Raw genomic sequence first — 43,146 nt, forward strand, 5'->3', positions numbered from 1 at the left:
TGATTTCCACGAGAAGAATGATATTCACGTACACGTTCCCGAAGGCGCAACGCCGAAGGATGGCCCTAGCGCAGGGATTGGAATGTGCACCGCGTTAGTATCGAGTTTGACCAACGCGCCGGTTAAGGCTAACGTGGCGATGACAGGAGAGATTACCCTTCGTGGTGAAGTCCTGGCTATCGGCGGGCTTAAGGAAAAGTTGTTGGCCGCGCACCGTGGCGGTATTAAAACGGTGGTGATACCACAGGAAAATGTTCGTGACTTAAAGGAGATTCCGGATAACATCAAAAATGAATTGGAAATTATTCCAGTTACATGGATAGATGAAGTTTGGAATATTGCACTGGGGGATGACTTTGCAAATAGGTTATCTAGTGCTGAAGGGGGCGTATCGGAAAAAGATAAAAGCTCCATTAATAAAGGTGATGAAACTTCTGATGGGGCGGACCGTATAAATACGCACTAGTGGAAGAAGCTGCTTGACACGCTTTTATCCGTGTTGGTATAAATGATCGCGTTGTCAGGCAGCGTCCCACAAGGGCTGCCGGCCAATTAAAAGAAGAAAAAGGATGTACTCACGCTCTAAAGTTTTAAGTGTGTTGTATACCTGAATTCCTTCATCACCAGTCAATTAATCAATTCAAAAAGATCTAAGGGGTTTAGTGTGAATAAGTCAGAATTGATTGATGCTGTTGCTGCATCTGCAGACATCTCAAAAGCGGCTGCTGGTCGTGCTCTTGATGCTGTCGTTGAGTCAGTTACTGAAGCATTAAAAAAGGGTGAGCAGGTTACTTTGATCGGTTTTGGTACGTTCTCTGTTAAAGAGCGCGCTGCACGCACTGGTCGCAACCCGCAAACTGGCGCTACGATTAAAATCGACGCCGCCAAAGTTCCCAGCTTTAAAGCCGGTAAAGCTCTGAAAGACGCAGTCAACTAGCATCTTGTGTCCCTAGTAAAATAGGGACGCAATGCAATCGAAGGAGCGGTAGTTCAGTCGGTTAGAATACCGGCCTGTCACGCCGGGGGTCGCGGGTTCGAGTCCCGTCCGCTCCGCCAAGATCCAAGGCGCCTAAGAGCGCCTTTTTTCATTAGAACAGTACAACCAGATTTGGAAGTTAGAATTCTAAGAGGGGCGCATGCTTCAAAATATTCGGGATAACGCCCAGGGCGTGATCGCCAAGGTAATTGTCGGCCTAATCGTAATGACGTTTGCCTTCTTCGGCATCGAGTCTATCGTTGGAGGGCTCAGCGGCGAGCCCGAAGTTGCGTCAGTCAATGGCGAACCTATCACTAAGTCTCAGTTCGAGCGCAAGTTCGAGAGAAACCGCCTTCAGGCTATCGCCAGCATGGGAGAGAATTACGATCCCAGCAAAATCGATGAAAACAAACTGCGTAAAACCACCCTTGATGAATTTATTACTCGCGAAGTTCAGCTCCAGGCTGCGCGGGAGGCTGGTTTCGCTGTTTCTGATGCAACCATCAACAACTTTATCACTCAGTGGCCAATGGCCCAGAAAGACGGTAAATACGACAACAACCAGTTTATGGAAGCGCTGCGCAGGATTGGCATGCGTCCTATGGAGTTCCGTAAAGAGTTATCGGATGAGTTGCTGGTAGGACAGTTGCAGTCCGGGATTGCTCAAACTTCTTTTGTTATCGGGGAAGAGCTGAATGAGCTGCTGAGAATGGAACGTCAGACTCGCAGTTTTAGCTACTATCGCCTTAATGCTGAAGACGTTGCGAAAGATATTGAGATTAGCGACGCGGAAGCTGAGGAATACTACAACTCGAATAAAGACGAATTTATCCTGCCTGAGCGCATCATCGTCAATTACATTGAGTTGACCCGAGATGTCTTGGTGAGTCGTGCAGAAGTCAGCGACGACGAAATCAGCAAGCGTTATGAGGAAGAAAAGAAAGAGTTTCATCCATCTGAACAACGCCGTGCTTCCCATATCCTGATTGAAACCTCTGATGACGTGTCTGATGAGCAGGCGTTGGCTAAAGCTCAAGAAGTTGAGCAGAAGCTAAAAGACGGTGGCGATTTCGCTGCGCTGGCGAAAGAGTTTTCAAGCGATCTAGGCTCAGCTAACGACGGCGGTGACCTGGGTTATGCTCAGAAAGGCGCTTTTGTTAAGCCTTTCGAAGAAAAACTGTTCTCCATGAATGTGGGCGATGTTTCCGAACCGGTTAAGACCGAATACGGTTACCACATCATCAAATTGAATGACGTTAAAGCGGTTGAAATGCCAAGTCTGGAAGAATCCAAAGACCGCATAGTCAAAGAGTTGCAGGAGCAGAAGGCGGATAGTCTGTTCGTTGAAATCAACGCCAAGCTGAAAGACATCACTTATACCGCGGATGATCTGGCTGGACCAGCTGAGGAGCTTGGTTTGGCGGTACAAACGTCTGAGCCCTTCTCCAGAGAAGGCGGGCAAGGTATTTTTAGTGGTCCTCAGGTAATCCAGGAGGCTTTCTCCGCGGACGTAATCGAAGACGGCCACAACAGTCAGGTTATCGATCTGGGCAAGGAAGGAAGCCTGGTGTTGAGGAAGAAAGAGCTGTTGCCAAGCGTGCCTCAACAGTTTGCTGAAGTGAAAGAAGCGATTAAGCAGAAGCTGGCTGTACAAAAAGCGAAAGACTCTCTGGCTGCGAAGTCGGAAGAAATGGTTGCTCAGCTGAAGAGTGGCGATCTGGCTCCGGTTTCTAAAGGCGCAGATGGCGAGCAGACGGGTTGGGTGGAGCTGAATGACGCTCGCCGTTCTCAGGCTGGCGCTGCGGATATTTCCCGCTTGGCCTTTAAGCTGCCTAAGCCGGCTGAAGGTAAGCCCGTTATAGAGAAGTTTGAGACAAACTTTGGTTATGCGGTCATCGTTCTGAATGAAGTGAAGGACAATACAGAAGACCTGAGCGAAGCGGAGCAAAAGACCTATAGAACCTTTATGGCGAGCCGTAACGGTCAGCGTGAATACAACGACTACAATGAGAAAGTTCAAGACACGGCGGAAATTGAGCGCCTGTAAGCTCTCGATTTAAGCTAAAAAAAGACGGCCATGCGCCGTCTTTTTTATTGTCCAGAAGAAACGTCCACTCTAAAAACGAAGAGCTTGTAATAGGCGTTTTCTATGGGGTAGCGGCAGGTGGGATGGCGCCGCTATGAACCCTCTGCTAAACCTTGCTCCCTCTGGCGCTTGACGCATAAGGGATTTTACCGATCTTGCGCTCCCGTCTAACTGAGAATTGTGTACTGGTTATCTTTACCAGAAAGGCAATTGCGGTATCTTTACTTTACAAACAGTTACGTTGTAAACCCGTAATTTCGCAGAATAAAAACGAGTGGAAATGAATGCTTCTAGTGCTCGCCGGTTCGGTGCTCGCTTTCAATATCGCCAATGAGGCGGCTATTGTTGAGCCGCAGCCTAAAGGGGTTGTGGTGTATCAACAGGCAATCAGCACTGCGGGCAATGACGTAGCATTTTTGCGTTACGACACGATGGTCGAACCAGCGAAAGAGCAAAAGTTTCGCAATATCACCAAGCAAGCCTATGACTACAGCTGCGGTTCCGCCGCACTGACTACTGTGTTGGAACATTATCTGGGGCGTACTTTTGAAGAGCGTCAGATCATGGAGGGGCTGCTTCATTATGGCGACGCGGCGCGTATTGTTGAACGCCGTGGCTTTTCCATGCTCGACTTCAAACGACTGGTGACGGCGCTGGGGTATCCCTCCGGTGGTTTCAAAGCAGAAATTGAAGACTTGGCTGAGCTGGATCACCCCGCTATCGTGCCGATCCGCTATGGCGGCTTCAAACATTTCATTGTCGTTCGCGCAGTTCGCGATAATCGCGTTTTTGTGGCGGACCCCTCGTTAGGCAACATCACTTTTACGGTAGAGCTGTTCAAAGAGCATTGGGATCAGAATGTTCTCTTTATCGTCTTTCCCGGCAATACCAAGCCTGTGGACGGACTGGAATTAAGAGAAGAGGACATGCGCTATGTGGATGAGCAGACCTTCACCTTAAATGCATACCGGGAATTTCCTCAGTTTCATGAGGCGACGGAGTTTCGCATACGTAACGAACTGGAAAGACTTAAAAACAACGAAGACGGTTCAGTTAACAACACCAACAAGTATTTGCATTACAAACGCAATTAAAAAGTCCTGAAAACGTAACCGTCTGGAAAAGCTAATAAATACAATAACATTAAGGGAAAGCTAATGAAGCATTGGGTAGTATCCTGTGTTTACTGTGCGCTTACTTTTACGGCTGCTTCGCCTGTCTTAGCCGATGAGGGGCAAAACAGCGTGGACAAGGCGAGAGAGGCGTTGACCAAACAGGAGGACGATGCCGATTCCGCTAAACAACTGGAGGAAGTGTTCCAGGCGGCGGAGAAAAACTACTCCTTGTTGAAGAAGAGCAAGATGTCATTGACCTATGCCTTTGACTACAGCTACTTCGGCGACCAGCGCCTGGACATCGACATTGTCAACGGTTCATTCCGGAATTTTGACGTCACGCCTGCGGCGCAACATACCTTCACCAACACTTTCACCTTTGACTATGGCGTACTGGATAACCTGACCCTGTCCACACGCGTTCCGCTGTCCACCAAGTACGATACTGAGACAGAGCTGAACAACTCTGATGTGGGAGACGTTTCACTGACCGCCCGCTGGCAGCCTTTCGCTTATGTCCCAGGGAAACCGTCCTACACCCTGTTCAGTACTTTCAAGTCTAAAACAGGGGTCAGTCCATATGAGATTGACGTCAAGAGGCAGCTGTCTTCCGGGAGCGGTTACTACTCCTTTTCCGTTGGTGGCAGCTTTTCTAAAGTGCTTGATCCCGTCGTCATATTCAGCTCCGTCAGTTATACCTTTCCTCTGAAAGAGACGGATCTGAACCAGGTGCGCGGGGGACAGAGACTGGTCTCTGTAGAACCCGCCAACTCCCTGTCGTTATCGGCGGGCTTTTCCTATGCGCTGTCATATGACGTATCGCTCAGTGTTTCATCTCAGCTGAGCTATTCGGATGAAACTGTTCTGACTTTCAATACTGGCAACAAAGCAGTCGCTCAGGATCAGGTCAGCAGCTTGATGAGTTTTGCTATGGGCATTCGCGTCAGTGAAACCAAAATCATTAACACCTCCGTGGGGTTCGGTCTCACGGAGGATTCGCCTGATGTAACTATCGGGGTGTCTATCCCCATCAATATCGCAGGACTTAAAGAGCAATAAGCGGGAACAACAATCAGGCAGAGTTGTAAGATGAGCTTAAATATTAATAAGAATACAAAGCTCCTGGCTACGGCGGGACTATGCGCAGCCTGCTGGAGTGGAATCGCTTCCGCCCAGCTGGCGACGAATCTGATGGTGGACCCCTATGCATTGTCGCTGGGTAACGCCGTGACGGCTGCGCCTCCTGGCGTGGCTTCCATTCACTATAATCCCGCTGGCCTGACCAAGCTGAAGGGACGTCAGCTGGCGGTGACGCTGATGGGGGTGCACGCCAATATACAGTCTGACTTCTACGCCCCTGAAGGTTATAACGTGTTCGGTATCGATGGGGTGGAAAACGACCCTATATTCGATGGCGATACGGTGGCTAGAAGTCGCACGAATACCATCGCCTTGTACGTGCCAGGCTTCGGTATCCAGCGTCTGCCGAAAGGTCCGCCGGCGCTGGCGCCTTCTGTAGGATTCAGTTTGAACCCGCCGGGCTCCAAGTTCACGTTTGCGAACCTGACTTACGGCCCGGAAATTCTGGGTTACTACCGGAAAAAAGACGATCCCGCCAGATATCTGGGTAAGGCGCTGTCATTGCAGCGTTTTACGTACCTATCGCCCTCATTTGGCTATGAAATCAACGATGAGTGGTCGGTAGGGTTTGGCGTCAGCATGTCGTCACAATCATTGGCGCTGGATACCTATACCCGTGCGCCCAACTTGATGATCGGTGTGTTGGAGGTTCTGCAGGACGCCTTCAATTGTGAGACCGGAGAAGAACCGCTGGCGCCTTTTCTCGGCCTGTGCGGTGGTAATGTGGGCCCCTGGGACGACATTGGGGGAATGAGCATTCAGGTGCAGGAGACTTTGTCCCCGAAATATCACGTCGGCGTGCTCTGGGAGCCGACGGACTGGTTCGCATGGGGGGCCAGTTATCAGAGCGAGTCCGACATGAAGTTGAAAGGGACTTATGAGCTTGCGTACACCGATGACTGGTCCGGCTTCTGGCGTTCCTTCAACGGCTCGATCGTCGGCGCTATCACCGCCGGGATATTCTCATTGCCATCCGGGACTCCCCGAGAAGCGGGGCAGCTATCCATTGACCTGACTCACCCTCAGCACTTTCAAACCGGCGTGAGTGTGAAGCTGAATCATCAGTTTACCGTGAATGTGGATGTGGGATGGACGGATTATAGTTCCTGGGACGCCTTCCTGCTTAAGTTTGATCGCAACCTGGAATTCTTGGGAGCTGCGCGTCTGCTGTCGCCTAACGCAACGGCGAACACCATGCGCTTGCCATTGGAGTATCAAGATGTCTGGAATGTAGGTGTTGGCGTTGAACAGCACCTTTCCAATCGTCTGGACCTTCGTTTCGGGGTGGAGATGCGTAACTCGCCGATCCCTCATAATCGCCGCGATATTCTGGCTCCTCTGAATGACACGGTGCTGTACAGCGTTGGCATGGGTTATAAGTGGGATAGAGACACGACGGTAGACTTCAACCTCAGCTACATGCGCAGTTGGCAGTATATTCCCGCCGGCTCCAGTTTAAACCTGAACGACGACGGCATTCAGAATATTGTCTACAACCCCTATGCCGGCGTGGATGTGGAGACCAATCTGAAACTGATCATGGCGGGTATGACCTTCCGGACGGCGTTTTGAGCATGAAGACGAGTGCATTACTTCTCTCATTGATGCTATTCAGCAGCGGCGCGGCGCTGGCGGACAGGTATTACACTTGGGTGGATGAAAACGGTCAGGTGCGCCATACGCTGATTCGCGATGGACAACCAGCGCCTTCGCCACAGGCGCCACAACAAACACAGCCTGAAGCGCCTCAGCCGACAGCCGAGCAAAGTCCGGCTTCTGCTGAGGCGGCAGTTCCTCCCGTTGAGCCGGAAATTAACGCGGAGGCGACGACTCCCAACCAGACACTGGAAGTCCCTGCTACGAATGATGCTCAGGAAGTATCTAAAGGGGAGCGGTCCCAGTCTGCGCCGCCAGTGAGCCAGTCTAAATCAAGCCATCGCGAAATTATCGACGAGTCTACCTATATCGATGCGGCGGAGCTGGAAAAACGCGGCTTTGTGCGCGATGGCGATAGCCGTTTTTACACCTGGGTCGACACTAACGGGGTCATGCACACAGAAGAATATAATCCCGCCGACGCCAAGTCCAAGGCGCACATACAGCCTCTGCAACCTGCTCAGGTTGTGGCGGATGAACAACGAATCGAAAAGGCCCGTCTCCCCGAAGGCGCGGACCCCATTGCCGCTGATTTGCTTGGCCTGAACGCGCCGGGCGCGAAGCAGGAAATCGACCTCATTTACGATCGCTGCTGTGAAAACCTGGTGAATGACGAGCGGGTTGAACTTGAGTTTGATGATGGGGAGCTGTTGGAAATTCGCAAGAACGAGCAGGGCTACAACTTCGGCGTAGGCTACAGCTTGTATCGCGTTGTGGAGATCCCTGAAGGTAGCGCCAATCGATTGTTGCAGTTGCGCGCATATGCGCAACCTGACGCGTTTTACCCATCAGTGTTGGTATTGGATAGCGATTGGAAACCGGTGCGCTTCCTGCAGGATTTGCTCTATATCTACGAGCCGGAAAACTGGTTCCGTTATGGCTATCTGGAAGGTTTTCTCAGGGTAAAAACGAAGGATGAGAAGTATCTCGTCTTGTTGACGACAGGGGCGGACCTCAAAAAACGCACTGTAGCGGAAGGTGTGGCTGACAAACCGGTTGTTATCAGCCACTCCGCCAGCGGCATACTGCATCTGGCGATTTTGCCCCCTGAGTAGGCGAGAGGGTTGAGGGTTAATCCTCAGGGACAGCGGGATTGATCCATGGGAAAGAGCGCCAATAGAACAATCCGCCGCCGGCCGGCGCTGTGCAGTTGTAGCGGAAGCGGCGGCCTTTGAACGGCGCTGCTCCGACGACGGTTACCTCGTTGTTATCGACTGCGCTATCGAGAAGGCCCTGTCCGCTGCCGTAGCATGTGACCTTTGCGTTCAACTCCGTGCTGAAGCGCAATTGCGGAGGATTGTTATCCGCAATCAGGATGTTCTGTGGCGATAGCATCTGTGCAGGCAGCGGCAATGTGCTCAGCTTTTCTTTTAACTGCGGAACGGAGCTGTAAGCGTTGGAGGCGGGAAAACGGGGCAGAGAGGTCCAATCGCTGTCAGGCCCGATAGGGCCGGAGTGCTGGCCTAATCCGACGTAACCCAATGAACTCACCAACTTTTGCAGTGACGCATCGTATTCGCCGTAAGGGTAGGCGAGTAGTTTGAGTGAGGCGCCAGTCTCTTCCTCGATTCTTTTTTCCGCTTGTTCGATGTTTTGCGTGATGCGCGCGCGCCAGGCGCTGGCGTCCTCATTGGTTTTGACTTCCACCATATGGATGTGGCCCACGCCATGGTTCGCCACCACGCCGCCGTGTTTCCCCATTTCTCGGGCCTGCTCCCAGGTAATGTGCGTGCTGCGGTGATTATCAAGCGCGTCCGGATTCAGGAAAATCGTGAATGGATAACCGCGTTCCTTCAATAGCGGGTATGCGGTTTCGTAGATGCTTTTGTAGCCATCATCAAAAGTCAGCGCGACCGTTTTCTCGGGAAGGTTGCCGCCTTCCTGAAGTGTGCGAACGATCTCCGCCAATGGCAGCACTTGGTAGCCATTATCGGCGATAAACTGCATGTGCTGGCGAAAGAGCTCCGGGGTGGTGGAGGTGCTGCGCGGGGTATCGTCGCTGATGTGATGGTATTGCAGTATGTATGCGCGGGCGGGACTTTCTTGAGCCTGAGCTGATGCGCAAAGCAAGACGCCAGCGGCGATTCCAAGCGCCTGAATCCGACGAGTAATTGATGTTGCGGTGAGAGAATAGCGTCCGTTATTCATAGTGAGTAATAAACCTTTAATACTTCATATGCTTCCGTGATGGCTTGAAACAACGCGGTGTCTCCGCCACGGTCCGGGTGATGTTCCATGGCGAGGCGGCGGTAGCGGGCCTTAATCTGTCCTGCGTCGCTATCTGGAGCGCATCCCAGGGTGTCCAGCGCGGACTGCTTTTGATGGGGGTGTACGTACATCAGCCAAAAATCCCTGATCAGCTTTTCCACGTCTGCGGCGCTGGTGTCGAATAGGTTTTTCGGATTGAGGTAGTATTCCGCCAAGGGGTCCGCCGCCACCGGCGCGTTGTGGTTGCTGTGAGCCTCCGCATCGTAGTGATAAAGGGTGATACGTACGGAGGTCATGGCGAGGACAAGATTATGTTCTTGTAACCATTTGTTTTTCAAGCGATAGAGTGTATGGAATGTCAAGAAGTGGGTCTGAAAAAGATCCAGTGGAGATTGCAGGCAGTTCTCTGAAAAAATGCTATGTGGCGGTGAGGTCAATTGTTTGATTAGGTCGTGTTCGGAAATCATTGCCGGGCCGGGGAGGAGAATCTCTGCGACGGCCTGTTCCAGTTTTTGCGTGAGATAGCGCCAACTGGTCGGTTCGCGGGAACCTTCCGTACCTGCAAGGGTCAAATCCTCTGGTATCTCTGGATGATCAAAACTCATGAGCGTAAGACTATTTTTAATCCTGATTTTTATGGGCTGGTTGTCGGGCGAAGCTGCCGCGGCGCCGAAGGCCGAGTATTGGGGCCTGTGGGACAAGGCCAATGAGCGAAACCCTGCTTTGCTAGATCATAGCACTTGGACCCATCTTCTGCAGACCCACCTTAGTGAGGATGGGGACGGCTTCGCCAGATTGTCGTACGGCAGCTTCACGACGGAAGAGAAGCGTCAGTTGGATAGCTACATTGCCTCACTGACGTCCGTTGATCCCCGCGAGTATTCCAAAAATACGCAAATGGCTTACTGGATCAACTTATACAACGCCCTGACTGTGCAGTTGGTGCTGCAACATTATCCGGTAGACAGTATTAAGAAGATTGGCGGCGGCTGGTTTCGTTTTGGCCCCTGGGACGATGTCATCACCCATGTGCAGGGACAGGCGCTGACCTTGAATGATATCGAGCACCGAATCCTGCGTCCTATCTGGAAAGACAAGCGCATTCACTATGCGGTCAACTGCGCCAGCCTCGGCTGCCCGAATCTCTATCCTGAAGCCTTTGAGCCCAATAGTCTGGAAGAACAGTTAAATAACGCCGCGCAAAACTTCATTCGCCACCCCAAAGGCGTTGCCTTCGTTAAAGACAGCCTGCGACTGTCCTCCATCTACGACTGGTATCAAAGCGACTTCGGCTCCCGGCAAGAACTCCTTGACCATCTCGCCAAGTATTCAGCGGAGCCGGAGAAAAGTCGCCTGGAAAACTATAAGGGCGGCATTGAATACGCCTATGATTGGAAGTTGAATGATGCGCAGTAGGGGAGACCTTGGTTGCCCGTAAATTCAACATTCATTGTTTACAGACTGAACAAAAACTGCACTGGCGTTAGACGGGGGGATTTAGGCTATAATGCGCACCCGTTAACCGGAGGTAGTGAGATATGACGGCGGCTTTTAAGTCAGAGATGGCGCAGCGCGATCGCTTGGAGTTGAACAAACTGAGAAAACTGCTGCGGCGTGAAGTCGGCAGGGCGATTGCTGATTTCAATATGATTGAGGATGGCGATAAAGTGATGTGCTGCCTCAGTGGCGGTAAAGATTCATATGCCATGCTGGACATCCTGTTGAATCTGAAAAAGCACGCGCCTATCAGCTTTGAGGTTATTGCGGTTAACCTGGACCAGAAACAACCCGGTTTTCCCGAGCATGTTCTGCCTGAGTATCTAAGCTCCCTGGGCGTTGAGTATCACGTCATTGAGCGCGACACATACAGTATCGTGAAAGATAAGATCCCTGAGGGTAAAACCACCTGCGGTCTGTGTTCACGTTTGCGTCGTGGGATTCTTTACGATTTCGCTGTCGAACATAAGTGCACCAAGATTGCGTTGGGGCACCACCGTGACGACATTATGGAAACGCTGTTTTTGAATATGTTCTACGGCGGAAAAATGCGCGCAATGCCTCCCAAACTGAAAAGCGATGACGGCCGCAATATCGTAATTCGTCCTCTGGCTTACTGCCGTGAAAAAGACATTGAGCGTTACGCTGGCCTGCGTGAGTTTCCAATTATTCCCTGCAACCTGTGCGGCTCTCAGGAAAATCTGCAGAGACAAAACATCAAAATGATGCTGCAGGACTGGGATAAGCGTTTTCCTGGACGTCTGGAAAACATGTTCCGCGCGGTACAAAACGTGCTGCCTTCGCATTTGTGCGACACCAGACTGTATGACTTCGACAAGTTGGAGCGATACAGTATGGAACCGGAAGAGTTCAACCAAATCAGCGTCCTTAACCTCTAAACAGACATAGAGCAGATGGGCCGAGTTCTTCGGCCCTTATCCGTCTGTATCATCCGCCGGAGAATCAAGCGTCATGACGCCTTTATCGCTAGCCATTCTCAGCATTGTTATCGGCATCTTTCCATTGTTGGTCGCCAGTATGGCGAAGGCGATAGCAAGCTCTCTGGGCGGAACCCTGAGCGAAGCGGATTGCGAGGGTTGCATGCTGTTCGGAAGAGACATCAGCCCGATTCTATACAGGATGTTCGTCTTCGCCTGGTTGAGTATGTTTACGCTTGGTTTGGGCATGCTCGGCGTCATGGGTTCTATTGCCTGGGCTTTGTTGAGTTAACCTTTTCGTCGGCAATGTCATTTATCCATTCTTCTCATGTTGTCCATTTCTATCTGGGCCACGGTCGTCACGATCTGCTTCCAATACTCGCGCCGCTCTAAATTAATATATCGTAATTCTTTGATTTAATTGACGGCTTTTATGTCTATCCGGCGCTTAGGTTGGCATGAAGAACAGCTTTTATTCGGCGCTTGCGCTGATATGTTTTTCCCCGCTGAGAAGCGGCCCAATCGGTTAGTTTTCTTATCCTATAGGCGTATCTCGACATACGCTCCTGCGCCGACCGCGGTTTTGCGAGTCGGCTTTTTTTGTCGCCTCTTTTATTGCTTCGACTTATCAGGCTCATAGTCTTTTCCTTTAGGCAAAACATTTTGCGAATGTGTCATACTCGTGCGCTCGAATTAAGCGAGCAGTATCAGGCTCCGCCTTTCGCTTATACGTCAACTGCCTGACAGAAAAAGGACCTGCTTATGTTAGCCAAATCCTATCCCTTCTATCTCGCCAACGAGCCTGTCGCAGATCCTCGCGGCTGGTTGCCGGTCGAAGACAAATATACTGGAGAAGAGTTCACCAAAGTTGGCCTGGCCGATCATGATGATATTGAAAAGGCTATCGCCGCTGCGGAAAAAGCGGTGGCTCCCATGCGCAGAATGCCTGGATACAAACGTCGCGACGTATTGCTGCATACCGTTGCGCGCCTGAAAGAGCGCTCGGAAGAGCTGGCTCAGGCGCTGGTGCGGGAAGCGGGCAAGCCGCTCAAGGACAGCCGTGGTGAAGTGGGGCGTTTGATCGAAACCTTTCAGATTGCCGCAGAAGAAGCTGTGCGCAATAACGGAGAATGGCTGGATCTGGCTTATTCCGCACGCAGCGAAGGCTATCAGGGAATGGTGCGCCAGTTCCCAATTGGCGTCTGTTCGTTTATCACTCCCTTTAACTTTCCCTTGAATCTGGTTGCGCACAAGGTGGCGCCAGCCATCGCCGCCGGTTGTCCATTTGTCCTCAAGCCAGCCAGTCTCACGCCGATTGGCGCGCTGATCCTGGCGGAAATTCTGGCTGAAACAGACCTTCCCAAAGGCGCTTTCTCCGTCGTGCCCTGTAAAAAGGACGACGCCATGGCGCTGATTTCTGATGAGCGCATCAAGCTGCTGAGCTTTACCGGCTCGCCGGCGGCGGGTTGGCCTATGAAAGCGAAGGCCGGCAAGAAAAAGGTTGTGCTGGAGCTGGGCGGCAACGCGGCCTGTATTGTGGAGCCGGAAACCGATCTGGATAAGGCGATTCCACGCGTCCTTTTCGGCGGTTATTACCAGTCTGGACAAAGCTGTGTCAGCGTTCAACGCGTGCTGGTGCAGGAATCTTTGTATGAGGACTTCAAACGTCGTCTGGTGGCGGAAGTGGAGACGCTGAAGACAGGCGACCCTAAAGATGAGGATACCTTTGTAGGTCCGCTGATCAGCCGCAAAGAAGCGGATCGTGTGGCCTCCTGGGTTAATGAAGCGGTAGAGGCGGGCGCTGAACTGCTGATCGGCGGCGAGCGCAGCGGCAATGTGATTACGCCTACGGTGCTGGCTAATACTCCGCGTCATTGCAGCGCTTATAACGAGGAAATCTTCGGGCCGGTGATCGTCCTGGAAGCTTACAAGACTTTCGATGACGCGCTGCAAGCCGTCAATAACAGCAAGTTCGGCCTGCAAACCGGCGTATTCACCCGTGACGTGGAGAACATGCAGAAAGCCTGGGAAGAGTTGGAAGTGGGCGGCGTCATTATCGGCGATGTGCCATCCTGGCGTGTGGATCACATGCCCTATGGCGGCGTGAAGGACAGCGGTATCGGTCGGGAAGGGGTGCGTTACGCCATGCAGGACATGAGCGAACCACGCTTGCTGGCGATCAAGCGTCAAAGCTGATTGTGTTGCGAGGGATTCAGGCGCAGCTATTGCGCCTGGATACGGAGTACGTGTGAAACCCTGTGGAGAACTGAATGAAAACAGAGCACGGGGGCGAGAAAGCCTCAGACCTATTTGTCAAAGCGCTGGAAAATGAAGGCGTCAAATATATCTTCGGCGTGCCCGGAGAAGAAAACCTGGACTTACTCGAGTCGCTGCGGGGTTCTTCCATCAAGCTGGTGCTGACCCGGCATGAACAGGCGGCGGCCTTTATGGCGGCCACCTATGGCCGGTTAACGGGGAAAACCGGCGTGTGTCTATCGACTTTGGGACCAGGCGCCACCAATTTGGTGACCGGGGCCGCCTACGCGAAACTGGGCGCTATGCCGTTGCTGATGGTGACGGGGCAGAAGCCGGTGAAGAAGTCCAAGCAGGGCTTGTTTCAGATTGTCGATGTCGTGGACATGATGCGTCCATTGACCAAGTTCACCCATCAGATCATCAACGTGAACACCATTCCTTCGAAAATCCGTGAGGCGTTTCGTCTGGCGGAAGAGGAAAGACCAGGGCCCGCGCACCTGGAGCTGCCGGAAGATATCGCTGAAGAAATATCCGACTCCGATGTCATGTTGTTTGAGTCCAGCCATAGCCGCCGTCCGGACGCCAATGATCTGAGCATTCAGCAGGCGCTGGAAATGATCCAGAACGCGAAGCACCCGCTGGTGCTGATTGGCGCGGGGGCGAACCGTAAACGAGTGTCGGAAGCGTTGTTGGGGTTTATTGAGAAGACTGGCATTCCGTTTTTTAACACCCAGATGGGCAAAGGCGTGGTGGATGAGCGTCATCCACTGTTTATGGGAACGGCGGCGTTGTCCGATGGCGACTATCTGCATTGCGCCATCGATTTCGCTGACTTGATCATCAATGTCGGCCATGACGTCATCGAAAAGCCGCCTTTCTTTATGGAGCCCGGCGGCAAGAAAGTCATTCACATCAACTTCAATTCCGCCAATGTGGACCGTGTGTATTTCCCCCAGTTGGAAGTAGTGGGAGATATCGCCAATTCGGTATCCAGACTGACGCAGTTGCTGGAGCCGGTGAATACTCACGACTTTGAATACTTCCAGCGGGTTAAGGAAGAAGTTGAGAAACAGCTATGCGAAGGCTCTGAGGACAACCGTTTTCCGATCATTCCGCAACGGCTGGTGGCGGATGTGCGCAAGGTGATGCCTGACGATGGCGTGATCGCTCTGGATAACGGCATGTATAAGATCTGGTTCGCTCGCAACTACAAGGCGCACATGAATAATACGGTGTTGCTGGACAACGCCCTCGCCACTATGGGAGCGGGATTGCCCAGCGCTATCGCGGCGGCCATGCTGCATCCCGAATTGCAGGTGATGGCGATTTGCGGCGATGGCGGGTTCATGATGAACAGCCAGGAAATGGAAACGGCGGTGCGTCTGGGATTGAATCTGGTGGTGTTGATCGTTAACGACAGCGCCTACGGTATGATTCGCTGGAAGCAGGAGCAGGGCGGTTTCCATGATTGGGGACTGAGCTACGGCAATCCTGACTTCGTTAAATACGCGCAAGCCTATGGCGCTTCTGGACACCGCGTGCAACGCGCGGAAGACCTGTCGCCCACCATTAGACAGGCTTTCGCTGCGGGAGGCGTACACCTGATTGACGTGCCGGTGGACTATTCGGAGAACCGTCGTGTGTTGACGGAGGAACTGGCCAGCAGAGTCTGTCTGGTCTGACCGCGAACCGTTGTTTTCCCTCTTCGGTCCCGAGCCGCCATGGCCGGGACCTGCTTCCACGGGTTTGAAGCTACGCCATCTATAGCCTATAAAATATTCAGGCGAATACCTTATGTGGAAGGACCCCGTCCAACATTATGGCCAAATCCCATGCCGTCGGGACCCTGTTTTATAACCTGCTTACCGCGCTGGCGTATTTTGTCACGGGTAGAATTGGTTTATGGCTGACCACGGACAGCACCTATGTCACCGCTATCTGGATACCTTCCGGCATCGCGCTCGCGGCGGTGCTGCTGGGCGGCTATCGGCTTTGCGCAGGCGTTTTTCTTGGGTCTCTGATCAATAACCTGAGCGTAACTCAGGGTTTCCCCGATGCGGAAATCTGGCCCTGGCAACTGTTCACCTTTGTCGCCATTGGAGCTGGCGCCGCCCTGCAGTCCTGTTTGGGGCGTTATTTAGTTATTCGCTTCGCGAACTATCCCGGTCGTCTGGCGGAGCTCCCCGAGATCATTCGCTTCCTGTTTTTCGCCGGTCCGGCGAGCTGTCTGTCCAACGCCTTAATCGGTTGCAGCAGTCTGTTGCTGGCGGGATTTATACCCGCGGAAAATTACGCCCGCTCCCTCGGTGTCTGGTGGATTGGCGACACCATTGGAGTGGTGGTTTTTACCCCGCTGATATTGGTGTGGGGGTTGCAGCCTCGCGAGTCATGGAAAAAACGACGTTGGGCGGTGACATTCTCTTTGCTCGGAACTTTCTTTCTCGCGACGGTCGCGTTTTTGTATGCGAAATCCTGGGAGGAGAGCAGCTTACGACTGCGTTTCTTCAGTGAGGCTCAGGGCTATTCCGCCGCACTCAATCAGAGCCTGGAGGCTCACCTGGATGTCGCCCGGGCGATAGAAAGAAACCTTCCCGCCAATGCCACAATCGATCGAAGCGGCTTTGAGAAGGCGGTGTTCTGGGCGTTGGAGCGTTACCCGGGGTTCCAGGCCATGTCCTGGAATCCCTATATACGCAGCTATGAACGGGAGGAGTTTGAAGCCGGGCTGTTAGACGACTACGACGTCGATATGGGAATCGTGACTCGGCTGGACGGTGAACTGCAGCGCTCGCCGGAAAAGCCGATTTATCTTCCTGTGCGTTTTATCTTTCCCTTAGAGAGTAACCGTGGCGCGCTTGGGTTTGATGTGTCTTCCAATCCCTCCCGTCTGAGCGCGATCGCCGAAGCCAGGGATTCAAGAAAACCGGTGATGACCGGCCCTATACACCTGGTGCAACAGTCTTTGGACAATATGGGCGCTCTGGTGTTTTACCCGCATTTTCTCAGTGGCGGACACGGCGAGGGCTCAATGCCATCGTTGGCTCCGGGTGCTGAGGAGAGAGACGGGGAGGGAGCGGAAGACTCGGATTATCCAGAAGGTTTTTTGGTGGCGGTGTTTCGCATTCACTCGTTGCTGAAGCACTTTACTGAGCGGCTGAATATGGATGGCTACCACATTACGCTTGCCGACATTACAGAGCAGCGCTACCTGATGCATGAAATGACGATCGATAACGGCAAGGTCAGTATGTCCCCGGACATCTCTGAGGAAGAGGTCAATAGCCGTCCTTATCGCTGGGAGCATAAATTCGCCGTTCTCAACAGAGAATGGGATCTGGATATTGCTCCCACCAAGAGCAATATTGCTGCGAACACCTCCATCAACGCCTGGATTGTCTATGTGTTGGGGCTGTTGTTCACTGGCGTCAGCGGCATGGTATCGCTGTTCTTCAGTGGTCGAACGCTGGCTTTGGAAACCTTGGTTGGCGAACGGACGGCGGAGTTGAGGCACAGTGAGCAACGCCTGCGCGCCATTTATGAACATACGCCGGATGGACTGCTGACGGTGACGGAAGATGGAAGCATCACGGCGGTGAATCCGGCGGTGGAGAGTTTGTTTGGATACGCCTGTTCCGATTTCGCCGGTCTGAATATTCGGGTTCTGATTCCGGATTTTCATGCGGCTACAGCTGAGACAAATCAAGAGTCCGCTGCTCTGGATGCAGGGCCGGGATACTTGCAGGGCATTCGCCGCAATGGGCAGGACTTCCCTCTAGAGCTGCAAACGGTGTGTCTGTCCCAGACGCCGCCAGCCTCTTATCTTTGCATCGTGCGTGATGTGACCGAGAGGGCGGAGGCGGAGCGCATCAAAGACGAGTTTATTTCCACCATCAGTCATGAGTTGCGGACGCCCTTGACTGCTATAAACGGTTCACTGACGTTGCTGGACGCCAAGATCGCCTTGGCTGCGCCGGACAAGCATGCGCATATGATTGAGATTGCGCGGCGCAATACGGATCGCTTGCTTAATCTGGTTAATGCGATTCTGGACCTGAAAAAAATGGCGTCTGGAGAGATGACGTTGCAGCTCAGTCACTTCAATCTGGCGCAACTTGTCAGTGATGTCTTGGCGCTCAATCAGGGACTGACTCATAACGCCGACGTCAGCTTTACCCTGCAGATTCCTTCTGACAACGCGGTAGTGGTGGAGGCGGATGAAGAACGTCTGACTCAGGTGCTGACGAATCTGATATCCAACGCCGCCAAATTCTCGCCTCCGCATTCAGAAATCGCGGTTGCAATTACGCTGGAAAACGGCGAGGCGCGGGTTTCCGTCACAGATAAAGGGCCTGGCGTACCGCCGGAATTTCAAAACCGCATATTCGGTCGCTTCGCGCAGGCCGATTCCTCCAACACTCGCAACAAAAGCGGCACCGGCCTTGGCCTTAATATTTCCAAAGCCATCATCGAAAGGCATGGGGGCAAGATCGGCTTCCACAATAATCCTGGCGGGGGCTGTACCTTCTATTTTGAGATGCCGGTGCTTGCTTGAACTAAACGGCGAGTCGTTCAGTTTACAAGTTATCGCTAGATCCGCTTACCGCCTGGAGACGGTAGCGTCAAGAAAGCTGAATTTGCGCTTGATAACCGATAACATGCAACCAATTTGTTAAGCGCGTCGTCAGTCATGGCAGGCAAAGGGCGCGCTGTTACTCAATTGGGAAGCGCAGGCGCTATGGCTATCAAATTTACTACCTCGACAATTACGAACGGCGTGAAAGGCGCCGTGCAGTCCTCCAAGGAGGCGCTGTCCAATCTGATGTCATCGGTGGATGAGCAGTATCAGCGTGTGAAGGAAAGCGTTGGTAAGCTGCAGTTATTTTCCTCAAGCCAGACCGCTGCGTCCTTGTATGAGAATGTGGATGAGAAGCACTACTTTATTGTTCCTTTCCGTCTTGCGGAGCAGGGTTATGTATTGCACACCATGCGCGTGTTGCCGCCGGGCGTTCCACCGCTTAACAGTCTTCCCAAAAAGCGTATCTTCCACGCGCCGTCGAACTGCTCCCGAGAAATGATTCAGCACTTGATTGTAGAGCCTATGCTCGCGGAAGCGCCTCCACCCGAGGACGGTAGCGCGTTTGGCCAATATCTGAAAGAGGTGGCGAACAATATCGACCGGGTAGAAAACAAAGTGACAGGCGGCCTGCTGTTGGTGGGAGGTTTGGTTGCGATGATCAATCCGGTGACGGCGGCGGCTATCGCCGGACACGCCTTGCTGCCCACTCTGGCTAAATACGGACTGAACAGCGCAGGCAAGAAACTCAATGCGTTGAACGCCGAAAAAGAGGTTGAGCTGGCGCGGGCGAAACTGTTAAAGGAATTCAGTGAAAGTGGGGTGGAGTATGTGGAGAATCCGATACTGACGGAGCTTGTCCTGGCGCTATCGACCTCGGCTGAAGAGCATGATCCGGCGACCTTTGATCTCCAGCAACATCACTTCAATAACCGCGACAACGCCAAGCTTATCCATCTGACATGCGCATGTATTTACGATGTTTACGCAGATCTGCTCAAGACCAGGCGCAAATGGCGCGACGCCGGACTCGGCGCGGAAGATATTCAATGGATCAATCAATTGGGGCTGGAGGCGGACCACTATCGGTCCCTGATCAAGTCAAAGGGAATGCTTGACTGGAAAGCCTCCAAGCAGCGCCTGATGACGCGCTTGAGCGACATGGGGCTCAACGAGACCAGAGCGTTAGTCGGGGAGATAGACCATCTTATCGATTATCTGCTGCCCTACATTAGTCGCCAGTCTGTCTTTCAGGATGACAAGCATGACTTCCAGAAACTGGTGTTTTCCTGGTTGCCGGAATACATCAATTACTTTTTGAGCATGCCCACAGACAAACTGCTCGAAAAAGAGGGCGATGCGGAATCACTGGCGGACCGCTTCATCGCTGAGATCACGCTCCTGCAGGTTAAATTGAAAGAAATGTCCGCTTCCGTTTATCTCAACAAGTCGACATCAATGGTCAATCTGGGCGATTTCTTCAGATATAAGTTTGATCGCTCGGGCTCGATCGCCATGGACAGCGAGAAAGAGCGCGGCTGAGGAGTTGATGCCTCTTATTATAAATATTGCCTGGGATACTTTGATGGGGTAGTCCTGCTGGAGATAGAGTGGTTTAGTTAAAAATTTCATCCCTATGGCTGGTGTAGGCGCCACTCCCGATGAGATAGAATTTATGCGGCTTCTAGTGCTGGGCGCCCATCATTCGGGCGTTACGCGCTTAATATGTCGTTGCACTTGATACCGTGGAATCAGTGCGGAGTCAAGGCTATTTTGGCTTGGTAAATAGTCAGGGCGCAGAGGGATGAACTTTCTTGAAGCTTCTCCATTTTATATCTTCTGTGTATGCCGTTTCACCAAAGTCAGCGTCCAAAAATCCGTAAAAAAATCAGGTATTACTGACGGCTTTCAGTTTGTTTTGACGCTCTGTTTGTAATGGTTGATAAGTGATCGGCCCTTGATTTATGCAAGATGGGCGGCGGTCATATAGAATTGCAGAAAACCGAATTTGAACTTGGCCTCTAATCAATCAAAATGAGGCGACAAAAAATTAATCATGCTGATGGAAGGGTTAGACCATGGCGGGACCGAAGCAAGATAAACAGCTCCTGACGATTAAGTCTCCGTTAGGGGCGGATGTGCTTGTAATGAAAAAACTCAAGGTAACGGAATGCCTGTCAGAGCCGTTTGAAACGACTGCGACGGTCTGGAGTACAGATTACAACATTGATCCAAACGCTATCGTTGGTAAAGAAGTTACCATCAGCGTGCATGCGGACCCTAGTAAACCCAGGCACTTTTCGGGCATCGTAACCCAGATGTCAGCACACCAGATTGAAGAGAACCATTATAGAGAATACAGGCTCAAGATGGTTCCGTGGTTTTCCCTGCTCAAGTATCGTCGTGACTGTCGGATCTTTCAGGAACTGACCGTTCAAAAAATTATTGATAAAGTCTTTAGTGAATTAGGTTTTTCAGATGTTAGCTGGCGCTTGCAAAAAACATATGAAAACCGGGTTTATTGCGTGCAATATCGTGAGACCGATTTCGACTTCGTCTCACGCTTGTTGGAGGAAGAGGGGATCTATTACTACTTCCAGCACGAAGAAGGCAAGCATACGCTGGTGCTTAGCGATAACGCCAAAGGATATGAATCGGTATCCGAGTCCTCTTTGGATGTCACCGACGGCGCTCACACGAAATTCAAAATCAGCAGCTGGGAGCATGCGTACCAGCTTGTCAGCGGAAAAGTTTCTCTAACGGATTATAACTTCGAAACCCCCGCCACCAGTTTGGCGGTTTTTCAGGGTACTAAGGTCAAGCTGCCTAATATCAGTAAGTTTGAAGTTTATGATTACCCTGGCGAGTATGCGCAGAAAGGGGAGGGCGATGGTTACGCCAAGACCCGTATGGAAACATTGGAGAGCGGCTATTCACTGGTTAATGCGGAAAGCAATTATCCTTCGATGTGCTCAGGTTATATCTTTACGGTAGGGGTCCATCCTGACTCGAAGGAAAGTAAAGAAAAGTATGTTGTCGCCAGCGTGACGCATAACGCGGAAGAGGGGAGTTATCGAGCTGGCGTTGAATCCGCGCCGCATTACTCCAACTCATTTCAATGCGCTCCCAGCTCAACAATTATGCGTCCAACCATAAAGACGCCAAAGCCTGTAATAAGCGGTACACAAACGGCATTGGTAGTTGGTCCGTCAGCTGATGAGATTTATACGGATGAATTTGGCCGTATCAAAGTCCAGTTTTATTGGGACCGCTTGGGCAAGAAAGACGACAAGAGTTCCTGCTGGATTCGTGTTGCGCAGATATGGAGCGGTAAAAACTGGGGTGCGCAGTATATTCCGAGAATCGGCCAAGAAGTGGTGATCTCCTTCCTTGAAGGGGACCCGGATCGACCCCTGATTATCGGGAGCGTATACAATGCGGAGCAAATGCCTCCCTACGAATTGCCAGCGAAAAAGACCCATACCGGCGTTAAGTCACGTTCTTCCAAGGGCGGTGGGACGGAAGACTATAACGAAATTATGCTCATTGACGAAAAAGGCGAAGAGCTGATTCGTGTCCACGCTCAAAAAGACAGAGACATTACGGTTGAAAACGACGATACAGAAAGCGTCGGAAATAACCAGTCCATCAGTGTTGTTAAGAATCAGACTGAGGAAGTTGGCGAAAACCGTACTATCAATATCGGTAAAAACGACAGCCTGACTGTTGGTGAAAATCAGAGCATTGATATCGGTAAAAACAAAGATGAAGTCATTGGTGAAAACTCATCGCTGAATGTCGGCAAAAATGTAACGGTTGAGATTGGTAAGGACCGTACTGAGTCGATTAAAGGCAAACACACTGAGTCCATTACCAAAGAGTACTCGGTTGACGCCAAGAGTGTTCAGATCACGGCTAAAGACGAGATTACCTTGCAGGTGGGTAAAGCCAGCATCACCATGAAAAAGAATGGCGATATCACTATCAACGGAAATAAGATAAATACCAAAGCCTCGGGCGTGATTACCATGAAAGGTAGCCAGATCAAGGAAAACTAATCCGGTAATCTTCTGTATTTGTTCTGTTCATGATCGCGCTCCTTATAGGGGCGCGATTTTTTTGAGCCTTATATCTCCCCGATATACGCGGCTGATCTCCCCCCTTATTCTTTTTCTGACTTAGGCTCGCCAGAGGGCTTGGTTGTAGTTGTCTTTTCGTTGTGAGGAGGATGTGTCTCTTCCGACGTTGGTTTCTCCGTCTGTCTGGCGTCTTTATTCGGTTTGCTGAGCTGCTCGTTTTCGGCGACAAAGTGCAGGCCCATTTCAAATGCCTTTTGAGTAAACTCCAGCACTTTGTCAAAACCTTCATCGGATAGCTGACGCGCTGCGTCATGGCGGCGATAGATGTTTATAAATTTGCGCTCACGCTCATACTGCAGCGGAAGTCGACCCAGCCCCCAGTCATTGAGGATGCGCCACAACTCCGGGTTATAGGTGCGTGTATATTTGAGGATAAAAGGGACGGGATCATTGCGGGCCAGTAGAGCCGCCAGGCGAAGAATGAGTTCGAATGAAATCGTCGCCGTACCATTTTCGACCGCTTCCCACAGGCTTTTGTCTTTTAGGCTTAATGAATCACTGAGTTCATGGATAGTGAGGCCTGCAACTTCACGTAAGTCTTTCAGAGACTGCCCTGCGGCGGCCATAAGCTTCAACTGGTCCTGATTTTTCAGGATGGTTTTGCCGACGCGAATGGAGCTACCGGTGGTTAACTTGGCGATTTTCAGAGCGGAGGAGGTTAATTCACTGATGCGGTTAAACCAGCCGCTTTCATCACCTTTGGCGGTGGCGGTTTTGGCTTTTGTTGAAGGCTTGTGCGTTGCAGGCATTGAGGCGCTGTCCTTGGCGTCTGTCCTGGCTGGTGAAGCGCCGGACTTCTTGGGAATGTCTCCAGACATAAGATGACCTGCAACGATGAATATCTTGTTGCACTGTCGATTAAAAAGTGAATGAAGTCAATGACGTTAGCAGAATCAGGCTTCTGCTAACGTCAGGATGGGATTAGCTTTTAGAGTCCGCGATTTGCTGTTGCATGGTTAGCACGTCCACCAGAATTTCGCCGGTCTCACGCGCTACAAAATCGAGATCTTTCTTCGAGGGCGCTTGCGCCGATTGTTCTTCCTGATAGGTCTCGTACTCTTTGTAATTCTTAAACTGATTCTCTTTCTTGGCCGCGCGCTTCAGGTTGACGTAAGCCAGCTCACGATCCTGCAGTTTTTTCAGTTCCTGTTTGCGGACATCCTCGCGCAAGGAGATGGTTTTTTGCGCTTTGGTTTCTTTTAAGAAGTCGATTTCCTGCAGTAAAGCCTGGTACTCGGCATTTTTCTCCATGCGGGTATCATGGTTTTTCGCTAAGTCTGAAATCAGTGGACTGAAGTTGCCATATCTGCGGTGTGCGACAGCATCGATATGGTCCCAGGGCAGGGCTTGCGGTAACGCATCTTCACCAATCTCACTCTTGTCGATTGCGGATGGAATAACGACATCCGGAGTGACGCCTTTATGCTGAGTGCTGCCCCCTGAAATACGGTAGAACTTGGCTTCAGTAATTTTCAGTTGGCCATGGCTGAGGCCGCGTACAGATTGGACGGTTCCTTTACCGAAGGTTTGTTCGCCAATGATAACGCCGCGTCCGTAATCCTGAATGGCCGCTGCGAAAATCTCGGAAGCGGAAGCGCTCATGCGGTTAACCATGACTGCGAGAGGGCCGGTGTAGGCGATTTGCTCATCCGGGTCGTCGTAAACACGCACGCGGTTGTCTGCTGTGCGCACTTGCACCGTTGGGCCTTCCTGAATAAAGAGGCCAGTCAACTGAATCGCTTCCTGCAAAGCCCCGCCGCCATTATCGCGCAGGTCAATGATCAGGCCGTCAATGCCCTCGGCTTTCAGCTCATTGAGGAGCTTGTTTACGTCACGCGTGGTGCTGCGATAGTTCGGATCGCCTGCCTGCATTGCGCGGAAATCGGCGTAGAAGGTGGGGATATCGATAACGCCTAACTTATATTCGCGTCCGCCACGGTTGATGTTAAGGACGTGCTTTTGAGCAGATTGATCTTCCAGGTCCACTTTATCCCGTACGATGTTGATGATACGGGTTTCTGAGTCGTTACTGGCGGTGGCGGGGATAACTTCCAGCCTTACCACAGACTTTTTAGGGCCGCGGATCAGGTCCACTACTTCCTCCAGGCGCCATCCCACGACATCGACGATTTCGCCTTTGTCGCCTTGACCAACACCGACGATACGGTCAGCAGGTTTGAGCTTGCCGTTCTTATCGGCGGGACCCGCCGGCACTAATCTGACGACCTTGGTGTGCTCGTTATCCGATTGCAATACAGCGCCTATGCCTTCCAGCGACAGGGACATATTGATATTGAAGTTTTCGGAGTTGCGAGGCGAAAAATACTGGGTATGAGGATCGTAAATATTGGTCAGCGCATTCATATATGCCTGAAATACGTCCTCTGAGCGGGACTGCCTGATACGACTTAGCTGACTTTCGTAACGCTTACGCAGGCCGTTGCTGATGTCTTCGTCGGTTTTGCCCAGCAAGCGTTGACTCAATATGGCGCTCTTCAGACGTTTGCGCCAGAGGTTATCAAGCTCGCCCTCGGTCTTCGCCCAGGGCGCTTCCTCTCGGTCGATGAGGATTTCTTCGTCTTTTTTGAAATCCAGTTTATCGACGCCGGTGTCGAGCAGGCCGGTAATATAGCCCAAGCGGCCGACAATGCGTGACTGGAAGCGATTGTAGATGCGGAAAGCGGGATCAAGCTGACCGGATTTAATAGCGCCATCAAGTCGATATCGATAGTTTTCAAACTCGTCGATGTCGCTTTGGGTGAAGTAGATGCGCTGTGGGTCGAGATATTTTATGTAGTTATCCAACACCTCTGAGGATACTTCTCCATCTATTTTCAGGCTGCGGTAGTGAGCGTACTGCAGTTGTCTGGCGATATCCCTGCTGGCTTTTTCCTGGTCCGCGGTAGGGGACAGGTTGAGATAGTCCGGGTTTTCCGTCTTGGCTCCAGAAGCGACGGCGGCGTTGCCGGCCAGCGCCAGTGAGCACAGGGAGGTAAACAGGACAGCGTAGAGACTGCGGCGTTGTAACAAAAACATATGTTTAAACTTATTCACGACTAAATCCGGGATAATTGTGCAAGGGTATAAATACTCCACAGCTTTTATACAGTATTAACACTTTGATTGTAGGCCAGATACGAAGTTCCAACTAGTATCTATTCATCACCAATTGTAAGCCTTTGCAATGGCGGACAATCAAAAGCGAATTCAGTCTGCATCTGCTGGAAATGCCGATGAAGTTTTACACTCACCTAGTTTCTAGAGTTAATGCTGGGTTGCAAAAAAGCAAATGACAATCTATTCATAATGGCCGCTAATTGCCCAAGGTGTGAAGAGGCGCTCAGGATAGGCGCTAGGTGCGATGAAGCAGGGGGCGAATTGGTAGAAAAGTAAGAATATGGTGTTTTTTACTTTTCTAAACGACGTACGTCCCTTCCAGTGAACATTGGGTTTCGCTGGAAGGGACGGCAATATTTTGCGTTTATTGAGCTAAGTTAAATGGGCGCTACTCGAAAATTGCGCCTTTCTCCGCTAGTGATACCAGTAATGCGGGAGGCGCGAACCGGTCTCCATGGCGATCGCGAAGATAGTTGGCGCGCTCGACAAACTGGCGCAAGCCGTATTGGTTGGCGTACTGGATAGCGCCCCCTGTCCAAGGGGCGAAGCCCAAGCCGAAGATGCTGCCAATGTTGGCGTCCTTAACCGAGCGTAAAACGTTTTCCTCCAGACAACGTATGGTTTCCAGCGACTGAATAAACAGCAAGCGGTCCTTTAGCTCCTGCAGGTCGGTGTTTTGAGTTATCGTCATGTCGGTATATTTTTCCACGAGCTTTGGCCAAAGGTGTTTGGCGCCCTGTTGGGGATACTCGTAGAAGCCTGCCCCGGCGGCTTTACCTTTACGCTCAAGCTCGCTCACCATCGCGTCAATTACCTGCTCTGCGGGATGCGGGGACCATTTGCCGCCATTCGCCTCAACATCCTTGCGGGATTGATCTCTGATATGAGTCATCAGGGTCAAACTGACTTCGTCTGACAGAGCAAGCGGCCCGACCGGCATTCCTGCAAGCTGCGCGGCGTTTTCGATGGCGGCGGGATGTACGCCTTCCGCCAGCATGGCGACGCCTTCATTGACGAAAGTGCCAAAGACGCGTGATGTGAAGAAGCCCCGACTGTCGTTTACAACGATAGGAACCTTGCCGATCTGCATGACAAAGTCAAATGCCTTGGCCAGGGTTTCTTGTGAAGTGGACTCGCCTACAATAATTTCCACTAACTGCATCTTATCCACAGGGGAGAAGAAGTGCAGCCCGATAAACTTCTCTGAGTCTCTGGAAGCCTGAGCGAGTTGTGTGATGGGAATAGTAGATGTGTTGGAGGCGAAAATACCCTCTGGGCGTAGCATCAGCTCGCTTTCCTGAGTCACCTTGGCCTTCAATTCACTGTTTTCAAATACCGCTTCAATAATGAGGTCGCAACCCTCCATTAAGCTGACGTTAGTGGTGGGCGTGATGCGGTCGAGCACGTCTTGTTTTTGGGCTTCTGTCATGCGTCCCTGGCTGACCTTTTTGCCAAGAATTTTATCGGAGTAGGCTTTGCCTTTTTCCGCAGAAGCTTGCTCTACATCTTTGAGCACGACTTGCAGCCCTCTTTGCGCGCAGGCGTAGGCGATGCCTGAGCCCATCATGCCGGCGCCCAGTACGCCGACTTTGCTCATTTTGTGTGTTGGAATGTCTTTCGGACGACTTTGTCCCGCCTTTAAATCATTTAGCTGAAACCAGAAGGTTCCAATCATATTTTTCGCCACCTGGCTGGTGGTGAGATAGGTAAAATAGCGGGACTCTATTTTCTGGGCGATGTCGAAGTCTACCTGCGCGCCTTCTACAGCGGCGGACATGATGGCCTCCGGGGCGGGGTAGCAACCCTTGGTTTTTGCTTTCAATATGGCGGGAGCAATCGCCAGCATCTGCGCCACTTTGGGGTTGCTGGGCGAGCCTCCGGGAATTTTGTAGCCCTTTGCATCCCAGGGTTGTTGGGGAGATGGGTTTGCTTTTATCCAGGCGCGCGCGGCGTTAATAAGCTCCTCAGGACTTTCGGCCAGCTCATGCAGCAGGCCCATCGATAAGGCTTTTTGCGGGGATAGCTTTTTTCCTTCCAGTAGAAGAGGGAGCGCTTTTTCCAGGCCCAGATATCTAGGGAGACGGATGACGCCGCCTCCGCCGGGCAATAACCCTAGCGTTACCTCCGGCAAGCCCAGTTCAATTCGTTCGTCCGCCAATGCGATACGTGCATGGCAGGCCAGCGCCAGTTCCCAGCCCCCGCCCAGAGCGGCTCCATTGATCGCCGCGACGACAGGTCGCCCCAACAGCTCAAGTTGGCGCAGAGGTTGGGTAATGCTTGTTGTCAGCATGTCCAGAAAGTCCTGGGCATGTTCTTTATTTACCTGAATCAGCTCTCTCAGGTCGCCGCCGGCGAAGAAGGTCTTCTTGGCTGAAGTAATAATGACGCCAGCAATATGTTCCCTGTCTTGCTGCAGGCGTTGCAGAGTGTCGCGGAAAGCTTCGCGGAACTCCGCATTCATGGTGTTGGCGCTCTGGCCGGGCATGTCCATGGTCAGAAGGACGATGTTTTCTTGGTCTTTTTCGTAGCGTATGGCAGTCATGTCATCTCTCGCTTGTCATTGTCCGGTAGTAGTGTCTGACGCTGTTCAGAGTCGTTCGATGATGGTGGCGATGCCCATGCCTCCGCCTACGCAGAGCGTGGCCAGACCATATCGCAGTTGACGACGCTCCAATTCGTCCAGCAATGAACCAAGTATCATGGCGCCTGTCGCGCCGAGAGGGTGTCCCATGGCGATGGCTCCACCGTTCACATTGACCTTGTCGTCAGGGACGCCCATTTCTCTCTGAAACTTAAGGACAACCGCGGCGAAGGCCTCGTTCACTTCAAATAGATCTATATCGGATACGGACAATCCTGCTTTTTGCAGTGCTTTGCGGGTGGCGGGAGCCGGTCCCGTCAGCATTATCGTGGGATCTGAGCCGGTGACAGCCGTCGCTACGATGCGAGCGCGGGGCTTCAAACCCAGTTGATCGCCTTTTTGCTTTGAACCGATCAATAGCGCTGCTGCGCCGTCGACAATGCCGGAGGAGTTACCGGGGGTATGCACATGGTTGATACGTTCAACGAAGGGATATTTCTCCTTCGGTACGAAGTCGAAACCCATCTCCCCCATCATCTGGAAGGACGGCTTCAATTGCGACAAGCCCTCCAGTGAGGTTTCTGGGCGAATCAGTTCGTCTTCTTCCAGCAGGATAAGGTCGTTCCGATCTGTCACCGGAACAATGGACTTTTTGAATAGACCCTGACGTCTCGCCTCTGATGCTTTGCGTTGAGAGTTCACTGCAAACTCATCCACCTGCGCGCGGGAAAATTCTTCTATCGTCGCGATCAAGTCGGCGCTGACGCCCTGTGGAATAAAGTGGGTGCGTAGATTAGTGGCCGGGTCCAGCGCCCAGGCGCCGCCGTCGCTGCCCATAGGAACCCGTGACATGGATTCAACGCCGCCCGCAACCACCAGATCCTCCCATCCGGAACGGATCTTCATTGCAGCAAGGTTCACCGCCTCCAGGCCTGACGCACAAAAGCGGCTCAATGTGACGCCTGCCGCCTCATTGCTCCAGCCGGCGACAAGGGCGGCGGTTTTGGCGATGTCCGCTCCTTGATCTCCAACGGGAGTGACGCATCCCATCACAATATCGTCCACTTGTTGAGTGTCGAGTTGGTTGCGTTGCTGCAATGAGCTCAATATCCCTGCGAGCAGGTCGACGGGTTTTACTTCGTAAAGGGAGCCGTCTTTTTTACCCCGACCACGCGGCGTGCGAACACTGTCATAGATGAAAGCGTCTGTGTCCATGAATCGTACCTTCTTGTTTTATTGAACGCTGATGACGTTATTTACCTTATGCGAGGGGCCTTTGCGGAGAAATGACAGGAACAAACAACCCCATTGGCGAAAACATCCAGTTTGCTCAGGCGTGCGAGCCCGCAATGGCGAGGCGAACGGTCTGGTCTATTATTAAGTCGGAGCGAAGGTCAAATATGAGTTGTGGCTGTTCGCCCGGAATCCAACTGCAGGTGTGAGATGAAAAGGGGTTATCAGGAGGCGCTATGTCTATTCTCGACAATGTTTATAACTATTATGAAAAATTAGTGTTGGAGGAGCTGGCCAAGCAGATGGAAGGGCAGGAGCCTGATGAGGATTTTCTGACTGACGCTGTGTGTGTTGCGTTAAACCACTTGCCCGCCCGTTATTTTCGGCACGGTGTGGATATGGCGTTCTACCTTTCTTCGGATGAGTTCTTGAAGATGCAGGAGGAAGTCGTAGGCGCCGTCGCCAAAGCGGTCACTTACGTAAAAGAGGGGCATCGAGACTAGGTATTGTCGAGGTCGAGCTATAGCGGCGTTTGCCGCAGCCCTCCGCCGCAATGATTAGCGGCGGCGAGGCTTTGGCTTGATCAATACGAATCAGTCGCGATGAGGGTGTGGTTGTAACTTGACGACAATACCTTCCAGAGCTGTACGCAAGCGCTTATCCAGGTCTTGTGCGGCACCATTGTCATCTGTCTTGGCGGTCGCCCACTGCAGGACTATCTGCTCAAACTTACTGATAGGGCTTTCCAACGGTGCGGATTGCTGCATGCCGGCGGTGAGTCGCTCTACTTGCAGCTGCATGCGCCGGGTTTTCTCTTCCGCAGGACTCTCCATTTCCGCCAGGATTTCCGCAGTAAGAACGAGATCGCGTGCTTCGTCCTGAGAAATCTCGTTCAGGCTTCCCGCCTGTGCGAATTGAGACAGCGCATTTTCAAACTGGGCTTTATGCGGCGCCTGCAGCTCATCCAGCTCAGTCGGCCACTCAACGCTTTGGGCGTCTGTCAGCGTCCGGATGTGCGCGCCGTTATCGAGGATGCCTCCCCAGTAGTGGATATAGGACGTCTTGGTGCGTTGCTCCAATGCTTTACGGCAGGTTCTAACGGCGCTTTTGAAGCGGCCGTGCAACTCTTTGCCATGATCGCCCAAGTGCCCCAGGTCGCTGAAGGCTTCAGACAGCGACGCTATAGCGCTTTCCGTGCTTTCGTCAGGATGCTCCGCCAGTGCGATAGCGGCGGTCACCAGCTCTTCCGCTCTTTGTACATTATGTTGCTGTTCTTCATGATGCTTTTGACGAGTTTCGTTCAGGCGGCCGAATATCTGGTCGCAAGCTTTGCGGAACTCGCTCCACAGGCGACGATCTTCACGATGATCGGTAATGCCCGCTGATTGCCATTCTTTCTGTAACGCTTTGGCCTGATGGGTGGCGGTGCGGATATCTTCTTCCGCGATCAAAGCTTCCGCGCGTTTAACAATGTCGGCCTTAATTGCCTGATTGCGCGCTTTTTCGCCGCTGAGTCGTTCATCCAGGGACTTCAGCAACTCATTGAAATGCTTTTGCGCCTGCTTGCCGTGTTGCGGGTCAACCGGATAGTACTGACGCCATTCTTCCCGCGCCTTGCGATTGATCTTATCCACCATTTTCCAGTCTGGCGCGTCCCAATCCACGGAGTCGATGAAGCCGCGTAGTTGATGGACAATTTCCTGACGCTTATTGAGGTTAACTTCTTTGAGCTTTTCTTCCTCGCTGAAAAACTCTCTGCATGGCTCGTAGGCTTTTTCGGACGCGTCGCGGAAGCGGTTCCATAGCGACTGATCGGAAGAGCCTCCGAGTGTACGCCACTCTTTTTGTAACTCGCGAATACGCTGAGCTTTAAGGTGCGGTTCCAAGTGTTGGTCAGCCAGATGCTCCATACGTTCGCACAGTTCTTCCTGTTTCGGCCGGGTAGCGAACCCTTGCCAGTCCTTCAGATCCTCCAGGCGCTTCTGCTCCAATCGGAAGCGGGCGGTCAGGTCGTGCGCGATCTTGGCGGGAAGACGTTCCAGTGTGCGAGCGATGTCCTTATTTAGTTTCAGGGCGCGTTTTACAGCGCCTTCATCAATCGCATCGCTTAACTGCTGAATATATTTCTGCACTTCTTGCTTTAAGCGCTTCTGATCCTGGATATGCTGGGCCTGGATGGTATGGATCTCGCCCATAAGCTCCGCTGCTTTGGATAGTAGCGACGGTCTTTGGTAGCCGGATGGCCACTCCACCTCATCCACCATTTGCCGGATCTTTTTCAGAGTATGGCGGCTATCTTTGGACTCGCTGTCGCCTTTCTCCTTAAATTCTTCCGCCTGTTTGATCGACGTATCAAGATCCCCTTGCAGGTTGCTGAGCTTGTGCAGGCAGGAGTAGTAATGGCGAACTTCGCCCATTGCGGCTTGGTAACGCTTTTGCTCGTGTTTGCTGACTTTGTGGTCGCGAGTCGCTTCCAGCCAACGGTTTTCCTGTGTCTTTATCAGCGCATCCAAGGCGGATAACTCGCTGGGCGTACTCAAGGGCGCAGCCTGTAACTTTTCGATAGTGTTTTCCAGCTCGGAGCAGGTGGCGTCACGTTCTGATTGCAGCTCCTGCGTTTGCGCCTCTTCATGCGCGGTGGCCTTGGCTTCGTCCTCCATCGCTGTGGCTCTGGTGCGGCAGGTATCCAGTGCGGTTTGGATGCGTTGCTGTAAATCGGCGAAGCGCGCGGGCGCCAGTGTCTGGAGTGTGCGCTCCAGAGCATGAAGTTTTTCTGGGTAGTAACGTGTGACGTCTGTTTTGGCGTGATTTTCAAGTGTGAGGCAAAAAGCTTCTACTTCCTGACGTGCGGCGGCTTCTTGCTTTTCCTGGTCTTTTTCTTGTTTCAGTTTGCCTTTGACTAACTGAAACAGACCTTTATCTTTGGTTTTCGCCACTTTGGCGAGACGTTCAAGGGCGCTAGGCTCCTGGATATGGTCCGCCGCTTTCATGCGAACTTTGCTGAGGTGGTGTTCGGTGGCGATTTTCTCCAGCATGGGGGAATTGTTGTCCCCTAGCGCCTGTAAAAATGCTGGGAGCTGGGTTTCCTCGTTCAGGGCGCCAAGAATCGTGAACAGTAATTCATCGGAGGCTTGTTTAAGATTTTGGGCGACAAAGCTGTCGAAATTGCTGGATGCGCCTTGTATAAGAGACTGCAGGCGCGCTTTGGACGCATCCCGAACGACTTTATCTTTGTCGTTGGTGAATTTAAGCAGGTCTTCGATTTTTATCACTTTTTTCAGCGCCGCCTGGCGCACTTCGGCTTCTGAGTCTTTTGCGATAACCTGTTCGAGGATGCTGCGCTGCTCTGGTATATTCCAATCAAGTTCGTTGATCGCGTCCAACCTGGTTTGCGGGTTGTTACTTTGCCACTTGGGCTTGAATAGCTTATTTAGCAGGGTCGGCATGAAAGGTTCCTGAAAGTTCAATTATCGGGCCTTGAGTTCTTGCGGAAAGACTACTGGCGGCATACTGCGTCGCTACGGACGTGCGATCTGGTCACCGTTCGCGCTATGCTCATTTGCGCGACAGCATAGTCTACTCTCGTTGTTGGCGTCTCGAAAGGGTTGGGCGTAAATCCGCCGCCTTTAATAAAACGCCAGACTGTTTGCATACTGATTGATAAGTGTAAGGTTTAATTATGGACGCTTCCGCCAACCCTGATTTTGAAAAATTAAAACAGGCGCTTTTGGCAAAATCGTTAAGATTGCTCGCCCGTCGGGAATATGCCGAGCGCGAACTTCGCCGCAAACTTGAGGCTGGAGGCGCCGATACCGATGCCGTGGAAGCGGTGATCGCCCATCTGCTGGAGAATAATTGGCTGAGCGATTTACGCTATGCGGAGATCCTGGTTCGGCATAGAGCAGGGCAAGGCTATGGTCCAATAAGAATCACAGCGGAGTTGAAGCAACAAGGTGTAGAGCGGGATTTGGTCAGAAAGGCGTTTGCGGAATCCGGCGTAGACTGGTTTGAACGAGCTGAGGCGACCCTGAATAAGCGATTTCGAGAGCGACCGGAAACCCCCGTCGAGCTTCAGAAACAGAAGCGTTACCTGATGCAAAGAGGATTTGGTTTTGATGAAATCAATGAGGCGATAAAGGCTGATGCGGACGAGTTCTGAGGGGGGAAAGGCCTTAAAGCATTGGCGGCGTGACTCGGAATGGGGCGGGAATAGCTGGTGTTTCCTCTGTCATCCCTTCGACTCCTGAGTTTGGGCCGTCTTCATTTTGAGCGACGCTGCCATCTTCCGCACTGGGCTGAGTCATCCATACTAGGACGTCGTAATAGCGACGGATATTCTGCACATAATGTACCGGCTCCCAGCCACGAGCGTAGCCGTAGCGAGTCTTCACATACCATTTCTTCTGTTGTAACAATGGCAGCGCCTGTTTGACGTCAATCCATTTGTCCTGATCCATCCCTTGCATTTTCGCCAGCGCGCGGGCGTCTTCCAGGTGTCCAAGGCCGATATTGTAGGCGGCCAGCGCCATCCAGGTGCGATCTGGCTCCGCAATACGCTCTGATATACGCTGCTTGATGCGGCTGAAGTAACCTGCGCCGCCGAAGATGCTCTGCTCAGGATTAAGCCGGTTCTTGACGTTCATCTCCTTGGCGGTGGGCAGCGTCAGCATCATCAGCCCTCTTACGCCAGTAGGAGAAGTGGCGTATGGACGCCAGTGGGATTCCTGGTAACCAATAGAAGCCAGCAGGCGCCAATCGACTTCGAATTTTTCAGACGCCTGTTTAAAAGTCGGCTCAAACTTAGGCAGTCTGTCTTTGATATGGCTGATATAGGTGCGTGCACCCACGTAATTCAGCTGATTTACGTGCCCGAAATAGCGCTCCTGCAGATAGATCAGCGTGCCGTCTTCTTTGATTTGCTTAATGAATTCGTCCGCTTTCTGAATGAGGGACATGTCTTCGCCGGGTGGGAATATCCAGCTGATCTGTAACGGCTCCATTAAAGGAAAGGCTTCCCGTGCGCGGGGGAACATGGCCTTATGAATTTCGTATTCCCGGGAGTTGACGATGGCGTATTCGTATTCCCCTTCTTCAATCAGGCGCATGATTTCGGATGTTTCCATATCCGCCGCTTCCAGCCAGTCCATATCGGGAAGACGAGAATCTTTAACCTGCCGCAGGAACTCTGCTTGCGCCGTCTGCGCAGGGATAATCATTTTGCCCCCAATCAGATCGTCTACCTGCTTTGGCTTGGGGCTGCCGTTTCGAAACAACACCAGAGGCTGAATTTCCAGATACTCAGAGCTGAAGCGGAGGCCGGGACTTTGCGCGGAAGCCGCCAGGCGACTCAGGCCGACAGCGGCCAGATTGGTGTAGTTTTGTTCGAGGACTGTGTAGGCTTCGTCAAGATCGCTGGCGACCCGCAGTCGCAACTCGACGCCGAGATATTCCGAAAACTTTTTCGCCAGCTCATACTCAAAACCGGCGGGGCCGTCCCGGTCTTCATAATAAGTGGTGGGGGCGTTGCGAGTGATAACGTGAAGGACGCCCTCCTGCTCAATCTTCTCCAGCGTAGTAGGGCGGCTGCATGCGCTCAGGTTGGCGATAAGCGCTGCTGCGGTCAGCGTCTGAATACCGCTCCTAATCAGTTTGTTCAGGAAACGTCCTGTTCGCCATGAATGAGTGCAGGCTGAAGCAAGCAATATCAGTTCCGGTTATAAACAAAGGGGCTCAATACTTAACAGTAACAAATCAAGTTGCAAGTTAACTGTAGTTAAACTGTGAAAAATCTTGTCGATTTATGTACAAAGCGTTACTGGCCCGGGTTAACCCGCAAGCTGCGCCGCGCTTATGGCGAGGCCTCTTAAAAGTGGCTCAATGGCTTGATATCTATTATCATTAGCGCCTCTTTTTTCCAGCCTAGAGGCCATCAGTCAGAGATATGTTTGAACTCCGTGGCGCACCAGCCCTCTCCCCATTTCGGCGCGAAAAACTACTCAAGAATATCCAGGAACAGGCTCCTGAAGTCCAGTCAGTGTATGCCGAATACATGCACTTCGTTGATTTGGAAGGAGACCTTTCCGCAGATCAACGCACCGTTCTGGATCGCTTGCTTCAATACGGGCCACAAGGTCAGAGCGAAATGCCAAGCGGCACTCTGTTTCTGGTTGTTCCCCGTCCCGGCACGATTTCTCCATGGTCGAGCAAGGCGACGGACATCGCACATAATTGCGGACTGACGGCGATACGTCGTATCGAAAGAGGCGTGGCTTACCATATTGGCAGCTCAGAACAACTGAGCAGCGAACGCCGCGCTGCGATTGCTGCGATTTTGCATGACCGCATGACGCAGTCCGTGTTCCATGAGATAGCGGGGGCGGAGCTTCTATTTGCTCATGCTGAGCCCAAGCCGATGACAACGGTCGATATCCTGGCTGATGGTCGTGACGCGTTGGCGGAGGCTAACCGCTCAATGGGGCTGGCTCTGGCGGAAGACGAAATTGACTATCTCACCAGCGCTTTCACTGAGTTGGGGCGCAACCCCACGGATGTTGAGCTGATGATGTTCGCTCAGGCGAACTCAGAACACTGTCGTCACAAGATCTTTAATGCGACCTGGGAAATTGATGGCGAAGCCCAGTCCCACTCGCTGTTTGGCATGATCCGCAACACCTATGAACAGGGCGGCGAAGACGTGCTCTCCGCGTATCGCGACAACGCAGCGGTAATTAAAGGCGGCCAGGGTGGACGTTTCTTCCCTGATCACCGAACCAAGGTTTATGGATATAACGTTGAAGATATTCATATCCTTATGAAGGTGGAGACGCACAACCACCCAACGGCTATTTCTCCCTTCGCCGGCGCGTCAACGGGGTCCGGCGGAGAAATTCGCGATGAGGGCGCGACAGGCATTGGCGCCAAACCCAAAGCGGGTCTGACCGGCTTCACCGTTTCTAACCTTAATATTCCTGGTTATAAGCAGCCTTGGGAAGGCGATTACGGCAAACCGGAACGCATCGTATCCGCCTTGCAAATTATGCTGGATGGCCCGATTGGCGGCGCGGCGTTTAACAATGAATTTGGCCGGCCGGCGTTGTGTGGATACTTCCGTACCTATGAAGAACAGGTGCCTGGCGTAAACGGTGTTGAATGGCGGGGTTACCACAAGCCGATCATGATCGCTGGCGGCATGGGCAACATTCGCGGTTCCCATGTGGAAAAGAAAGATATACCCGTCGACGCCAAGCTGATCGTATTGGGTGGTCCTGCGATGTTGATTGGTCTGGGTGGTGGAGCCGCGTCTTCCATGGACAGCGGCGCTGGCCAGGAGGATCTCGACTTCGCCTCTGTACAACGGGATAACCCGGAAATGGAGAGACGTTGCCAGGAAGTGATTGATCGCTGCTGGCAGTTGGGGGATGACAACCCGATTCTGTTTATCCATGACGTTGGCGCGGGCGGTTTGTCCAACGCATTGCCTGAGCTGGTAAAAGATGGCGGTCGCGGCGGATTGTTCGAACTACGGGATGTGCCTAACGATGAACCTGGCATGTCACCGCTGGAAATCTGGTGTAACGAATCTCAAGAGCGTTATGTCATGGCGGTTGCGGAGCAGGACATGGAGCTGTTTGATCAGCTCTGTCGACGTGAGCGTTGTCCTTACGCGGTCGTAGGCTCTGCGACGGAAGAATTGAAGATTCAAGTCTCTGACGAATACTTTGCTAACAGCCCGGTAGATCTTCCGATGTCGGTTCTGTTTGGCAAACCGCCAAAAATGCACCGCACTATAGAGCGGAAGAGCTTCACTAAGCCCATTTTTGATTCCACTGCCTTGGACCTCAAAGAGGCGGCGGAGAGAATTCTCCGGTTGCCCAGTGTCGCGTCCAAGAGCTTCCTGATCACCATCGGCGACCGCTCTGTGACGGGAATGGTTTCCAGAGACCAGATGGTTGGCCCATGGCAGACGCCCGTTTCCGACGTGGCGGTAACTACGGCAAGTTTTGACACCTATCGCGGCGAAGCGATGGCGATGGGGGAAAGAACGCCGATTGCGCTGATTGACCCTCCTTCATCCGGTCGTATGGCGGTAGGTGAGACGATTACCAACCTCGCCGCTGCAAAAATAGAAAAGCTGTCAGACATTAAACTGTCTGCGAACTGGATGGCAGCAGCCGGACATCCAGGTGAAGACGAGGCTTTGTTCGAAACGGTCAAAGCGGTAGGTATGGAGCTGTGCCCCAAGTTGGGTATCACCATTCCTGTGGGCAAAGACTCCATGTCTATGAAGACGGTATGGGAAGAGGGCGAGAAGCAGAAGTCCATGACTGCGCCTCTGTCGCTGATTGTCAGTGGTTTCGCGCCGGTTGAGGATGTACGCAAGACATTGACGCCAGAAATGGATATGTCCGCGCCATCCAAACTGCTACTTATAGACCTGGGTGCAGGTAAGAATCGATTGGGCGGCTCTGCGTTGGCGCAGGTTTATCGTTCCGTCGGCGCAGTGGCTCCGGATTTGGATAACCCTGAAGAGTTAGCGGCCTTTTTCGCATGCATCCAGAAGCTGAACGGAGAGGGCAAACTCAAGGCTTATCATGACCGTTCCGACGGCGGCGTGTTTACTACTTTGTGTGAAATGGCGTTCGCCAGCCGCTGCGGCATGACTATTTGCTTTGATGGTTTGGTAAAAGACCGTACTCACATCGCCCGCGAGTTGTTTAATGAAGAGCTCGGCGCTGTGGTGCAGGTATCCGAAGAGCATGTTGAGGATGTGAAGGCCTGTTTTGCTGACGCGGGATTGGCGGATCATGTTGTTGTATTGGGCGAGCCTCATGCCGACCAATCAGTCAAATTCCAGCATGAAGGACAAACCGTTCTTGGTTATAGCAGGGCTGCGTTACAAAAGATCTGGGCTGAGACCAGCTATCGTATGCAGGCCATGCGGGATAACAGCGAGTGTGCGGCCGAGGAATTCGCCACTATTGATGATGACAACGATCCGGGCTTGAGCGCCAAGCTTACTTACGACGTCAACGAAGATATTGCAGCTCCCTTCGTTAATCGCGGCGCCAAGCCAAAAATTGTGGTGCTGCGAGAGCAGGGCGTGAATAGTCAGGCTGAAATGGCGGCGGCGTTCGATAGAGCCGGCTTCAGCGCGGTTGACGTGCATATGAGCGATATCCTGTCGGGCGCGGTCTCTCTGAGTCAGTTCAAAGCCTTGGCGGCGTGCGGCGGCTTCTCGTTTGGCGACGTATTAGGCGCGGGTGAGGGATGGGCTAAATCCATTCTGTTTAATGCTCGTGCAAGAGACCAGTTCGAGGCGTTCTTCCATCGCAAAGACACCTTCGCGCTTGGCGTCTGTAACGGCTGTCAGATGATTTCAAACCTGAAAGAACTGATTCCTGGCGCTGATTCCTGGCCGCGCTTTGTGCGTAACCGCTCTGAACAGTACGAAGCTCGTGTTGCGATGGTGGAAGTGTTGGACTCGCCGTCCATATTGTTCCAAGGAATGGCGGGCTCCATGATGCCTATCGCAGTGGCGCATGGAGAAGGTCTGGCGGAAGTGGGTCCTGAAGGGGCATCGGCTTTAATGGCTCAGAAAAATGTGGCGCTGCGGTTTGTGGATAACTATGGCCGTCCCACCATGTCGCATCCATTTAACCCTAACGGCTCTCCTCTGGGCATCACTTCTGTGTGTAACGATGACGGGCGTATCACTGTTATGATGCCGCATCCAGAAAGGGTGTTCCGCGCCGTTGCTAACTCTTGGCGTCCTTCCGCTTGGAGCGAGGACGGCGCATGGATGAGGATGTTCCGTAACGCGAGGGTATGGCTGGGCTAATTCCAGGACGCAATGATGGTATTTAAGGGTGAGAGACATTGGTCTCCGCCCTTATTCTCCGCTGAATCTGTTCATTTTCAGGGCTCTTCGCCACGTTAGATAAAAAATCTCCGTTTTCCTTTTCAAGCGTCTAAATTAGGCTATGCTTTTCTGCGCTATTATTTTTTGTCAGAAAAGGTAACAAAGTGTACGTCATCGCTAGTTGCAAAACTTGATGTGCTCAAAAAACGCTCGCATGAATTGCGGAGCCTGCCGGAAAATCCCTATCGCGGCCTAAAAATGAGGCCTTTTCGTCTGCATTATTTCTGTTTATTCACACCAGAAATATCTATGTCAAGTAGCATCTAAAAATATTTCAAAGATGTTGTGGCGTCAGCGTTGACAAATATAACTTATTGATAAATATTGGTATTTTTATCCTGTTTAATTCGTCGCCAATTTGTCCCGGGCATAGGCCCTATGGGCGATTTGGGGGGAAGTTAAGTATTTATCCCCAAAGTTATCCACAGAATCTGTGGAGAACTCTAATTTCTCAGTCTGGGTAGTAATTTAGTGTCTGCCTGTGGATAAAATTTAAACTGTAATGGAAGAGAAATGTATAAATTAAGCTTTTTTGTTCCTGAATCGCATATGGAAACCGTAAAGGAAGCAGTCTTTACTGCGGGGGGCGGAAAGATCGGCGATTACGATCGCTGCAGCTGGCAGACAAAGGGGGTTGGACAATTTCGTCCTTTGGACGGCAGTTCTCCATTCTTGGGAAGTGTCGGTGAGGTTGAGCAGGTCGAAGAATATAAAGTGGAGTTAGTGGTTGAGGATGCATTGATCGCGTCGGTGGTGGCGGCAATGAAGCTGGCGCATCCCTACGAAGAGCCGGCATACGACGTATACCGGCTTGAAAGCATCTGACGGCGCATTGTTATGCAAAGTGCCTGAAGGGGAGGGTTAATCCTCGGGAATGCTGGTGTGAATATCTTTCACATGGACAGGAAAGGAGTTGCTTTTACGGTCTTGGAAATACTGCTGCAGCGTTATTTTTACCGTAGGAAATGCGATTTCATCCCAGGGAATATCGCTTTCTGAAAACAATTGTACGTCGAGGCTCTCCTCCCCGGCGGCGAACTCTCCATTGATTACGTTGGCGCGGTAAAAAATATGCACCTGACCGATATGGGGGACGCTGATCATCGTATACAGGCCGTCCAGATCCACACGCGCTTGCGCCTCCTCCCACGTTTCTCGCATGGCGGCTTCTGAAGTGGTTTCCTGCATTTCCATAAAGCCGGCGGGCAAAGTCCAAAAACCTAATCTGGGTTCGATGGCGCGCTTGCAAAGCAAAATACGGTCGCCATAAACGGGAAGCGTGCCGGCAACGATTTTAGGGTTTATGTAGTGGATGGCCTGGCAGTTGCCACAGACATGTCTCGGCCGGTTATCTCCTGCGGGAATCTTATGCTCGACGGGTTGGCCGCATTGGCTGCAATACTTCATGGTCAGATGAACAGTCTCACTGGTTGTCTTTTTATTAGCCGAAAATAAGTGTTCGCAATTTTGGGGTTCTTTTTGAATGTCGCGCCTCATATTGCACCATACATTACCCCGGACTTGTATGGTATCTTTCCTTGTTTTCCTCACTTAGTCGTCTGTCATGCTCGATAAAATCATCGCAACTTTATCCTCCAACCAACCGCGACGTTTTCCCAGCGACTTTCCAGAAGCGGCTGTTCTGGTGCCAATCACCAGAGAGGATTGTCCTCAAATTATCCTGACCAGACGCGCTGAGCATATGAAGACTCATAGCGGGCAGGTCGCATTCCCGGGAGGGATGCGAGACCCTTCAGATCAGAACTTGCGAGACACTGCGTTGCGAGAGACGTTTGAGGAAGTCGGGGTGTCGCCTGAAAAGATAGAAGTGGTTGGCGGCCTTAACCAGGTTGTGTCCCGCCATGGTATAGCCATCACTCCTTATGTTGGGATCGTCGACCCTGAAGCAGAGCTGATTCCGGACCCAAATGAATTGCATAGCATATTCAAAGCGCCGGTAAGCTTTTTCTTGGAAAATGAGCCGGATCGACTGGATAAAATCAATTTTGAGCAGTATCGATTACAGGTGCCTTGTTGGTATTACGGCGATTATGAAATCTGGGGCGTTTCCGCAATCATATTGATGGATTTTTTCAGAGTTTCATTTAACCGAAGAATTGGCAGTTTTACTGAAGATAGGGATTGAACGCATATGAGGTTTAATTTAGGTGATGATCAGACTGAAATACCCGAGGATGGATGCTTTGTGGCTCCAAATTCTGCTGTTATAGGGCGAGTGATAATGCACCCTCAATCCAGTGTTTGGTTTGGCGCAGTGGTCCGAGCGGATAACGATCAAATAACCATTGGCCCAAAATCGAACGTTCAGGATTGTGCAGTGTTACACACCGATTCTGGCTCTCCTATTGTACTGGGAGAGGGAGTGACAGTAGGGCATCACGCCATGTTGCACGGATGTGATGTGGGCGACTACAGTCTGATTGGCATCAATGCGGTTGTGCTTAATGGCGCCAAAATTGGACGCTTTTGTATCATCGGCGCCAATGCATTGATTCCCGAAGGTGTTGAGATCCCAGATGGCAGTTTGGTTATTGGCTCTCCAGGAAGAGTAAAGCGTGAGTTGAGTGAGGAAGAAAAGAGGCAGCTTATCGCCAGCGCTGAACACTATGTAGAAAATGCACTCAAGTATACGCGCACGTTGCAGCCAGCCTGATTTTGCACATTTATGAAAGAGAATTCGAATCGAATAAATGGTGAGCGAGTTGTGCGCTCGCCATGCGTCAGTATCTGCGCTTTGGATGACGATGACATATGTATTGGTTGTCATCGCAGCGTTGAGGAAATAGCTGCTTGGTCTCGAATGAGTAACGAACAGCGCATGGATGTGTTGAAGAAAGTGGCTGACAGAGAGCGTAAGTCTGTCATTTGAGCCGCTTAATAATGAATAGGAGCAAAAGGCTATGGTAAGAATTGGTACTCCGCTGACGGATGTTGCAACACGCGCAATGCTATTGGGAAGTGGGGAGCTGGGAAAAGAGGTTGCGATTGAACTGCAGCGATTTGGCGTGGAAGTCATTGCAGTGGACCGCTACCCAAACGCGCCAGCAATGCAGGTGGCTCACCGCGCACATGTCATCGATATGCTCGATCCTAAACAACTGCGGGCGTTGGTTGAGCTCGAAGCTCCTGATTTCATAATCCCTGAAATTGAGGCGATTGCGACAGCTGAACTGCTTGAGCTTGAACGAAGCGGCTTCAATGTCGTGCCCACCGCTCGTGCGGCCAACTTGACTATGAACCGCGAGGGAATCCGTCGATTGGCGGCGGAGGAGTTGGAGCTGAAAACGTCGCTTTATGCATTTGCTGCCGATTTTGACTCCTTTCGCAATGCTGTGAGCTCAATTGGCGCCCCTTGTGTCGTCAAGCCAATTATGAGTTCCTCGGGAAAAGGCCAAAGCGTTATACGTAGTGAAAGTGATATTGAGCGCGCTTGGCGATACGCCCAAGAGGGAGGGCGAGCGGGGCAGGGCAAGGTAATCTTAGAGGGATTCGTAGACTTCGATTATGAAATTACGCTTTTAACTCTGCGGCATGCAGGAGGGACTTCCTTTTGTGATCCTATTGGCCATTTGCAGGTTGATGGAGACTACCGGGTAAGCTGGCAGCCTCATCCTATGAGTGCTTTGGCATTGGACGCTGCACAGAATATAGCGGAAAAAGTGACTGCGGCTCTGGGCGGATATGGGATTTT

The 43,146-nt window shown here is 52.0% G+C and carries 32 protein-coding genes and 1 tRNA gene (2 of these 33 running past the window's edge); 24 read left to right on the top strand and 9 right to left on the bottom strand.

All coding sequences use genetic code 11. The features are described from left to right. From lon to ACQYWX_RS10180, 8 genes are all read left to right on the top strand, one after another. Nucleotides 1-466: the end of an endopeptidase La gene (lon, locus tag ACQYWX_RS10145; protein WP_127969653.1), read on the top strand. Its footprint begins 1,967 nt before the window's first position; 466 of the gene's 2,433 nt are visible here — the last part of the coding sequence; its start codon lies off the left edge, out of view; its stop codon occupies nt 464-466. Nucleotides 467-664: 198 nt separating this feature from the next. After that, nucleotides 665-937, top strand: coding sequence for a nucleoid-associated protein HU-beta (hupB, locus tag ACQYWX_RS10150; RefSeq protein WP_011396062.1), 273 nt, complete (start codon nt 665-667; stop codon nt 935-937). Between the two features lie 42 nt (nt 938-979). After that, nucleotides 980-1,056 (top strand) — tRNA-Asp (locus tag ACQYWX_RS10155). Nucleotides 1,057-1,136: 80 nt separating this feature from the next. After that, on the top strand, nt 1,137-3,023 hold the full coding sequence (locus ACQYWX_RS10160; protein ID WP_431688673.1) for a SurA N-terminal domain-containing protein: 1,887 nt from the start codon (nt 1,137-1,139) through the stop codon (nt 3,021-3,023). Between the two features lie 323 nt (nt 3,024-3,346). Beyond that, nucleotides 3,347-4,156 (top strand): C39 family peptidase, encoded by an 810-nt coding sequence (locus ACQYWX_RS10165; protein WP_011396064.1) that lies wholly within the window; start codon nt 3,347-3,349, stop codon nt 4,154-4,156. Between the two features lie 63 nt (nt 4,157-4,219). Beyond that, on the top strand, nt 4,220-5,236 hold the full coding sequence (locus tag ACQYWX_RS10170) for a transporter (protein ID WP_431688674.1): 1,017 nt from the start codon (nt 4,220-4,222) through the stop codon (nt 5,234-5,236). Nucleotides 5,237-5,266: 30 nt separating this feature from the next. Further along, nucleotides 5,267-6,889, top strand: a complete 1,623-nt coding sequence (locus tag ACQYWX_RS10175) for an OmpP1/FadL family transporter (RefSeq protein WP_127969656.1) — start codon at nt 5,267-5,269, stop codon at nt 6,887-6,889. 2 nt (nt 6,890-6,891) lie between these two features. Further along, complete coding sequence (locus tag ACQYWX_RS10180) at nt 6,892-8,028, top strand: MalM family protein (protein WP_431688675.1); 1,137 nt, start codon at nt 6,892-6,894, stop codon at nt 8,026-8,028. A gap of 16 nt (nt 8,029-8,044) precedes the next feature. Here the strand turns inward: ACQYWX_RS10180 and ACQYWX_RS10185 are convergent, their stop codons facing one another. Both ACQYWX_RS10185 and ACQYWX_RS10190 read right to left on the bottom strand, forming a co-directional pair. After that, the gene (locus ACQYWX_RS10185) at nt 8,045-9,121 is read right to left on the bottom strand and encodes a polysaccharide deacetylase family protein (protein WP_431688676.1); all 1,077 of its coding nucleotides are present in this window, start codon (nt 9,119-9,121) and stop codon (nt 8,045-8,047) included. Next, complete coding sequence (locus ACQYWX_RS10190; protein ID WP_431688677.1) at nt 9,118-9,786, bottom strand: DNA-J related domain-containing protein; 669 nt, start codon at nt 9,784-9,786, stop codon at nt 9,118-9,120. The genes ACQYWX_RS10185 and ACQYWX_RS10190 overlap by 4 nt, the downstream gene beginning before the upstream one ends. On the opposite strand from ACQYWX_RS10190, the gene ACQYWX_RS10195 reads away from it, so the two are divergent. The 8 genes from ACQYWX_RS10195 (at nt 9,785) to tssI (ending at nt 22,503) form a co-directional block, all read left to right on the top strand. Then, a complete protein-coding gene (locus ACQYWX_RS10195) occupies nt 9,785-10,597 on the top strand; it encodes a DUF547 domain-containing protein (RefSeq protein ID WP_431688678.1) in 813 nt (270 codons plus the stop codon). The two genes, ACQYWX_RS10190 and ACQYWX_RS10195, sit on opposite strands and share 2 nt — an antisense overlap. Nucleotides 10,598-10,719: 122 nt before the next feature. Next, nucleotides 10,720-11,577, top strand: coding sequence for a tRNA 2-thiocytidine(32) synthetase TtcA (gene ttcA, locus ACQYWX_RS10200; protein ID WP_216739023.1), 858 nt, complete (start codon nt 10,720-10,722; stop codon nt 11,575-11,577). 73 nt (nt 11,578-11,650) lie between these two features. Continuing rightward, nucleotides 11,651-11,908, top strand: coding sequence for a hypothetical protein (locus tag ACQYWX_RS10205; protein ID WP_216739022.1), 258 nt, complete (start codon nt 11,651-11,653; stop codon nt 11,906-11,908). 470 nt (nt 11,909-12,378) lie between these two features. After that, nucleotides 12,379-13,812, top strand: coding sequence for an aldehyde dehydrogenase family protein (locus ACQYWX_RS10210; protein WP_279502094.1), 1,434 nt, complete (start codon nt 12,379-12,381; stop codon nt 13,810-13,812). A 74-nt stretch (nt 13,813-13,886) separates the two neighbouring features. Further along, on the top strand, nt 13,887-15,554 hold the full coding sequence (locus ACQYWX_RS10215) for an acetolactate synthase large subunit (protein ID WP_431688679.1): 1,668 nt from the start codon (nt 13,887-13,889) through the stop codon (nt 15,552-15,554). A gap of 137 nt (nt 15,555-15,691) precedes the next feature. Further along, on the top strand, nt 15,692-18,424 hold the full coding sequence (locus ACQYWX_RS10220; protein ID WP_431688680.1) for an ATP-binding protein: 2,733 nt from the start codon (nt 15,692-15,694) through the stop codon (nt 18,422-18,424). A gap of 183 nt (nt 18,425-18,607) precedes the next feature. Beyond that, a complete protein-coding gene (locus tag ACQYWX_RS10225) occupies nt 18,608-19,987 on the top strand; it encodes a hypothetical protein (RefSeq protein WP_431688681.1) in 1,380 nt (459 codons plus the stop codon). A gap of 536 nt (nt 19,988-20,523) precedes the next feature. After that, nucleotides 20,524-22,503, top strand: a complete 1,980-nt coding sequence (gene tssI, locus ACQYWX_RS10230; RefSeq protein ID WP_431688682.1) for a type VI secretion system tip protein TssI/VgrG — start codon at nt 20,524-20,526, stop codon at nt 22,501-22,503. 104 nt (nt 22,504-22,607) lie between these two features. Here tssI and ACQYWX_RS10235 read toward each other — a convergent pair whose 3' ends face one another. The 4 genes from ACQYWX_RS10235 to ACQYWX_RS10250 all read right to left on the bottom strand — a co-directional run bounded on the left by ACQYWX_RS10235 (nt 22,608) and on the right by ACQYWX_RS10250 (nt 29,497). After that, nucleotides 22,608-23,402, bottom strand: coding sequence for an XRE family transcriptional regulator (locus ACQYWX_RS10235; protein WP_431688683.1), 795 nt, complete (start codon nt 23,400-23,402; stop codon nt 22,608-22,610). Between the two features lie 103 nt (nt 23,403-23,505). Beyond that, complete coding sequence (locus ACQYWX_RS10240) at nt 23,506-25,638, bottom strand: carboxy terminal-processing peptidase (RefSeq protein WP_371824083.1); 2,133 nt, start codon at nt 25,636-25,638, stop codon at nt 23,506-23,508. A gap of 451 nt (nt 25,639-26,089) precedes the next feature. Further along, a complete protein-coding gene (locus ACQYWX_RS10245; protein WP_431688684.1) occupies nt 26,090-28,243 on the bottom strand; it encodes a 3-hydroxyacyl-CoA dehydrogenase NAD-binding domain-containing protein in 2,154 nt (717 codons plus the stop codon). Nucleotides 28,244-28,288: 45 nt separating this feature from the next. Beyond that, a complete protein-coding gene (locus ACQYWX_RS10250; RefSeq protein WP_431688685.1) occupies nt 28,289-29,497 on the bottom strand; it encodes an acetyl-CoA C-acetyltransferase in 1,209 nt (402 codons plus the stop codon). A 254-nt stretch (nt 29,498-29,751) separates the two neighbouring features. Here ACQYWX_RS10250 and ACQYWX_RS10255 point away from each other — a divergent pair, with 254 nt between their 5' ends. Next, nucleotides 29,752-30,018 (top strand): late competence development ComFB family protein, encoded by a 267-nt coding sequence (locus tag ACQYWX_RS10255; RefSeq protein WP_011396085.1) that lies wholly within the window; start codon nt 29,752-29,754, stop codon nt 30,016-30,018. Nucleotides 30,019-30,108: 90 nt separating this feature from the next. Here ACQYWX_RS10255 and ACQYWX_RS10260 read toward each other — a convergent pair whose 3' ends face one another. Next, entirely contained in the window at nt 30,109-32,961 is a 2,853-nt protein-coding gene (locus ACQYWX_RS10260) for a DUF349 domain-containing protein (RefSeq protein ID WP_431688686.1), read from the bottom strand. 233 nt (nt 32,962-33,194) lie between these two features. Between ACQYWX_RS10260 and ACQYWX_RS10265 the strand changes: the two genes are divergently transcribed. Next, nucleotides 33,195-33,674, top strand: coding sequence for a regulatory protein RecX (locus ACQYWX_RS10265; RefSeq protein ID WP_431688687.1), 480 nt, complete (start codon nt 33,195-33,197; stop codon nt 33,672-33,674). A gap of 13 nt (nt 33,675-33,687) precedes the next feature. On the opposite strand, the gene mltF is transcribed toward ACQYWX_RS10265, so the two are convergent. Then, on the bottom strand, nt 33,688-35,217 hold the full coding sequence (mltF, locus tag ACQYWX_RS10270; protein WP_431688688.1) for a membrane-bound lytic murein transglycosylase MltF: 1,530 nt from the start codon (nt 35,215-35,217) through the stop codon (nt 33,688-33,690). A gap of 239 nt (nt 35,218-35,456) precedes the next feature. Between mltF and purL the strand changes: the two genes are divergently transcribed. Then, the gene (gene purL / locus ACQYWX_RS10275; protein WP_431688689.1) at nt 35,457-39,353 is read left to right on the top strand and encodes a phosphoribosylformylglycinamidine synthase; all 3,897 of its coding nucleotides are present in this window, start codon (nt 35,457-35,459) and stop codon (nt 39,351-39,353) included. Between the two features lie 594 nt (nt 39,354-39,947). Continuing rightward, on the top strand, nt 39,948-40,259 hold the full coding sequence (locus tag ACQYWX_RS10280) for an NGG1p interacting factor NIF3 (RefSeq protein WP_431688690.1): 312 nt from the start codon (nt 39,948-39,950) through the stop codon (nt 40,257-40,259). A 36-nt stretch (nt 40,260-40,295) separates the two neighbouring features. Here the strand turns inward: ACQYWX_RS10280 and ACQYWX_RS10285 are convergent, their stop codons facing one another. Then, nucleotides 40,296-40,841 carry an NUDIX hydrolase gene (locus ACQYWX_RS10285; protein ID WP_431688691.1) on the bottom strand — a complete coding sequence of 182 codons (546 nt, stop codon included), beginning with the start codon at nt 40,839-40,841 and terminating at the stop codon, nt 40,296-40,298. Between the two features lie 157 nt (nt 40,842-40,998). Between ACQYWX_RS10285 and ACQYWX_RS10290 the strand changes: the two genes are divergently transcribed. The 4 genes in view from ACQYWX_RS10290 to purT are tightly spaced (at most 31 nt apart) and all read left to right on the top strand, a layout consistent with a single transcriptional unit that may run on beyond the window. Continuing rightward, nucleotides 40,999-41,580: an NUDIX hydrolase gene (locus ACQYWX_RS10290; RefSeq protein WP_431688692.1), complete on the top strand. Its 582-nt coding sequence runs from the start codon at nt 40,999-41,001 to the stop codon at nt 41,578-41,580. A 6-nt stretch (nt 41,581-41,586) separates the two neighbouring features. Continuing rightward, on the top strand, nt 41,587-42,108 hold the full coding sequence (locus ACQYWX_RS10295) for a gamma carbonic anhydrase family protein (RefSeq protein WP_431688693.1): 522 nt from the start codon (nt 41,587-41,589) through the stop codon (nt 42,106-42,108). A gap of 12 nt (nt 42,109-42,120) precedes the next feature. Beyond that, a complete protein-coding gene (locus ACQYWX_RS10300; RefSeq protein ID WP_216739005.1) occupies nt 42,121-42,324 on the top strand; it encodes a DUF1289 domain-containing protein in 204 nt (67 codons plus the stop codon). Between the two features lie 31 nt (nt 42,325-42,355). Beyond that, nucleotides 42,356-43,146, top strand: partial view of a formate-dependent phosphoribosylglycinamide formyltransferase gene (gene purT, locus ACQYWX_RS10305; protein ID WP_431688694.1) — the 5' portion only. It continues 412 nt past the right edge of the window; only the first 791 of its 1,203 coding nucleotides appear in the window; its start codon is at nt 42,356-42,358; its stop codon lies beyond the right edge, outside the window.

Source organism: Hahella sp. NBU794 (assembly GCF_050749805.1).
Classification (GTDB): Bacteria; Pseudomonadota; Gammaproteobacteria; order Pseudomonadales; family Oleiphilaceae; genus Hahella.

What these genes read in the sequence shown, in the direction of transcription:
- ACQYWX_RS10160 (WP_431688673.1), top strand. Translation starts at nt 1,137, where the DNA reads ATGCTTCAAAATATTCGGGATAACGCCCAGGGCGTGATCGCCAAGGTA.
- ACQYWX_RS10165 (WP_011396064.1), top strand. Translation starts at nt 3,347, where the DNA reads ATGCTTCTAGTGCTCGCCGGTTCGGTGCTCGCTTTCAATATCGCCAAT.
- ACQYWX_RS10170 (WP_431688674.1), top strand. Translation starts at nt 4,220, where the DNA reads ATGAAGCATTGGGTAGTATCCTGTGTTTACTGTGCGCTTACTTTTACG.
- ACQYWX_RS10175 (WP_127969656.1), top strand. Translation starts at nt 5,267, where the DNA reads ATGAGCTTAAATATTAATAAGAATACAAAGCTCCTGGCTACGGCGGGA.
- ACQYWX_RS10180 (WP_431688675.1), top strand. Translation starts at nt 6,892, where the DNA reads ATGAAGACGAGTGCATTACTTCTCTCATTGATGCTATTCAGCAGCGGC.
- ACQYWX_RS10185 (WP_431688676.1), bottom strand. Translation starts at nt 9,121, where the DNA reads ATGAATAACGGACGCTATTCTCTCACCGCAACATCAATTACTCGTCGG.
- ACQYWX_RS10195 (WP_431688678.1), top strand. Translation starts at nt 9,785, where the DNA reads ATGAGCGTAAGACTATTTTTAATCCTGATTTTTATGGGCTGGTTGTCG.
- ACQYWX_RS10190 (WP_431688677.1), bottom strand. Translation starts at nt 9,786, where the DNA reads ATGAGTTTTGATCATCCAGAGATACCAGAGGATTTGACCCTTGCAGGT.
- ttcA (WP_216739023.1), top strand. Translation starts at nt 10,720, where the DNA reads ATGACGGCGGCTTTTAAGTCAGAGATGGCGCAGCGCGATCGCTTGGAG.
- ACQYWX_RS10205 (WP_216739022.1), top strand. Translation starts at nt 11,651, where the DNA reads ATGACGCCTTTATCGCTAGCCATTCTCAGCATTGTTATCGGCATCTTT.
- ACQYWX_RS10210 (WP_279502094.1), top strand. Translation starts at nt 12,379, where the DNA reads ATGTTAGCCAAATCCTATCCCTTCTATCTCGCCAACGAGCCTGTCGCA.
- ACQYWX_RS10215 (WP_431688679.1), top strand. Translation starts at nt 13,887, where the DNA reads ATGAAAACAGAGCACGGGGGCGAGAAAGCCTCAGACCTATTTGTCAAA.
- ACQYWX_RS10220 (WP_431688680.1), top strand. Translation starts at nt 15,692, where the DNA reads ATGGCCAAATCCCATGCCGTCGGGACCCTGTTTTATAACCTGCTTACC.
- ACQYWX_RS10225 (WP_431688681.1), top strand. Translation starts at nt 18,608, where the DNA reads ATGGCTATCAAATTTACTACCTCGACAATTACGAACGGCGTGAAAGGC.
- tssI (WP_431688682.1), top strand. Translation starts at nt 20,524, where the DNA reads ATGGCGGGACCGAAGCAAGATAAACAGCTCCTGACGATTAAGTCTCCG.
- ACQYWX_RS10235 (WP_431688683.1), bottom strand. Translation starts at nt 23,402, where the DNA reads ATGTCTGGAGACATTCCCAAGAAGTCCGGCGCTTCACCAGCCAGGACA.
- ACQYWX_RS10245 (WP_431688684.1), bottom strand. Translation starts at nt 28,243, where the DNA reads ATGACTGCCATACGCTACGAAAAAGACCAAGAAAACATCGTCCTTCTG.
- ACQYWX_RS10250 (WP_431688685.1), bottom strand. Translation starts at nt 29,497, where the DNA reads ATGGACACAGACGCTTTCATCTATGACAGTGTTCGCACGCCGCGTGGT.
- ACQYWX_RS10255 (WP_011396085.1), top strand. Translation starts at nt 29,752, where the DNA reads ATGTCTATTCTCGACAATGTTTATAACTATTATGAAAAATTAGTGTTG.
- ACQYWX_RS10260 (WP_431688686.1), bottom strand. Translation starts at nt 32,961, where the DNA reads ATGCCGACCCTGCTAAATAAGCTATTCAAGCCCAAGTGGCAAAGTAAC.
- ACQYWX_RS10265 (WP_431688687.1), top strand. Translation starts at nt 33,195, where the DNA reads ATGGACGCTTCCGCCAACCCTGATTTTGAAAAATTAAAACAGGCGCTT.
- purL (WP_431688689.1), top strand. Translation starts at nt 35,457, where the DNA reads ATGTTTGAACTCCGTGGCGCACCAGCCCTCTCCCCATTTCGGCGCGAA.
- ACQYWX_RS10280 (WP_431688690.1), top strand. Translation starts at nt 39,948, where the DNA reads ATGTATAAATTAAGCTTTTTTGTTCCTGAATCGCATATGGAAACCGTA.
- ACQYWX_RS10285 (WP_431688691.1), bottom strand. Translation starts at nt 40,841, where the DNA reads ATGAAGTATTGCAGCCAATGCGGCCAACCCGTCGAGCATAAGATTCCC.
- ACQYWX_RS10290 (WP_431688692.1), top strand. Translation starts at nt 40,999, where the DNA reads ATGCTCGATAAAATCATCGCAACTTTATCCTCCAACCAACCGCGACGT.
- ACQYWX_RS10295 (WP_431688693.1), top strand. Translation starts at nt 41,587, where the DNA reads ATGAGGTTTAATTTAGGTGATGATCAGACTGAAATACCCGAGGATGGA.
- ACQYWX_RS10300 (WP_216739005.1), top strand. Translation starts at nt 42,121, where the DNA reads ATGAAAGAGAATTCGAATCGAATAAATGGTGAGCGAGTTGTGCGCTCG.